The sequence below is a fragment of the Streptomyces sp. LBL genome, assembly GCF_029893585.1.
In the GTDB taxonomy this organism is placed as follows: Bacteria; Actinomycetota; Actinomycetes; order Streptomycetales; family Streptomycetaceae; genus Streptomyces.
In genome coordinates, this window is sequence record NZ_JARXYX010000031.1 from 1 (window position 1) to 55,145 (window position 55,145).

Here is a 55,145-nt window from a genome sequence, read left to right on the forward strand (position 1 = left end):
GGGTGGGGGGGCGGCCCACGGGGGGGGGGCCCCCGGGGGGGGTTTTTCCCGCCACCCCGGGCGGTTCCCCGGGGGGGGGGGGGGGGGGGCCCGCCCCCCCCCCCCCCCCCCCCCCCCCACGACACCGACCACCACCAGGGGAGTCCCGTTGGCCATGTCCGGCACCGAACTCACTGTCACACTCAGCGGCGGCAGCGCCGCCGACGCGCTCACGGTCGTACGAACCCTTGAGCCCGTCTTCGGCACCCCGAACGAGGTGCCCTCCGATGAGCACGCCACGGTCCATACGGCCACGTTCACCGGCGATGCCCCCGAGCAGCCGCCCCGGCTCCCGCAGAGCGACGTCGGTCACCTGTCCGCGCCGGTCACCGCCACCGTGCAGGGCACGCCGGAGGCCGTCGAGAGCGCGAGCGACGCGCTGTTGCGCGCCTTCTCCGCGCATGACCAGGGAATCGCGTCAGGCGACCAGGAGCAGGAGCGTCAACTGCTCCTTCAGCCCTGACCGGGCCGGCCTCTCTACCAGCCGGCTTCCACCTGGTCCTTGATCCGCCGGTCGTAGAGCGCGCGGATCGCCCCGAGCGTCGCCTCGGGCAGCTCCGGCAGCCTCGCGGCGGCCGCGTTGGCCCGGGCCTGCTCGGGCGAGCGGGCACCGGGGATCACGGTGGTCACACCGGGCTGCTGGATGATCCAGCGCAGCGCCAGCTGGGCCGGGGTGTACCCCTCCGGCGCGAGTGCGGCGAACTCGGCCGCGGCCTCGACGCCCGTCGGGTAGTCCACGCCGGAGAAGGTCTCGCCCACGTCGAAGGACTCACCGTGCCGGTTGTAGGTGCGGTGGTCGTTCTCCGGGAAGACGGTGTCCTTGGTGTACTTGCCGGTCAGCAGGCCCGAGGCCAGCGGGACCCGGGCGATGATGCCGACGCCGGCCTCCCGGGCCGCGGGGAGCACCTCGCGAAGGGGCTTCATCCGGAACGGGTTGAGGATGATCTGCACGCTCGCCACGCCCGGCCGGGCGATGGCGGTCAGGGCCTCCTGGCAGGTCTCCACGCTGACGCCGTAGGCCGCGACGCGTTCCTCCTCGACCAGGGTGTCGAGGGCGTCGAAGACCTCGTCCGTGGAGTGGACGGACGTCGGCGGGCAGTGCAGCTGAACCAGGTCGATGCGGTCGACGCCGAGGTTGCGCCGCGAACGGTCGTTCCACGCACGGAAGTTGTCCAGGACGTAGTTCTCCGGGATCTGCTCGGCCCGGCGGCCCATCTTCGTCGCGACCAGGACGTGCAGGTCGGGGCGGCCGCTGAGGAAGCCCGCGATGGTCTGCTCGCTGCGTCCGTCGCCGTACACGTCGGCCGTGTCGAAGAAGGTGACCCCCGACTCGGCCGCCGTCTCCAGCACCGCCAGGGCGTCCTTGTCGTCGACGTCTCCCCAGTCGGCGCCGAGTTGCCAGGTGCCGAGACCGACGACGGATGCGTGCTGCTGCGACCTGCCGAATGTGCGCTCGTCCATGGCGCCAGTTTGTCATCCGTCTCCCGGCCGCGCGGAACGGGACGCTCCGACTCACCCACGGGCGGTATTTCACCCACACGAGTGAGAAAGGCGGCCCAGGGGCATGCACGTGTCAACGGACGCCTAGCGTGAGCCCGTGACTGATCGTTCACCAAGCAACGACCCGCGTGACGACCCCTCCTGGACCCGTCGCGGCTTCCTCCGCTCCGCCGCCGCGCTGGCCGTCGTACCCGTACTGGTGGCCGCGGATCCGGCGGAGGCCGCCGAGAAACTCCCCGACTTCCCGGCCGGTATCGCCCTGTACCGCTCGGCGTACCGGAACTGGGCCGGGGAGATCACCGCCGACGGGCTGTGGGCCTGCGCCCCGACCGACGCCGGCCGGACGGTCGACATCGTCGACTGGGCCTGGCGGCACGGCTGGACGGTACGCGCCCGGGGGGCCTCGCACGGGTGGTCGCCGCTGACGATCACGGAGGGGACACCGTCGGACGCGCCCGTCCTCCTCGTCGACACGGCCTCCCATCTCACCGGCCTGGCCCTGGAGTCCGGCTCCTCCGTCCGCGCCGGCACCGGCGTCACCCTGGAGGCGCTGCTCACCTTCCTGGAGGGGCACGGCCTCGGTGTCACCGCCGCGCCCGCTCCCGGCGACCTCACGCTGGGCGGCGCCCTCGCGATCGACGCGCACGGCACCGCCGTACCGGCCCACGGCGAACGGCGACTGCCGGGGCACACATACGGCTCGCTCAGCAACCTCGTGCTGTCGCTGACGGCCGTGGTGTGGGACGAGGGCAGCGGCGCCCATGCCCTGCGCACCTTCCACCGCGACGAGGCCGACTGCGCCGCGCTCCTCACCCACCTCGGCCGGGCCCTGGTCACCGAGGTCGTGCTGCGCGTGGGCGGCAACACCGACCTGCGGTGTGTGAGCCGTACGGACATCCCGGCCGACGAGCTCTTCGCCGCGCCCGGCAGCGACGGCCGGACCCTCGCGAGCCACCTGGACCGGGCCGGGCGGGTGGAGGCGATCTGGTTCGCCTTCACCGAGTTCCCGTGGCTGAAGGTGTGGAGCGTGGAGCCGGTGAAGCCGCTCACCTCCCGGCGGGTGACGTCGCCGTACAACTACCCGTTCTCCGACAACATCCCGGCGCCGGTGGCGGAGCTGGTGGGGCGGATGGTGTCGGACGCGGCCTGGTATCTGGCGCCGGTGCTCGGCGCCACGCAGTACGACGTGGCCGCGCTGGGCCTGGTGGCGACGCTGTCGGCCGACATCTGGGGGCCGTCCAAGAACACGTTGCTCTACATCAGGCCCACCACGCTGCGGGTCACCGCGAACGGCTACGCGGTGCTCACCACCCGGGACCAGGTCCAGCGGGTCGTCGCCGAGTTCACCTCCTGCTACCGGGAGCGGCTCGCGGCGTACGCGGCCCAGGGCCGCTTCCCGGTCAACGGCACCGTCGAGATCCGGGTGACCGGGCTCGACGACCCCGCCGACGCGGGGATCGACGGGGCCCGCGCCCCGCTGCTGTCGGCGCTGCGGCAGAGCGCGGAGCATCCCGAGTGGGACACGGCCGTCTGGCTGGACGTGCTGACGCTGCCCGGCACGCCGTACGCGGAGGAGTTCCTGCGCGAGCTGGAGCGGTTCCTGCTGCGGACGTACGACGGCGGGCACGGCCTGACCCGGGTCGAGTGGTCCAAGGGCTGGGCGTACACCGACGAGGAGGCATGGGACGACGACGAGGTGATCGGTACGACGGTGCCCGCCTCGTTCGGCGAGGCCGTGTGGCAACAGGCGGCTGCGACGCTGGACCGGCTCGACCCCCACCGGGTCTTCGACAACGCCTTCCTGGACCGCCTGTTCCGGTGAAGCCGGGCTACTTGCGGGACGCCAGCGCCCGGGCGTGCACGGTCCGCGCCACCTTCGGTCCCAGCCAGCGCTTGAGCCGGCGCAGCGCCTCCGACTGCCCGGCTGCCTTGTCCATCCGGTAGTACAGCTGGGGCGGGACGTACGGCAGCAGCGGCGAGTGGCGCTGGCCGAGCAGGGCGAACATCCGGTCCGGGGGGAGGCGGAGGTAACGGGGCAGGTTCTCGTACCACTGGGCGCTGTAGCGGGCCGCGCTCTGGATGGAGAGCAGGGCCTGCTTGCGTTCCCGCTCGTAGTGGGCGAGGGCCTCCGGGAGGGCGGTGTGCTCGCGCAGGGCGCCGGCCAGGGCGATCGCGTCCTCCAGGGCGAGCGTGGTGCCGGCGCCGATGGAGTAGTGGGTGCTGTGGGCGGCGTCACCGAGCAGGACGAGGTTGTCGCGGTGCCAGGTGCGGTTGGTGAGGGTGCGAAAGTTCAGCCACGGGGCGCCGCCCTGGGCGGTGGAGCGGCCGATCAGGGGGTGCCCGTCGAGCACGTCGGCGAACAGCTTCTCCAGGACGGCCAGACCATCGGCCTCGTTCGCCGTGTGGAGCCCGAGTCCGGTCCAGGTCTCGGGGGCGCACTCCACGACACAGGTGCTGCGCTCGGGACTGAAGGGGTAGCCGTAGCACCAGATCCAGCCGTGGTCGGTCTCGACGAAGGCGAAGGTGAAGGCATCGAAGACCTGGGTGGTGCCGAGCCAGATGTAGCGGTTGCGGCCGGTCCTGATCTTTTCGCCGAAGTGGTCGGTATGGCGGGCCCGCAGGGCACTGTGCACACCGTCGGCCGCCACGACCAGGTCGGCCGGGGGAAGATTCCGACCCGTGATCTCGCGCTCGAACTCCAGCCGTACGCCCAGCGACCGGGCACGTCCGGCGAGAATCTCCAGCAGTCGGTGACGGCCGATTCCGAAGCCCTCGTCGCCGGGGTGGCGCGTGGCGGCGTCCCGCACATGGGCGATGCCGTGGTTCCAGCGCACCGAGTGCTCCTCGACGGCGCGGGCCGACGCGGGGTCGTGCGCGTCCAGCTTGTCGAGCAGCCCGCGCCAGTAGGTGACGCCCCAGCCGTAGGTCGAGCCCTCGGGGCCGCGTTCATGGACGGTGACGTCGTGGGCCGGATCCTGCAGCTTGAGCAGGATCGACAGATACAGCCCGGCGGGCCCGCCACCGACGCAGGCGATCTTCACACGGCACCTCTGATCATCACCGAAAGCGTTCAGTTGGCAACGCAGAGTAGCAGTCGAGTGTCGCGGAACCCGCCCATCCGCCGGACCACGCCCATCCGCCGGACCACGCGCACCGTCGCGGCTTCGGCCGACGATCTCCGGTTCGCGGCTTGTCCCGCAGGTCACGGTTACCCGCGCCGGCAGACCAAGGGTGACCTGGCGCGCTCCAAGGAGTTCATCGAGGAGCGCGGACGGGAGACCGGGGAATGGCGCGGCGCGGTCCTGTGACGGCCGCCGTGCGCTATCCGGCTGCCGCCGTACGGCACTCCGGATGGCCCCAGCCCTGATCGTTCTTGGCGATCGGTTCCCCGGCCGCGTACGGGCGTCCACAGACGCAGCGGCCGGGGAACTTCGCCTTGATGGTCCGTGCGGAGCCGCCGCGCCCGCCGGACGCCTTGGCACCGCCTGAGCGCCCCCGCGCAGGGCGGGCGGGCGGCGTGTCCGGTGCGGCCGGCGGCTCCGGCGATCCGAGGCCGCTGCCCGCGGGCTCCTGAACGATCGCGGCCTGGCTCGCGGCGCGGTCCGCGAAGTCGTTGAGCGGGTCGCCGTCGACCTGGTGCGCGGGCACATACCGGAACTCGACCGAGCGGCCGTCGAGCAGCTCGTCGATACGCACCACCAGGTCCTGGTTGGCGACCGGCTTCCCGGCCGACGTCTTCCAGCCGTTGCGCTTCCAGCCCGGCAACCAGGTCGTGACGGCCTTCATCGCGTACTGGGAATCCATCCGGATCTCCAGCGGCACGTCCGGTTCGGTCGAAGCCAACAGCCGCTCCAGCGCGGTCAGTTCGGCCACGTTGTTGGTGGCTTTGCCGAGCGGCCCCGCCTCCCAGCGCGTCGGGCTCTCCGACGCGTCGGCGACGACCCAGGCCCAGCCCGCCGGCCCGGGGTTTCCCTTCGAAGCCCCGTCACACGCGGCCACCACACGTTCACGCATGCGTCCGATCATGCCATGGCCACGCCCGGCGTTCGGACCCCGCGTCAGGAGACGTCCGCGACCTGCGGCATCTCCCCCGAGGCCGTCGTGACGTCGATCACCGTGAAGCTCGCCCCCTGCGGATCGCTGAGCGCGGCGAACCGGCCGAAGGGGGTGTCCATCGGCCCGAACCGGAGGACTCCGCCGAGCTTGGTGGCGCGGGCGACGGCGTCGTCGCAGTTGTCGACGGTGAAGTAGACGTTGATGTACGGCGCCACCTCGGGCGGGAACTCCTCCGTCATCTTCATGCGGCCGAGCACCATGTTGCCGTTGACCTCGAACATGCGGAAGTCGACCGCGTCGTCCACCATCTGCTTCACGGTGTAGGGGAAGACGGCCGGGAAGAACGCGTCCGACTTCTCGGGCTCGCGGGTGAAGACCTCGGCCCAGCAGAACGCGCCCACCTGCTCGGTCGACGCCTCGAACCCCTCGTGGGCGCCCGCCTGCCACACGCCGAAGAGCACGCCGCTCGGGTCCCGGCCCAGGCACATGGTGCCGAAGTCGCCGACCTGCATCGGCTCCATCACCACCTCGCCGCCGTTCTCCCGGATCCGGCCGGCGGTGGCCGCGGCGTCCGGGGACGCGAAGTACAGGCACCACCGCGACTGCCCCTCCTGGCCGGGCATCGGCGGGACGACGGCGGCGACGGCCTTTCCGTCGACGTAGGCCTGGGTGTAGTTGCCGTACTCCGACGACGCGTCGCCGAAGGTCCAGCCGAGGACGTCACCGTAGAAGCTCTTGGCTCCCTCGACGTCGCTGAACATCGCATCGGCCCAACAAGGGGTTCCCTCAGGTTGTACGGCCATGACCACGACCCTTTCCCACATCGGTGAATGTCCGGATTCTCACGCTAGTCATCCACTCGCCCGGCCGCGCGCCGAGCGGCTCGGTCCGCTTCACATCGGCACTGCGGCCTGGGCGAGAGGGCATCGCACGACTGCAGGGAGAGATGCGGGCGTGGTCGGTGGTGCGGCCCGGTCCCGTCCGGGAGGGTGCCCTCCGGTTCGCGGGAGCCGGGCCGAACGGGCGGCGCGGGGTCGGGTGTGCCGAACCGGGCGCCTACCGCGGGTGAGCCGCGGCCGGTCCCGGTGACGCCGTACGTCTTCCCCCTGGTGCCCTGCTGTGCTTGCCTGAGGAACCGTTTCGGTGTCCGGGGCGGGAGTGGCCGTATGCGCAGAGCGTGGGGCGTGGGGTTACTGCTGGCCGGGCTGCTGCTCGGGGCGTGCACGGACCCGGCGTCCGGGCCTGCGACTCCGCCGTCGTCCCCGGACGTACCGGGCAGGTCGGCCACCACCGAGCTCCGGCGGCCGGCCGCCACCGCTCGCTCCGTCCCGAGCGCCGCGTCGAAAGCGCCCAGCGTGCTGTACCTCGGCGACTCGCTGGCGATGGAGAACCAGCGGGTGCTCGGGCAGGAGTTACGGCGGGACCTGCGCGCGAAGTACGTCAGCGCCCCCTACTCCGGAACCACGCTGTGCGACTACCTGGAGGGCACGGGGGCGCGCTCCCTGGTACCGGACCGGGACAAGGCCGCCAGTCTGGTCCGCTCGCTCCACCCGGACGTCGTGGTCCTGCAGTTCTGGGGCAACGCGTGGGGCTACACCTGGTGCATGGACGGGATCACCTACGCGGACTCCCGCACCGAGTACTTCGAGCGGTACGCCGCCGACGCCGAGCGGCTCACCGAGCAGATCGCCGCGGCGGGCGGGACGAAGCGGCCGCGGATCGTGTGGGTGTCGCAGGGCCCGGACCCGATGACGCCCGACCGGGCCGCGGCCCCGCGCGGGGCCGCGGCCGATCGTCACCGTGCACCGGGTTCACTCGCCGTGCACCGGGTTCACTCGCCCGCGTAGGCCTTCTCCAGGGCGGCGATGTCGAACTTGCCCATGGCCATGAAGGCCTTGGTCGTACGGGATGCCTTCTCCGGGTCCGGGTCGCTGATCATGTCGATCAGGTGTTCGGGGACAACCTGCCAGGACAGGCCGTACTTGTCCTTGAGCCAGCCGCAGGGGCCGGGCTCGCCGCCGGCCTCGGTGAGCTTGTTCCAGTAGTAGTCGATCTCCTCCTGGTTCGCGCAGAAGATCTGCAAGGAGACGGACTCGTTGAACTTGAACTGCGGGCCGCCGTTCAGCGCGACGAACTTCTGGCCGTTGGCCATGAACTCCACGGCCAGCACGGAGCCGGCGGGGCCCGCTCCTCCCTCGACGTTGCGGCCGACGCGTACGACGCTGGAGTTCTTGAAGACCGACACATAGTGCTCGGCGGCCTCCTCGGCCTGGCCGTCGAACCAGAGACATGTGGTGAAACCGTCGGTTGCCATGAGGACCTCCTGGGCGTGCGGAACGCTGTCACCTGTCTCGACCGATCCTCGTCCCGGAACTCATCGGTCGGGTGGCCCATTGATCCAGGTGGCCGCTACACCGTTCGCTCGGCATCGCGACCATGACGCCTTCGTCCGCCCATGGCGGCAGCAGTTTCGATCCGTTCCGCATCGACGTACCCCAGAGCGACCTGGACGACCTGCACGACCGCCTCGACCGGATCCGGTGGCCGGACGAACTGCCGGGGTGGGCTGGGCGTACGTGACGGACCCGGCCGCGCCCGCTCTGCCCGCAGCGAATCTGCCGCGGGCAGAGAACCCGCATTCGGGCACCGTCCGAGGTCAAGAGTGGAGTCGACGGCGTTCCCGCCACCAAGAGGAGAACCGATGACTCCACTCACCGCACTCGCTCCGCGGGCCGAGGAGGGCGACACCGCGCCCACCCGGTTCGACGACCACCTGGCCGCCCAACTGCTCGCCCAGCGCATCGTCCTGCTGGGCACCCAGGTCGACGAGGTCTCCGCGAACCGGGTCTGCTCCCAACTGCTGATCCTGTCGGCGGAGGACCCGCGCACCGACATCAGCCTGTACATCAACAGCCCAGGCGGCTCCGTCCACGCGGGCCTGGCCATCTACGACACGATGCGGCTGATCCCGAACGACGTCTCCACGCTCGCCATGGGCTTCGCGGCGAGCATGGGCCAGTTCCTGCTCAGCGTCGGCGCGCCCGGCAAGCGCTACTCGCTGCCGCACGCGCGGATCATGATGCACCAGCCGTCGGCAGGCATCGGCGGCACGACCGCGGACATCGAGATCCAGGCGGAGAACCTGGAGTTCACCAAGCGGACCATCGAACGGATCACCGCGGAGCACACCGGCCAGAGTCCGGAGGCCATCTCCCGGGACGGCGACCGGGACCGCTGGTTCACGGCCGAGGAGGCCAGGGAGTACGGCATGGTGGACCGGGTCGTGGAGTCCCTCGCGGACGTCCGCCCGGCCGCCTCGAAGCGTCGAATGGGGCTGTGACATGGGGACGTACACGATTCCGAACGTCGTCGAGCGGACCCCGCAGGGCGAGCGGTCGTACGACGTGTTCAGCCGGCTGCTGTCGGAGCGGATCATCTTCCTCGGCACCGAGATCGACGACGGCGTGGCGAACGTCGTCATCGCGCAACTCCTCCACCTGGAGTCCTCGGCCCCCGAGAGCGAGATCGCGATCTACCTCAACTCCCCGGGTGGATCGTTCACTTCGCTCATGGCGATCTACGACACGATGACGTTCGTGCAGGCGCCGATCTCGACGTTCTGCGTCGGGCAGGCGGCTTCCACGGCGGCCGTACTTCTGGCCGGCGGGGATCCCGGGCGGCGGTTCGTGCTGGAGCACGCGCGGGTGCTGCTCGGGCAACCGGCCAGTGGCGGACGGCAGGGGACGGTGTCCGATCTCTCGCTGCAGGCCAAGGAGATGGTGCGGATCCGCTCCCAGGTCGAGGAGGTGCTGGCGCGGCACACACACCACGACGTCGCCACGCTGCGCGCGGACATGGACCGCGACAAGGTGTTCACCGCCGAGGAGGCGGTGGCGTACGGGCTGGCGGACGAGGTACTGAGCCGGCGCCTCGTGGGGGTCTGAGGCGCCGGCCGGCCGGTCCGATCAGGCGGTCAGGCAGCGCCCGGCCGGTCAGGCAGCCAGGCAGAGCCCGTTGTAGGGCGCCGTGGAGCGGCCGCGGCCCCTGTCGGCCCGTGACTGGCGGGTGAGCTCGCCCTGGGCCAGCGACAGCAGATCGCCCAGGCCCAGGCCGAGGGCGCGGGCGGCGGCCGCGAGGACCTCCGACGAGGCCTCCTTGCGGCCGCGCTCGACCTCCGAGAGGTACGGCATGGAGATCCGGGCGGCGTCGGCAACGTCCTTGAGCGTGCGGTCCTGGGCCAGGCGTTCGCGGCGCAGGACATCGCCGATCAGGTCGCGCCAGAGGGGTTCCTTCGGCGCACGGGGTTCGAGGGGAGCGGGGGCCGGCGGCGCCTGACGGAGCGGGGCGGGGACGGGGGCAGGGGCGGGGCGTTCGGACACGGAGCGGGCGGTCCCGGGGCGTTCGGACATGGGGCGGGCGGTCCCGGGGCGGGCGGTCCCGGGGCGGGCGGTCCCGGGGCGCGCGGCAGGCGGGCGCAGGGGGATCACGCGGGCTTGGTTCGGCGCTTGGTTGCTCACCTCCTCAGACTAAATTCCCTGGCCCACAGGGGAAGAGACCGGAATTCCGCCCTGGGTGGAATCGCGATCGCGAAGGGGGACGGGCCGCACGGCCGTGGAGATGTCGGCACGGTGTCGACGTCACCGAGCGCTCCCCGCACGCGCTGATCGTCACCACCCGCGCCCGAGTCACCGCCCGTCCGCCGTCGCCACCCCGGCAGCGAAAGACTCGACCAGCGATTTTCGGCCGCACGGGTACCGGACGAGCATGGGCCTTCACACCCCGGGTAGGCGCAAGACTCAAGGACCTGGAACAGGTTCGCGATTCTGTCGGTCGGCGTGCATACCTCACCGCGTTCCGGGTACTCGCAGCCAGCGAGTCCGGAGCAGGACCCAGAACAACCGTAGGACCGAGACAACCAAGGCCGAAGAGGCAGACGTCGAGCCGTGACTTTCGTGGGAGAGGTAATGGACACCGCCGTGATCCGGTCGGAGGCACAGGTCGTGAAGCAGACCGCCGGGACCAGGACGACGGGCGACGGGCCGCTGCCGGGAGTCAAGGACCCGCGGACCGTGGCGCCGCGTGATGCACGAGAGCTTTCCCGCCAGTTCTTCCGGCGCCTGACGGAGCTCGAAGAAGGCACGCACGAATACCAGTACGCGCGCAACACGCTCATCGAGATGAACATGTCCCTGGTGCGCTTCGCGGCCGGCCGGTTCCGGGGCCGCGGCGACGACATGGAGGACATCGTCCAGACCGGCATGATCGGTCTGATCAAGGCCATCGACCGCTTCGAGTTGGCGCGCGAGGTCGAGTTCACGTCCTTCGCGCTGCCCTATATCGTCGGCGAGATCAAGCGCTTCTTCCGTGACACCACCTGGGCCGTGCACGTGCCGCGGCGGCTGCAGGAGCTGCGCGTGGAGCTGGCCAAGGCCCGGGAGGAGCTCGCCAGCCGGCTGGACCGCGAGCCGACCGTGGCCGAACTCGCCACGCTGATGAACATCCCCGAGAAGGAGGTCGTCGAGGCCCAGATCGCCTCCAACGGCTACAACTCGTCCTCGTTGGACGCCGCGCTCACCGGAGACGGTCCCGAGGGCGGCGAGACGGTCCTCGCCGACTTCATCGGTGTGGAGGAGTACGGGCTGCGGCTCGTGGAGGACTTCCAGTCCCTCGCCCCGCTCATGGCCGAACTGAGTGAACGCGATCGGCAGATCATCCACATGCGGTTCGTGGAGGAAGCCACCCAGGCGGAGATCGGCGAGCGTCTCGGCTGCTCGCAGATGCACGTGTCCCGGCTGATCAAGCGGATCATCCTGCGTCTGCGTCAGGGCATGCTGGGGGAGCTGGGCTGCGCCTGAGGAGGATCCGACCCGCGCGCATCACGAGCGGGTGCCGTCCCCCACGAAGACCGTAGCAGGCCGGCTGAGGGCGGTGCCCGCGATCTGGCGTGATCTGGTCGTCGCAGTCCGAGCCGGAGAAAGTAATTCCGGAGAGAGAATTCCGGAGAGAGCTTGGGCCAGGGGATCACTTCTGACTCAGGCCGACGACGGCCTCAAGCCGACCACGGCGCGGATGCGCTTGCCGACCGGTACTCGGTCCACGGCGATCTCCGCGGCCAGCGCGTGCACGATCTCCAGTCCGTGGCGGCCGATGCGCTCGGGGTCCTTGGGGAAGCGCCGCGGCAGGGCGACGCTGCTGTCGTAGACCACCACCGCCACCGCGGCGCCCGTGCCTTCCATCTCGAGTATGTAGGGCCCGTTGCTGTGACGGTCCGCGTTGGTGACCAGTTCACTGACCACCAGGAGCACCTCCCCCTCGGTACGAGGGTCCACGTCGGCGCACCACTCGGTCCCGAGCTGCTTCAGGAAGGCCGCGGCGAAGGCCCGCGCCTCCGCTATGCATCCCGGTTTGCCGCTGTAGTGCGCTGCCCGCCGTAGCGGGTCCACGGGTACGTCGAAACCAGTCGGTATCACTGACCCGTCCAGGTGCTCGGTCATGCGTTTCTCTCTCGATGCCGGACTGGCCGGAGGCTGCTGCACCAGTGCTCGTACCCCGAGCCGGGCATCACAGTCCCCGAGTCCTCGAGTCCCCGGCACGCCCCTTACGCCGGGCCCTGCGAGCGCGCCCCTCAGCCGAAGCCGATGATGCGGCCGGGGCCCACACCCCCCTCACCGTGAGCCGGTGTCGGTTTCCAGGAAGAGTTCGGGCGCCATCGGTGCGACGCGACCACTCCGCCATGCCCTGATTCTGTCGACACATCCACATGTGCGCCTGACTTGAATCCGGCGGGTGGTTCAGGCGACGGGCGTGAAGAGGGCCGCGCCGGTGCGCTGCATCCGCAGGGCGTCCACGGACTCCGCGAGCAGCTCGTACTCGGTGGTGTCGTCGAAAACGGCGATCCGCACCAGCCGTCCGGCGGCCAGCTCGTCGGCCACCAGCCCCTGTTGGGCCAGGTCTGCGCACCAGGTACGCAACACGGTCGGCACGTCGGGCACGGTGGGGGCCACGGGGACGAGCGCACCCGACGGTAAGTGCTCGACCTCGGGCCGGGGGTCCAGCCGGTCGGCAATCCAGGAGGCGCGGTCACGCAGCCACCACAGGGCGAGGGCGAGGGTGGGGGCGCGGTAGGTCCCCAGAGGTACGCCGATGCGTCGGCCGTCACAGGTGCCGTACCCCGTGACGTGGCACAGGAATTCGTCGTGCACGATCCACTCCCCCGCCGCTTCGCCAGACTGGTCGGCCTGGCCTCGCTTTCGATGCGGCTCATGTGCAGTGCTCGGCTCATGTGCGGTGCTCGGCTCATGTGCGGTGCTCGGCTGATGTGCGGTGCTCGGCTGATGCGCTGTGTGATCGGTTCTTCGCCGGATGTGAAGTGCCCTAGCAGTCGAGTATGTTCACTCTTGAAACACTGTCACTACCCATTTCCGGCCACTCTCCTGGCATATTCACCGCCCGACATGGCCGAAATGTGATCGGCGCCCACCAAAGCTGTCATTACCTGAGGGGTAATCGACCCCGCGGGCCGCTACGGGCAGGGGGGAGCCGCCGGGTCGCCACCGGCACGGACCCGGGGTCCGACCAGCAGATACGTCCCTGATGGAGGCTGATCACCCAGGCCCGCGAACACAGACCGTTACGAGAACGCCGTCGCCCGCTACTTCGAGGCCTGGAACGCCCGGGAGGCCGAAGCACGGGCCAAAGCGGTCGCCGCCGCCTGGGCCGCGGACGGCACGTACACCGACCCGCTCACCGACGCCGGCGGCCACGAGCAGCTCGAGGCCGTGTTCCTTGGCAAGTCGGCGTGTTGAAGGAGTCGTCAGTCAGGACAGCGGCCGCGGCTTCAACGGCATGGGGCCTCCAGAAGAAGGGACGATCCAACGGCACTTCGGATGGGTGATCACCGCCCTCGGCCTGCCGCACCTGATAGGGCGGTCGCCTGGAAGCGGCGTTCCCGGCCGACGGGGCGCAGACGGACGTGGGCGTCCAGACCGCCGCCGGGGGCCGCCCGCAGGGTGATCTTTCCGCCGGAGGCGTGCACGAGGTGTCGGACGATGGGCAGGCCCAGGCCAGTGCCGTCGTGATGGGAGTCGGAGGCGCGCCAGAAGCGGTCGAAGGCCCGCTCCTGGTCAGCCTCCGGCATGCCGGGGCCCTGGTCGATGACGTGGAGATCGGTGCCGGGGGCGCGGGCGAGGGTGATGGTCGTGCCGGGTGGGGAGACCCGCAGGGCGTTGGCGACCAGGTTGTCGATGATCTGTTCCAGTGCTCCGGGGATCGCCCACACCGGGCCGGCTGCCGGTCCGGAGACCGTGATGGTGACGTATTGCTCGGCGGCGAGTGGCTCCCACATGGCCGCCCGCTCGGCGAGGACGGCGTCCGCGTCGACGGGTTCGGGGGTGGTGGCGGTGTTTTCCAGGCGGGCCAGGGCGAGCAGGCCGTGGACCATGCGGCTGAGGCGTTCGACCTCTCCGATGGTCTCTTCCAGGCTGGGATGGGCGCGGGGGTCGAGGTAGGGCTCGAAGTTCTCCAGGCGCAGCCGCAGCGAGGTCAGCGGCGTCTTGAGCTGGTGGGAGGCTTCGGAGGCAAATCCGTGCTGGGCCTGGAGCAGGTGCTGCAGGCGGGTGGTGGTGTGGGTGAACGCGGCGGCCAGGCGGCGCAGTTCGGGCGGTCCGCTGTCGGCGTCGGGCGGGTTGTCCAGACGGCCGACGGCGAGTTGGGTGGTGGCGCGTTCCAGGGTGCGCAGGGGCCGGGTGATCCAGCGGGCCAGGGTGAACGCCACGAGCGCCACGGCTGCCAGGACACACGCGCCGGCCAGGGCGAGGGCGGCCCAGATGCGGTGTTCCCGGTCGGTGACCATGGTCATCGGGTAGGTCACCCGCAGCGCGCCGCGGATCGTGGTGCCGGACGAACCTGGCATCGTTGCCGCCAGAACGTCACCACCATCGGTGCCGGTGCGGGTGGCAACGGTGGTCTGGTTGCGCAGGGCGGCGGCGATGTCCGGCTGGCCGGCGAGCGTGGTCCCGGTGTCGGTGGTGCCGGCGGAGTCGGTGAGCACCTGGCCGGTGCGGTCGACGATCACGACACGGGCGCCCGCGTTGTCCTCGGCGTACTCCCGGGCCAGTTCCGGCAGGGCCGTCAGGTTGCCCTTCTCGATGTTCTCCTCGGCGACCTCGGCCAGCATCGAAGCGTCGCGTTCGACGCTCTGGGAGAACCGGGATTCCTCCCCGCGGGCGTAGAGGTAGCCGAGCGGGATTTCCAGCCCCAGCAGTACCAGCAGCGCCAGCGCGAGGTAGCTGAGTATCAGGCGCCGGGTCACGACGCCCCCTCGGCGGGCTCCGCCTCACCGGGAACCGTGAGGCGGAAGCCGACGCCGCGCGCGGTGATGATCCAGGCGGGGTCGCCCAGCTTGCGGCGCAGTGCCGCGACGTGCGCGTCGAGGGTTTTGGTGGGGCCGAAGAAGTGCGGGTCCCACACGGTGTCCATGATCTGCTGGCGGGAATGTACGGCGCCGGGATCGTCGGCGAGGTAGGCGAGCAGGTCGAACTCCCGCGGGGACAGCGCGATCTCGCGGCCTTGAAGGCGGACCTGCCGGGTGCGGCGGTCGATCTCCAACCGGCCCAGCCGCTGCGCTGCGGTTGTGGGCGCGGATGGCGGTGCTTCCTCGGATGCCTGAGCGTGCGTTGCCTGGGGCAACGCCTGCTGGGCGCCGGTGCGGCGGGTGACCGCCCGGATACGGGCCACCAGCTCCCGCACGCCGAACGGTTTGGCGAGGTAGTCGTCCGCGCCCAGTTCGAGACCGACGACCCGGTCGGCTTCTTCGCCCCGGGCGGTGATCATGATGATGGGGATCGCGGAGCGGGCGCGCAGTGCGCGGCAGACGTCCAGGCCGTCCATGTCCGGCAGCCCGAGATCGAGCAGGACCAGATCGGGAGCCTCACCGGTGTCGCTGAGACCGTCGGTGCCGGTGCGTGCCCGGTCCACCGTGAATCCGTACCGGCCGAGCCCTTCGGTGAGGGGTCCGGCGATCCGGTCATCGTCTTCTATCAACAGCAGCCGCATGGCGACAGGCTCGCACAGCTGCGCAGCAGGAGCCGGAGCGTTCATCACAACCTGCCTGGGACCAGAGGAAACGGACGATGCGACAGATCTGACGGAGCAGATGAAAAGGGGCCGCCCGGCCGCTCAACGCGGGGGTTGTGATCGGCCGGACGGCAGCAGCGGGAGGGCGGTCGACGACGGAAGGTGGTGGGGGTCAGCCGTCGTCGGAGCGGTCGCCGTCCTCGCGTTGGCCGTCGCGGCGGTCCTCGCGCCCGTTGTCCTCCCGTTCGTCGTCCTGGTGATCTGCGGTGACGGGCGGTGCGCTGGTTGGCGGTGCAGCGGTGCCGGTCCCCGCGCCGCTGTCCGCCGGCGGCACGGCACTGGTCGGTGGCCCGGACGGTGTCACCGGCTGCGGGGCGGAAACCTGACCGAGAACGGAGGCGGGACCGGGTGACGGGCTGGAGGAAACCGTGTCGCTGACCATCGACAGCGCCAGGCCGAAGCAGCCCACGATCAGCAGGACCGCGGCCACCAGGAGGACCGGCTTGCGCCGGGCTGCCACCTGCGGCCACCCGCCCGCCGCCTGCCCGCCCCGACGGACCGTGCTGGAGCCTCCGTTACCGGTGTCCACTTGGGCGGAGACGCTGTCCGCGGCATCCGCGGCCCGCGCGGGCGACTCACCCGCCGCCCAGTCCTGCGCGGAGGCCGACGCGGGACAGTCGAAGGAGTCGTCCGCGTAGCGGTCCCCGTAACCGGCCGGCCCGCCATCGGCGGGCAGACGGTCGAAGACCACCGTCTCGACAACGTCCGGCTGCGAGGCCGGCTCTGAACGGCTGGGATCCACCGGCATGACGCCTGCTCCTGTTCGCGAGACGGTTCAGCACAACGGCAGAGCCGTCAGCCCTCGTTCTCCTCGGTGCCCTCCTGCTTGGTGCCGGTGACGTTGTAGCTCTTGTCCAGGTACACCTCGACCGTCGTGCCGTCCGACTTCTTGACCTCCACCGCGAGCATGCCGGGCTTCTCCCTGTCCTCCTCGGACTTCACGACCGTGCCCGGGTACTCGGCCAGCGCCGCCGCCTCGGCCTTCTGCTTGATCTCGCCGGTCAGCGGCGTCTCCTTCTCCTCACCGGCCTCGTCCTCGGCCGCGCCCGCCTGGGCGTCCCCGGCGTTCTGCGCCGACTGCTGGGTGTCCGCGGCCTTCGAGCTGCCGGAGTCGGAGTCGGACCCTCCACCACAGGCGACCAGAGCGAACATCAGTACGACGGCGGGAGCGGCGAGCAGGGCACGACGAGGGAAAGCACGCATCAGGAATCTCCAGAACGAACTCGGGGTGCGGTGGTCCGTGTGGCCGGATCACCGGGGGACACACATGACCCTAGAAACCCGCCCTCCAGAGCACGGCCAACACAGGACAGCAACAGACCAGCAAACCGCCAATGTTTGCCCCGATCGCAAAACGGCAGGTCACAGCCGTCTACTGGCATGGAAGGCGCATGGTGTTCCCCTCCGTGTCGCGAAGCAGCGGAACGAAATCAGGCTCACCGGCAGGGTGTTACCTCGACGCCGGGCGCAGAGGAACGACGCTGCGCCGTGTCGTGGTGGCCGTCCACCGGGCCGACCGGCCGGAAGACGAAGCCCGGGAACTGCTCGTGGACCCCTGCTATGACGAGTTCCCGGGTGCTCGCCGGAGCGTGAGGCAGGTCGTCGGCGATGAGTTCTCCCGCCGTCGGCGGTCTCTTGAGCAGGAGTCTCCAGACAGAGAGACCATCGACAGCGGAGGACGTCATGGCTACGACCGGGAAAGTGGAGGCGGAGTTCACCGCCGAGCTGAGCAGGAGCGCGGAGAAGGGCAGCTGGACCTGTGTCCGCTGGCCCGACTCCGTGGCGTTCTTCGGCACCGGGGGCCTGGTCAAGGTCCGCGGGACGATCGACGGGCACCCCTTCCAGAGCTCCTTCATGGCTCTCGGGGACGGCACGCACATGCTGCCGGTGAAGGCCGAGGTGCGCCGGGCCATCGGGAAGGAGGCGGGGGACACCGTGACCGTGCGGCTTCAGGAGCGTCTCGGCTGATGCCCCGCCATCGAGCATCGACCGGCACCGACGAGCGCGTCTACCACACCGACGCGCTCGTCGGCAGGTGGCCGTCACCCGCGGCGACGCGCGCGCTCGCAGATGGCCCGTGATCTGCGGGCCGCGTTCGGGAAGGACCACGGCTGCCGGGCGCAGACCTGGAGTCCGGCGGCCGGCGCACCCGGCCGCACGAGGCCGTATCGGCCCCGCAGGTCAGGCCTTGACAATGACGTCGTCGGCCCCGCAGGTCAGGCCTTGACGATGGCGTCGATCCGCGCCAGCTCCTCCGCGTCGAAGTCCAGATTACGGATGGCACCGACGCTGTCCTCCACCTGCTGGGCGCTGCTCGCCCCGATCAGGGCGGAGGTCACCCGGCCGCCGCGCAGGACCCAGGCCAGGGCCAGCTGCGCCAGCGTCTGGCCGCGGGACGTGGCGATGTCGTCGAGGGCGCGCAGCCGGCCCACCAGTTCCTCGGTGACCGCGTCCGAGTTCAGGAACGGGCTGTCGCTCGCCGCCCGCGAGCCCTCGGGGATGCCGTCGAGGTAGCGGCCGGTCAGCAGGCCCTGCTCCAGCGGCGAGAAGACGATGGAGCCGACCTGGAGCTCGTCCAGCGCGTCCAGCAGGCCCTCGTCCTCGGGACGGCGGTCGAGCATCGAGTAGCGCGGCTGGTGGATGAGCAGCGGGGTGCCCAGCTCGCTCAGGATGCGTGCGGCCTCCCGGGTCTGCTCCGCCGAATAGTTGGAGATGCCGACGTACAGCGCCTTGCCCTGCTGCACCGCCGTGTGCAGGGCGCCCATCGTCTCCTCCAGGGGAGTCTCCGGGTCGGGGCGGTGCGAGTAGAAGATGTCGACGTAGTCCAGGCCCATCCGCTGCAGGCTCTGGTCGAGCGAGGACAGCACGTACTTCCGCGAGCCCCACTCGCCGTACGGACCGGGCCACATCAGGTAGCCGGCCTTGGTGGAGATGACCAGCTCGTCGCGGTAGGGCGCGAAGTCGGCCTTCAGCGCCTCGCCGAAGGCCGACTCGGCGGCGCCGGGCGGCGGGCCGTAGTTGTTGGCCAGGTCGAAGTGGGTGACGCCGAGGTCGAAGGCGCGGCGCAGGATGGCACGCTGCGTCTCGACGGACCGGTCCGGGCCGAAGTTGTGCCACAGGCCGAGCGAGAGCGCGGGAAGTTTCAGACCGCTGCGTCCGGTGCGCCGGTAGGGCATGTCCGCGTAGCGGTCGGGATGTGCGGTGTACAACGCGACTCCAGAGGGGTTGGCACGGTTTCCTGAGAACCGGTGCCCACTCTCTCGCGACCTGGGCACATTGGTCCAACAGAAGAATCCGATGGAATTCAGCGGATAGGCTTCTCAATCATGGAACTGCGTCATCTCCAGCACTTCGTGGCGGTCGCCGAGGACCAGCACTTCACCCGGGCCGCCGAACGGCTGCTGGTCTCCCAGTCGGGGCTGTCCGCCTCCATCCGGACACTGGAGCGGGAGCTGCAGACCCCGCTGTTCGTGCGGACCACGCGCCGGGTGACGCTCACGCCGGCCGGTCGGGCACTGCTGACCGAGGCGGAGCGGATCCTGGCGCAGGTGCGGTCGGCCCACGAGGCGGTGGCCGCCGTACAGGGAGTGCTGCGCGGCATGCTCGCGCTCGGGTCGGAGCAGTGCATCGCGGGTCTGCATGTCGCGGGGCTGCTCGCCTCGTTCCGGCGCCGGCACCCGGACGTGGAGATCTCTCTGCGGCAGGCGGGCTCGGGCGCGCTCGCCGACGAGGTCGCGGCCGGGCGCCTGGACCTGGCGTTCGCCGTCCGGACGGCTCAGGAGGACACCGACCAGCTGCGCGTCGTACCGCTGACCAGCGAGCCGATGACGGTGCTGTGCCATCCCAGCCACCGGCTCGCGCGCGCGGGTGCGGCCGTGACGCCGGAGGATCTCGGCGGGGAGGTCTTCGTGGACTTCCATCCGGACTGGGGCCCGCGCCGGACCACCGATGCCGCCTTCGCCGCCGCGGGCGTCCGCCGGAGCGTCGCACTGGAGGTCAACGACGTGCACAGCCTCCTGGACCTGGTGGACGAGGACCTCGGCATCGCCGTCGTACCCCGGCACTTCCGGCACAAGCGCGAGTCGCTCACCGCCCTCCCGGTCAAGGGCACCGGTGAGACCGTGTACGAGACCGTCGCCCTGCTGCCGCCCGCGCAGGCCACGAGCCCGGCGGCGCGGGCGCTGATGGCCCTCCTGGAAACAGAGGGCGCATGAAGACAGCGGATGCGCGAGGGTGGACCTCATGCATGCCAAGGACATCCTCATCGACGCGTACGGCCGCATCCAGGAAGAAGTCCACGCCACCGTCGACGGGCTGAGCCCGGACGACCTCAACGCCCGGCCCTCTGCTGACGCCAACTCCGTCTGCTGGCTGATCTGGCATCTCACCCGGGTCCAGGACGACCACGTCGCCGACGCCTCGGGGCTCGACCAGGTCTGGCTGACCGAGGGCTGGGAGAAACGGTTCGGCCTCGGACTTCCGCGCCTTGACACCGGGTACGGGCACAGCTCCGCGAAGGTCGCCAGGGTGCGGGTCGACTCCGGTGCCCTCCTGACCGGGTACTACGACGCCGTGCACGAGCAGACGCTCGGGTATCTGCGCGGGATTGCCGCCAAGGAGTTCGAGCGGGTCGTGGACGAGCGCTGGGATCCGCCGGTGACGCTGGCCGTCCGCCTGGTCAGCGTCCTGTCCGACGATCTCCAGCACGTCGGACAGGCCGCCTACGTCAGGGGGCTGGTGCGGAGCGCGGCCTCGTAGCCCGGCAGCACGACGTCGTCGATGAGGGCGCTGCGCTCGTCGAACGGGATGAACGCGGTCTTCAGCGCGTTCACTGTGACCGTGCGCAGGTCCTCGACCGTCCAGCCCGCCCTCTCGACCAGCAGGGACATCTCCCGGGTCATCGTCGTGCCCGACACCAGCCGGTTGTCGGTGTTGAGGGTGACCCGGAAGCCGAGGTCCTTCAGGGCCGTGATCGGGTGCTCGGCGATCGAGGTGGCGGCGCCGGTCTGGAGGTTCGACGTCGGGCACATCTCCAGCGCGACACGACGGTCGCGTACCCAGCCGGCGAGACGGCCGAGCTTGCCGTCCACTATGTCGTCGGTGATGCGGACGCCGTGCCCGATGCGCTGGGCGCCGCACACCTGGAGGGCCTGGTGGATGCTGGGCAGGCCGTGCGCCTCGCCGGCGTGGATGGTGAACGGGACGTTCTCGCGGCGCAGGTACGCGAAGGCGGCCAGATGGTCGGCGGGCGGGAACCCGTCCTCGGCACCGGCGATGTCGAAGCCGACGACACCCGCGTCCCGGAAGGCGACGGCCAGGTCGGCGGTCTCCTTGGTGCGGTCGAACATCCGCATCCCGCACAGCAGGGTGCCGACCCGGACCGGGGTGCCCGCGGCGGCCGCCTTCGCCATCCCGGTCGCGAGACCTTCCTGGACGGTCTCGACGACCTCGGGAAGGGCCAGCCCGCCCCTCAGCATCAGCTCGGGGGCGTAGCGCACCTCGCCGTACACGACACCGTCCGCGGCAAGGTCGAGGACGTACTCCTCGGCGCTGCGCAGCAGGCCCTCGCGGGACTGCAGCACGGCCAGCGTGTGCTCGAAGGTGGCTATGTAGCGCACCAGGTCACCGGAGCCGGCGGCCCCGACGTACCAGGCGGCCAGCTCGTCCGGGTCGGTGGTGGGCAGCGGGTGGCCGACCGCGTCCGCGAGCTCCACCACGGTGGCGGGGCGCAGGCCGCCGTCGAGGTGGTCGTGCAGCACAGCCTTGGGCAGCCGGCGGAGGGTGTCGGTGTCGATGCGGGGGGCGGTCATGTGCGTGTTCCTCGGCAGTGGTTCTCAGTCGGTGGACGGCTGGAGCAGGTCCCAGCGGTTTCCGTACAGGTCCTGGAAGACGGCGACCGAGCCGTAGGGCTCGTGGCGGGGCTCCTCCAGGAAGGTCACACCCGCGGCGAGCATGCGGGCGTGGTCGCGGGCGAAGTCGTCGGTGTGCAGGAAGAACCCGACCCGCCCGCCGGTCTGGTCGCCGACGCGGGCGCGCTGGGCCTCGTCCTTGGCGGCGGCCAGCAGCAGATCGGCGCCGTCCTGCCTGGTGCCCGGCCGTACGACGACCCAGCGGGAGCCGTCCGGGCGCGGGGTGTCCTCGACGAGACGGAAACCGAGGGCCTCGGTGTAGAAGCGGAGGGCCTCGTCGTAGTCGTCGACGACAAGGGTGATCAGGGCGACGCGTCTCATCGGGACCTTTCGGAGCGGGTGACCGACGGGAGAGGTTATACGTAAAACGTCTGGTGCGCCAGTCAGTCCCGTCGACGACCCCGGGGGTGCTGGGGAACGGTGATTCCGTGCGTGGCAGGCTGGTGATCACGCCGGGGTCACGGGCTCCGGCGTCCCCCGCCCGCCCCGTCCACCGCGCCGAGTCGGCCGCCCGCGCCTGGGAGACCACGGTGCCCTTCCTGCACAAGCAGCTGGGGTGATGTGGAGACCCGGTCGTAGGGCCTGTCCTGGTTGCGAAACGCCGTCGGCCGTAACACCTGACCGTACGGCGCGTGTACGTGCCGCACGGTCAGGTGTACGTGCCGTTCGCCGAGTGTGCGTGCCGCACGCCGCGCATACGTGCCGGACGGCGCGGCGCCGCGGAGATCCACCAGAAGGGCCCTGGCTAGGACCGGGCGCCGGCGTACAGGGCGGCGAACAGCCCGTGAGCGCGCTCACCGTCCGGCTGCTGCCAAGGGCCGGCGACGTGGCCGATCGCTCCCCCCGGGACGAGGGACGCGGCCTCCGGGGCGGGGCGCAGGACCCGGTGGAGGCGGAGTGTCGCGCCCTTTGGCAGGGACAGCTCGGTGCCCTCTTCATCGTCGTCGACGGCGACGGCGCCCGAAGCGAGAGGGACGTCCCCCGCACAGGAGCGGGTGACGTCGTTGTCCGGGGTGTCGCTGACGCTCTGGGCCTGAGCCTGGGCGCTGCCCTCGATCAGGGCGAGCAACTGGGTCACCAGGACCGGGTCGTGGGAGCCGTCGTAGGCCCAGCGGGTGCCGAGCACCCCGTGCTCCATGGTGCCGACCAGGGCGTGCTCCGCCCCGGCGAGCGGGGCGCCGCGATAGGTGAGCGGCACCAGGTAGGCGGCCGGTAGGTTCCCGGAGGTGTCGGTGGCCACCATGAACTCGATGCCGACCTCGCCCTTCGGGTCGTCCAGCCGGAAGCCACCCGCCTTGGCCAGCACGGGTTCGCCCGGGCCTCCCGCGTACCAGGGACGGGTGGGCAGCCAGGCGGTGAGGAGTTCGAGCTTGGTCGGCTTGACGGTGGTGCGGTGGATGACGGCCATGCGTCCGGTTCTCTTTCCGTGGAGCGGATGCGGGCCTTCACTCTGGGCCACCGCCGGTGCCCGGCTCAAGCGGCTTTACGGTGCGGCGCCTTGAGCGCGGCCGGTTCCTCGTCGTGAGCGGCGGTCGCTTCGTACGGCCCGGTCTCGTCGGCGACGCGGAGAACCGTACGAAGACGGACGGAGAAGGCGGCCGTGTCGATGTGCTGCACACCGAGCCCGGCCGCCCTGCGCCGCGGTGATCGACCGCTCGTGCCGGAGGTCATCGTCAGCGCCCGACAGACCTCCGCCGCACCGGCGTACCCACGTGACGCGCTCCGGCGCATCCCCTCAGCAGTACAGATTCCCGCCCGGTGACACCCCGAGGAGCTGCGCGAACTGCTGGTACTTGGTCACCCGGCTCTGCACCTGTGCCGGGTTCTTGCCGTCGCACTCCAGGGAGCCGTTGATGCTGCGGATGGTCTGGCCGAATCCGGCGCCGTTGACCATGGCGTTGTGCGAGGTCATGGTGCCGGGTCCGGACTGGGTGTTCCAGTACCACAGGCCCGTTTTCCAGGCGACGGCCGCGTCGTTCTGCACCAGCCACGGGTTGTTGAGCAGGTCGATGCCGAGCGCGTCGCCGGCGGCCTTGTAGTTGAAGTTCCAGCTGAGTTGGATCGGGCCGCGCCCGTAGTACGCCGCCTGACCGGCGGGACAGCCGTAGGGCTGGCTCGAGTCGCAGTAGTGCGGATAGTTGGCGGTGTTCTGCTCGACCACGTACACCAACCCGCCGGTCTCGTGGCTGACGTTGGCGAGGAAGGCGGCGGCTTCCTGCTTCTTCACCGTGTCGCTGCCGGTCGTGGCGAAGCCGGGGTAGGCACTGAGGGCGGCGGTGAGGCCGCTGTAGGTGTAGAAGGAACTCCGGCCCGGGAACATCTGGTTGAACTGTGCTTCGCTCACCACGAAGGTACCGACGGGCGTGGAGCCGCCGTCGCAGGCGTAGGGCTCCCAGTACCACGTGCTGATCGTCGGGTCGTAGCCCGGGTTGTCGTGTTCGGCGATGTAGGCCTTGCCGTCGGTGTAGCGCACGATGTCGCCGGTGGCGTACGCCCGTCCCGCCACCCAGCTCGGATAGCTGGAGCACGCGGCGGCGGACGCGGGCGGGGCCGGCAGCAGCACCGGGACGGCAGCGCCGAGGACGAGAGCGGTCACCACGGCGGAGATACGGCGTCTCGACACAGGATCAACTCCTTTGCGGAGCACGGCCGCACCCGGACAAGGGCAGGGCGGAGCCGGGCCTTGTGCGCACGTGCCGGTCGGGCCGGCCACGGCGTGGGCGCGGCCGTGGTGGGGGGTGTGGCAGCACACTCAACCCCTTTGGTCTGTACCAGTCAAGGGTGTAGACCAGTCAACTCGCGCGGGCCGCAGAGAATGGCTCCACCCAGGAACGCACCGCCCACAACCACACGGCCCGAGGCGACAGGCCGGACAAATCAGTCGCACACGGGTAGGTCAGACGCAAACGAATAGGTCGGGCGGACGGGCTGGACCGACTGGACCGGACAGACCGGATGGACCGAACAGACCAGGTGGGCCGGACAGACCGGACGGGCCGGACAAGCCGTCGCTCGAAGAGCGTCTCGCGCAGACGGTGGCACTGCGCCGTACGCCACTCAGAGCTCCCGGCGTCGGCGTTCCAGGTAGGCGCGCTCCCCCGGGTTGCCGGACAGGCGGGCTGCTTCCTCGTACGCCCGCACCGCCTCCGGGTCACGGCCCAAGCGGCGCAGCAGGTCGGCGCGGACGGCGTGGAAAACGTGGTAGCCGTCGAGGTCCAGCGCGTCCACGAGGTCGAGGGCAGGCCCCGGCCCGTCGGTCTCGGCGACGGCGACCGCGCGGTTCAGGGCAACGACCGGGCCGGGGGTGAGGGCGAGAAGCTGGTCGTAGAGCTGAAGGATCTGTTCCCAGTCGGTGGCGTCGGCGCTCGGGGCGTCGGTGTGGACCGCCTGGACGGCCGCCTGGATCTGGTAGGGCCCGGGGTGGTTGCGCCGCAGGCAGCGGCGGACGAGCGCCTGGCCCTCGGCGATCAGCTCGCGGTCCCACCGGCCGCGGTCCTGCTCGGGCAACGGTACGAGCCCGCCGTCGGCGTCCTGCCGCGCGCTCCGCCTCGACTCGACGAGGAGCATCAGCGCGAGAAGCCCGGTGGCCTCGGGCTCGTCCGGCATGAGGTCGGTCAGCAGCCGCCCGAGGCGTACGGCCTCCGCGCACAGTTCGGGCGAGCCGCCGTATCCCTCGTTGAAGATCAGGTAGATCACGGCAAGGACGCCCTTGAGACGGTCCGGGAGGCCGGCGTCGCGGGGCACCCGGTACGGGATCCGGGCGTCGCGGATCTTCGCCTTGGCCCGGACGAGCCTCTGAGCCATCGTCGGCTCGGGCACGAGGAAGGCACGGGCGACCTGTTCCGTGGTGAGCCCACCGAGCAGCCGCAGGGTGAGGGCGACCTGCGCCTGCGGGGCGAGGGCGGGGTGGCAGCAGGTGAAGATCAGACGGAGCCGTTCGTCGCGCACGGGGCCCTCCTCGGGCGGCGCGTCGGGGCTGTGCAGCAGGAGTGCCTCGGCGTGGCGCTCGTCGCGCCCGGCCTCCCGGCGCAGCCGGTCGATGGCGCGGTTGCGGGCGGTGGTGATGATCCACCCGGCCGGGCTCGGGGGCACACCGGTCTCCGGCCAGCGTTGCACGGCCGTGGTGAAGGCGTCCTGGACCGCTTCCTCGGCGAGATCGATGTCGCCGAGGAAGCGGACGAGGACGGAGACCGCGCGGCCGTACTCCGCACGGAACACGGCCTCGACGTCGAGCGGCATCAGGCCTCGCCCATGAAGGGGCGCACCTCGATGGGGAGTGTGGTGGCCCAGGTCGCCCGGCGCCCCCAGTGCAGGGCGGCATCGAGGTCGGGGGCCTTGATGAGGCAGATCCCGCCGAGGTACTCCTTCCCCTCGGCGTACGGCCCGTCGGTGACCAGCACGTCGCCGCCCTGGGGCCTCAGCACGGTGGCTGTCTCCGGGCCGTGCAGCCCGCCGGCGAAGACCCAGGCCCCAGCCTCGCGCAGCTCCTGGTGGAAGGTCTCGAGGTTCCGGTTGATCTCCGCGAGCCCCTCGGCGGAGGGCGGCCGGCCCTCGCTGGGCGTGATCACACTGAGCAGGTAGTACTTCATGACGGCCTCCACGGCGTCGTAGGAGCGTTGTCTCACCTCCTACACGAACGGCCCGCCCCCGGATCGACACCGCGCCCCGCGACACCTGAAGAACCTCCCCCCTGACCGCACCGCACCCCCTCGTCACGCGCGCCCACTGCCGCACGGCCGACCTCCTGGCGCCCCACATCGAACGCGTCGACCAGGTGGGCGTGCCCGAGAGTCACATCGCGGCCAGCAGGAGCGGGCGGCCGAGGGCCGTCGAGAACTGGTCGAGTACCTGGGTGAGGGCCTCGATCGCGGCCGGGGCGACGGTGAGAGTGCCGTCTTCGTGGGCGGTGATGTCCTTGTCGAGGGTGAACCAGCCCTGCACGATGTGGCCCGCGCCCATGGAACTGAGCACCGGACGCAGGGCGTAGTCGATGGCCAGGACGTGGGCGGTGGTACCGCCGGTGGCCAGCGGGAGGACGGTTTTGCCGGCCAGCGCGTACTGCGGGAGCAGGTCGAGGAGCGCCTTGAGGACGCCGGCGTAGGCGGCCTTGTAGACGGGGGTGCCGATGACGATGCCGTCGGCGCGCTCGAAGAGCTCGGTGGCCTCGACGATCGCCGGGTGCCGGAAGTCGGCGCCGAGCAGGGCCTCGGCGGGGATGGTGCGGACGTCCAGCGGAATCACCTCGTGGCCCTGGGCGGCGAGGCGGGCGTCGAGGTGACGCAGGAGCTTGCCCGTGCGGGAGGAGGCGGAGGGACTGCCGGAGACGGACAAAACGGTGGCCATGGGCCCTCTTTCAGGGAGGCCGGGGAGCCCGCGCGTGACGGGTGTCCCTGGGCGGGCGGTCAGGAGTACCAGGTGGGTTCGGGCAGTTCGCCTTCGACGATCCAGCGGCCGACCTCGCGCCGCTGGTAGGCGACCGGGTCGTGGAGGGTGTGCGTGCGGACGTGGTCGGTGCGCTGCTCGATCCTCGCCGTACCGGTGACGAGTCCGCCGCTGACGTTGGGGACCCGATGGGTGAATTTCACGGGCGCTGCGGGCATGCGGAACCCCTGCTGCGGAATGCGCGAGAACTTCGGGAACGCCGAAGCGAACGGGCGGGAAAGGGGGCTGGATTCAAACAGCGGTCGCTGGATCAAGGCGGCGATCGCCGAATTCAAGCGGCGGTCTCCACATTCAGGTGGCGGTCACTGGATTCAAGCGACGGTCGCCGGATTCGGGCCTGGATTCAGGCGGCGAAGGGGAAATCACGGCAGGCTGCTGTCCCGGGTCGGGGCGACAGGGCCGGGCGTGCGAAAGGAACGGCGGATCAGACCGCGAGACAACAGGAGGCGCTGGAGACGCGCGCGAGGTCGACGTGGCGTCGCCGCGTGAGGTCCAGTCGCATAGTCATGACGTCGATGGTGGCAGTCGACGGCGAGGGCCGTCAAGGAAAACCCGACCGGTCTCGTATCCCGGACCATTGCATTTGACGAACGGGTGACAGGGAAACCCTTGAACGGGCCGTGGAATCACCGGCATTCTGCTGCCGCGCGCACCGAACAGCGGGAATACATCGCGGCGGTCACCCGGATCGGCTCGCTGCGCCGGGCCGCGAAGGAACTGCGCCTGTCGCAGCCTCCACCTGGTCAACCACCTGGACGGCGACGACGTGCCCGCGGGCTTCGAGTCGACGCGGTGGCACCTGCACGACGCGTTCGTGCGCCGGGCCCCGGGAACTGGGTGGGACCGCGGCCGACCGTCGAAGCGCGCCGAGCGTCCGCCGGACCCCACGGGTCCGCTGGACCTCGAAGGTCCGCCGGGCCCGTATGTTCGCCGCGCCCCGCCCGTCCGGCAGGGCAAGGACAGGCCCTGGTCCGGTCCCAGTCCGCCGTCAGTCCTCGTTCCGCGTCGGGACCACCACGAGGAACGCGTCCGACTTCAGGTCCATCACGACCGTCGCGGGCTCGCCCTCGGCGCGACGCGCCGCCGCGTACTCCTCCGCCGGCCACGATCCGCGCGGAGCTCCCGCTGGAAACCGCTCCAACACCTTCGCGTCCATAGCGGCCGCCACCTCCAGCTCGATTCCGACTCTCAACAACACCTCTCCTACGATGCGGCTGCCCACGAACGGCCCAGGCATGTGCCGCGTTCCGCAACCCGGACGGAAACACGCGACACCCCCCCCTAAACCTCCACAACCGAACCGGGCCCTTCGACGGAAGGGGCCATGGCGCCGGGCCCTGGCCGGCTCGCCGGGACCCTCACCTGTACCGCCCTGCTCTCCTGCCCCTGACCTCTACACATAAGGGGAAAATAAGCGCAGAATGAACCTAGGCGGCGCTTACCGCACACACCGCACCAGACGCGGTCAGGCCTGCAAGTCAAAGGAGACGAGTCATGGCCAACGTCTCGCACAGCAGGGGTGACATCACCACCCACCCCGACGCTTCGGAAATGCGGGAACGCTACGCCCGCATGCTCGGCGGTCGCGATGTGGCGCTCGTGGACGGACCGGTGTTCCTGCTCGGTCTGTACTGCGCCGTATCGCCCTGGATACTCCACTACACGACGAGCCAGCCCAGCCTCGTGACCCACAACCTGATCGTGGGCATCGCGATCGGCCTGCTGGCCCTCGGATTCACCCAGACCCCGGAACGCATGTACGGCCTGAGCTGGGCCATGTGCGCACTCGGCGTATGGATGATCGTCTCGCCGTGGATCGTCGGCGACAACCCGGACGCCGGGGTCATCTGGAACAACGTCGTCGTCGGCGCTCTCGCGGTGATCCTGGGGCTGATGTGCATCGGTACGGCGGCGAGGAGCGCCCCGAGGCCGTAGGAACCGACGGGAAGGGAACAGACACAGACAATACGGCCGGTCCGCGCCCCGTGGACCGGCCCTTTTGCGTGACCGAAGGACACGGCGAGCGTGCTCGACGGCACGGCCCACGTCTTCCGACGGGCGACGGGCTGTCACGGCTCATCCGGATCGGCCTCGCCGCACCGGGCGTGACCGCGCCCGCCCGGTCGCGGGCACGCCGCTGTCGGCAGGCGACGCGGCCCGCAGTGCGGCAAGGCCCTCCCGGCTCGACGGGTACGTCGCCGTCCAGCCCAGCTCCTGCTCGGCCTTCGCCGTGGAGACCCGCAGAGTCGTCGACATCATGGTGTGCGCGTACGCCATCGGTCTCATCAGCCACAGCGGCACGGTCATCGGCTTCGGCAGTCCGAACTCCTCGGCCACACACAGCACATGGGCCCGGAAGCCGAGCGGGGTACGGTCCGCGATGTTGTACGCCTCTCCGGCGCGGCCGCGTTCCACCGCCGCGACGACCGCGCGTGCCGCGTCGGTGAGTTCCACCCACGGCAGGACCCGGCCCCGGTCCTCGGGGACGGGCAACTGCCGCTTGCGGAGCAGAGGAAGCAGGGCGTCGGTGCCGCCAGGGCCGTAGAACAGGCCGAAGCGGAGTACGACGCCCTCCAAGCCCTTGGTTTCGAAAGTGAGTTGCTCCTTGGTCCGCATGGCGGCGATGTGCCGTTCCAGCTCGGGTGAGCTGCCGGGCGGGCCGAAGGGGTCGTCCTCGGTGACCGGGCGGTCGCCGTGGTCCCCGTAGCCGTATCCGAAGACCATCGACTCGGTGACGAAACGGCGGGCCCCGACGTTCAGAGCGGCCTCGACGAGGTGCGCGGTGCCTTCGGTGCGCAGTGCGTCGGTGGCGCGCATGTCGCGGTGGCGGACGGGTGCCTTGCGCAGGGCGGTCGCGGCGTGGATCACCGTGTCGAAGCGGTGCCCGTCGACGGCGCGCAGCAGGGCGTCGCGGTCCAGGAGGTCGGCCCGGATGCCGCTCCTGGGCCCCCGCCCGAGCCCGGTGACCTGGTGACCGGCCTCGGTGAGGGCGTGTGTGAGGTGGCGGCCCAGGACTCCGCTCGCCCCCGCGAGGAGGACGCTCCGTTTGCTGTGGACACTGTGGTTCGTCGTCATACTCCTACGACGGACCGGACCGGCGCACATGTGACATCCGGGCCGCGGCCGTCTCCTTCGCACGCCCTCGACCGGTGGCGGGGCTATGGCAGGTAGATGTACGGCGTCGTCGTGGTCAGCGGCTGGAAGCCGAGGCGTTCGAGGATGGGGCGGCTCCGGCCGGAGACGTCGACCTGGAGGTAGCGGTAACCCCGGTCGAGGGCGGCGCGGGCCCGCTGGGCGACGAGCGCGCGGTAGATGCCCCGGCCGCGCCAGCCCTCGACGGTGCCGCCGCCCCACAGCCCGGCGAAGCGGGCGCCGGGGACGAGTTCCATACGGGCGGCGCTCACCGGCGTGTCCCCGTCCAGCGCGACAATGGCGACGACGGAGTCCGGATCCTCCGTCAGCCGGGTGAGCAACTGGTGCCGCAGCCGGGAGCTGTCGGTGCCGAAGGCCTTCTTGTGCACGTCCGCGACGAGGTGGACGCCGACCTCGTCGGTGACCGGCAGGAAGCGGATGTCCTCGGGCGGGGCGGCGTCCAGAGGCAGGTCGGCGACCTCGCCGATCATCAGCGTCTCCTCGGACTCGGCCGTGAACCCGGCGGCTCGGAGTCGCTGCCCGAGGTCCACGGGCAGGTCGTGCCCGTAGAGCTTCCACTCGAACGCGCGGCCCGGCACGGAGTAGTGGGCGATCTGCTCGGCGATCGCGGCGTCGGCGGACGCCTCGTCGAGGTCGGACCAGAGGACACCGTTCCAGCCCTGCGCCGAGGAGACCTGGCGGACCACCCGCCCCACCCTCTCGATCCGGGCATCGGGACCGTCCGGCTGCGCTCCCTCGCGCATGTCCCGGTCGTACAGGGCGAGTACCGCGCTGAGATCCATGCGCCCACTCCATCATCCGGAGGCCCGCGCGGGTGCGGTCAGCCCCGTGTCCGTGCACGGCCCTGGCGTTGTTCGGTTGTGTCCGGCTTCGTGGTAGTTGATCAGATGCCGTAGACGGCGAAGGCGTCGTTGTGGTTGAGGAGATCGCGGCGGGCGTGGGCGATGTTGGCTCGTCCGGCCAGGCGGAACGTGCTGATGCCCAGGTTGCGGAAGCCGGCCAGGGTTCGGGGTGCGGTGCCGGTCCTGACCTGGGAGTTGTCCTCGTGGAAGGTGACGTCCCGCACCCAGTGGATCTTGTTTTCGATGGACCGGTGAGCCCTCTCGTAGTGGTTGAGGTGAGCGGGGCCGGCGAGGTGGGCGGGCAGGCTGGTGACGCCGAAGACGATCTCTTTCCCGGTCCAGGTGGCGTCGAGGCCGCACGAGGAGGAGGCGGGATTCTGGTCCTGGGCGACGGTGGAAGTGCTGCGGCACACCGGCATCCGGATCGAGGAGATGCTGGAGCTCACCCACCACAGCTTCATCGCCTACACCCTGCCCACCACCGGCGAGGTGGTGCCGATGCTGCAGGTCGCACCCTCCAAGACCGATGCGGAGCGCCTGCTGCTGGTCGCGCTGTCAAGTAAGCTGCCGGAGCGGCTGGTTGCCCGGACAGCGCCGTCCCGCCCGGCAGGAGGAGCGTCATGCGTGTCAATGGCTCGTCGCCAGCGGCCGACTCCGCTGCGGAGGGCGCTCCGGCACCTCCCTTCGATGCCGAACTGGGCGCCGCGCTGTCGGCCAAGGGACTCGGGGCGGCCTCGGCGAGGGTGCCGTTGACCGCTGACAACCTTGTGGCCAGGCAGGAGCGCGATGCCGCTGCACGGCCGAGGCCGACGCTCTCGGACCTGCGGGCCGAGGGCAGCTTCGAGGTCGAGGAACTCCGTGTGCCGGGCCGGCGTGGCGAGCCGGACGTCATACTGGTGAGCGCCCGGCCGGCCGGGCTCACCGGGCCGCTTCCGCTGCTGTATTACCTGCACGGCGGAGGAATGGTCATGGGGAACGCGTGGTCCGTGCTTCCGCGACTGCTGGGTGACTGGGCTCTCCCGCTGGGGCTGGCCGTCATCTCCGTCGAGTACCGGCTGGCACCGCGGTCGCGGTATCCCGCGCAGCTGGAGGACTGCTACTCCGGACTGGTCTGGGCCGTCGAGAACGCGCATGCCCTGGGCGTCGACGCCCAGCGCGTCATCATCGGGGGCAAGAGCGCCGGCGGCGGGCTCGCCGCGGCGCTCGCTCTGCTGATCCGTGACCGGGGCGGCCCGGAGCCGATCGGGCAACTCCTCCTGTGTCCCATGCTCGACGACCGCGGCACCACCTTCTCCAGCCACCAGCTGAACGGCATCGGCACCGGGGACCGGGTCTCCAGCGCGACCATGTGGCAGGCGCTGCTGGGTGACGCGTACGGCACCGCGGACGTGCCACCCTACGCCGCTCCCGCTCGCGCCACGGACCTGTCCGGCCTTCCCCCCGCTTACCTGGACGTCGGCTCGGCCGAGATGTTCAGGGACGAGGACATCGCCTACGCGAACGCCATCTGGCAATCCGGAGGCCAGGCGGAACTGCACGTCTGGCCCGGCGCCTTCCACGGCTTCGACACCTTCGCACCCCAGGCGACCCTCAGCCTCGACGCACGCGACACCCGCCTCCGCTGGCTCCACCGGGTCCTTGGCCGGAGTGCGACCCACTGACGTTCTCTCGGCGTGGCCGCCGGTGCCCGCCACGTAATACCAGCCGGAAAGCCCGCGATCGCCCTTGCCCCGGCGGAACCGTCGTACCGGCGGTATGTCCTCGAACCGGACACGCCGCCCGGCACCCGGCGCGGCACGCCGGGGCACTTCCGGAGCCGAAGAGGCCCAGCTGAAGGGCGCCGGGCACGGGATCGCCGGACCGTGGACACCTTGACCGGCTGACCGGCCCGCCTCGGCGTGACTCACCGGAGCCGTGATCCCGGGCCCCTCGGGGCTTCAAGATCGTTCCATGGCTCCTACCAGTAACCAGTATCGTGCCCCTCGTACGGCCGTCGCGCTGCCGTACGAGGGCCACCGGGCTCTCTGGGCCGCCCGGTGCCCGTTGCCGGTGCCCCCAGCGCACGGGAGACACCGCTTGCCGCCGTCCGCACCACGGGCACGACGGAGGAGGCCCCCGCCTCGTTGGGCACGATCACCGCCGGCGCAGCCACCACCTCACCGCGCGCGTCACGCACCGCCTCCGCGACCCCCAGGGCGTCCAGGTGCACGTAACCCGGCACGTACGCGTACCCCTGCCGACGGTTCTCTGTCCTCACCTGGCCATCATCGGTTTTCATCCGGTCACGCCAAGCCCCCGGAAGCGCCGGAGGACCAGCGCGCCGGTAACGGCGGGAGGCACAGGGTAGGGCAGGTGTCGCCGTCCCGCTGGTCCGGAGGCGTGCCCCGCGAGGTCCGCTTATCGTGATCGAGGGCGCCGCTTCCCGGTTCGCGACGGGCGCCCCTGGGAGGCATCGATGCTGGCCAAGCTGTCGGCGCGGCCCACGGCCCGGCGCTGCGCGATCACCTCGGCGGCCGGACTGGCCCTGCTCGGCGCGGGGCTCCCGGCAGCCTCGTCGGACGGCTCCGCACCGGATCTGTCGCGGTTCTACCGCCAGAAGGTGACGTGGGTGAAGTGCGAGGGCGCGGAGATGCCCCCGGATCTCCAGTGCGGGAAGGTCGTCGTCCCCCTCGACTACGCGAAACCGCGGGGGCCCGCCCTCGACCTGGCGCTCGCCCGCTACCGGGCCACGGGGAAGTCACGGGGTTCGGTGCTGCTGAACTTCGGCGGGCCCGGCGGTGCGGGAGTCGCCGGACTCGCCGCCGGGGGCAAGGACTTCATGGGATTGGCGAAGGACTACGACGTGGTGTCCTTCGACCCCCGGGGCGTCGGCCGGTCCTCGCCGGTCAGCTGCGGCGACGGAACCGAGCAGGCCGTCCTGGTGACGGACGGGGACAGGGACGTCACCGGCGATCCACGGACGGTGCTCCAGCAGGTGCGCGAGGTGGCCGCCACCTGTGCGAAGCACTCCGGGCCCGTCCTCCCGTACATCGGTACGGTGAACGCCTCCCGCGACCTGGACGTGATGCGTCAGGCCCTCGGCGACAAGAAGCTCAACTACCTCGGCTTCTCCTACGGAACCCGGCTCGGTGCGGTGTACGCGGCCCAGTTCCCCGAGAAGGTCGGCCGACTGGTGCTCGACGGTGTCGACACGCTCACCGAGCCGCTGTCCGACCAGGGCGTGGCGGGCGCCGAGGGTCAGCAGAGGGCGTTGGAGGACTTCGTCGACTGGTGTGTGAAGGACATCGCCTGTCCGTTCGGCACAGACGCCCGTTCGGCACGCGAGGAGGTCGTACGGTCGGTCGCGTCGCTGGACGAGAACCCGGTGCCGACGGACTTCGGCAGGGACTTCACCGGCCAGGACCTCGTCGGCGCGATCGGACAGGCTCTCTACAGCGAGGAGTTGTGGCCCTCGCTGGAACGGGCGCTCGCCTCGCTGGTCGAGGACGGGGACACCCGGGCGCTCCTCGCTCTCTCCGGCGGCGGCTCCGGTTCCCGGGCGTCCGACTCGTGGGCGTCCGGCTCCCGGGCGTCCGGCTCCCGGCCCGGCGGCAGGGCGGACGGCGGTCTGGTGGACCAGGAGGACGTGCCGCTCGACAACCTTCCGGCGGCGCTGATGGCGATCAACTGCGCGGACGATCCCGACCGCCCCGGTGCCGAACGGATCACCCGTGACCTCGGCCGGCTGCGCACCGCGTACGAGGAGGCATCCCCCGTCTTCGGCCGCTACCGGCTCACCGAGTACCTGATGTGCTTCGGCCGTCCGAAGGGCACCGACTTCATCCGCGAGGAGGTGCGGGACGTAGCCACGCCCAAGATGCTCCTCGTGGGCACGCGCGGCGATCCTGCGACGCCGTACCGCTGGACCGTGGAGACGGCCGAACGGCTGGGCGACTCGGCCGTGGTACTCGACAACAAGGGCGAGGGACACACGGGTTACGCCTCCTCCACGTGCGTGCACCGGACCGTCGACGCGTTCCTGCTGTACGGCTCGCTCCCGCCCGACGGCAGCTCCTGCGGGCCCGAGGGCGACCGCGACTGACGTACCCCGGCCATGGGCGGGACGTCCGGAGCCTTTGCGGTCGGCCAGGGCCCACAGCCCGCCGCGGGCGAAGCGGCCGTGCCGGACGCGGACCGTGTCCGAGTGCAGGCCCATCTCATGGGCGCTGCGCGCGTTGGAGCGTCCCTGTGCCGCATCCAGGACGACCTGCGCGCGTATCCGCAGCCGGTGCTCAATCTTGCGGCCGAGCCATCCTCTTCGACCGCTCACGTTCGGTGGCGGTCGGGACCATCGGGCAGGCCGGGGCAACGGGCACGGCAGACGGGCCGATCGGGAGAAGCGGATCACGACGGGCCGCAGCCCGCCGAAACCCGTGCCAGGATCCGACAGAACTCAGCGTTCCGCGACCGCCGACTCGAGCAGGGACAGGGTCCGGTTGTCCGCGTCCGCGTCTGCGCGGACACCGAGGGGCAGCGGCAGGTTCGGCGAGGTGTGGCCGAAGTCGACCTGGGCGAGGACGGGGATGTCACGCTGCGCCAGGACGTCGAGCACAACGTCGCGCAGACCGACCTGGTCTCCGCCGCCCTCGTAGGGCGTGACCTCACTCGGGATGCCGACCACCATGCCCGCGATCCGGTCCAGCACACCGGACAGCCGCAAGGCATGCAGGTCGCACCAGATCCGCGTGACCGGCCGCTGTACCTCTTCCCAGAACAAGACGGCGCCGTCGAACCGTTCGGCGGCCAGTGCGAAGGGTGTCGCCTGCAACTGGACCAGGCAGTTCAGCAAGCCGCCGACCAGTGGTCCCTGCGCGCGGCCCGGCTGCCAGGTTTCCCAAGTACCCCTTGCCGGCAGCACGCCCGGCGCCTCGGCCTTGGTCAGCACACGGGCGTAGAGGCCGACGAGTTCGGACCGACGGGCCTCGTCGCCCAACGTGTACCAATCGCTGCCGAAACCGCGGACGCCCCCGCCGGCGCCTGCCAGCCGACCACCTCGCCGCCCCAGACCTCTGACGAACCGACACAGAACCGGGCCTCGAAGTCAACCCTCCAAGGATTTCTGGAGCCGACCACTGAGAACACAAGGCCGTCGAACACACAACCGAACCCGCGTCGACCACCAGCCGACCGGTCAAGTCCCGTGCACATCAGACGACTTGACCCACTTGGTGCCGCACCCCGGGCGCCTCGGTCGCCCACACCGTGAAGACTGTGGCATATGCCAGAAGCACCACCGTATCGTGTGTTGCCAAATCCCTTACAGCCCGTCGCGGGCTGTGCCACAGTCGTAACGGTCCTTCCGCCCGCCTTGGTCGTACCGTCCCCCCATCGGAGTGCGTCATGCCGCCCCATCTCTCTGCGGACCACCCCGCCGCACCGCCGCCGGAACGCGGCTCGGTCGACGCGCTGATATCGCAGGCGCGACGGCTCAAGGGCGACGTGGACGCCGTACGACGGGACGCTCGGCCGGACGGATCGGACCCGCAGGACCGATGGCAGCGTGCGCTGTACGACCTGGCGCTGCATCAACTCACCGACCTGGACGAGCACTTGGCACAGCTGCGGGACGGCCCGCCGCCCGTGCCGGCGTCACCCGAGGCGGCGCCCGCCCCCCGAGCCGTGCCGCCCGCTCCCCGGCGCGGCTCGCTGCTCAGCCAGGTCGGCAGCGCGGAGTGGAACTTCCTCACGGATGAGGCCAGTTGGTCCGGCGAGCTCTACCAGATCCTGGGCCGGGACCCCGCCGCCGCTCCGCTGACCCTCGACGAGCTGCCGTCCCTGGTACTCGACGAGGACCGGCCGAAGCTGACGGCGTTGGTCACCGACTGCCTCGTGGACGCCAAGCCCATCGACGGGGAGTTCCGCGTCGTACACGCGGACGGCGGCGTGCGGACCGTGCACATGAGGGGCGAGCCCGTGCTCGACACTGACGGCAGCACCGCCTCGATGTGGGCGGTGCTGCGGGACGTCAGCGAACTGCGCCGCAGCCAACGGACGGTGAGCGAGACCCGTGACTCGTTACAGCGTCAACGGCACCGCGCGCAGACCGAGCACCGGCTCGCGATCGAGCTGCAGGAAGCTGTGCTGCCGCCGTGGCGCGGCTCGCTGCGGCTCCCGCGCCAGGGCCCCGAGACACTCGACCTGGCGGCCCACTACCTGCCGTCGTCGACGAGCGCCCTGATCGGCGGTGACTGGTACGACGCCCTCGAACTCGCCGACGGCGAGACCCTGCTCAGCGTCGGCGACCTCACCGGCCGCGGAGTCGCCGTGACCTCGGGTATGGCGACCCTGCTGGGCGCCGTCCGCGGCATGGCGATGACCGGCACCCAACCGGGTCAACTGATGGCCTGGCTGAACCAGTTGCTCGACGTCACCGCGCAACCGGCGCTGGGCAGCGCGGTGTGCTGCCGCTACCGGCCCGAGACCCGCACCCTGGTCTGGGCGCAGGCCGGACACCCCGCCCCGCTGCTGTTCCGCGGCGGGACGGGGCGCGCGCTGCGCGCACCGGCCGGTGTCCTGCTCGGCGCGACCTCCGGAGCCGTCTACGAGCAGGCCGAGGAAACCCTCCGACCGGGTGACCTGCTCCTGCTGCACACCGACGGGCTGGTGCGCAGGCACAGCCACACCGGGTCCGTGAACCGTCTCCTCGACCTGGCCCCCCGGTTCGGCGAGGCGCGTACCGCACAGGACTGCGTACGGGTGGTCGTGGAGGAGTTCGGCGAGGCGGAGCGCGAGGACGACGCCTGTGTACTCGTCGTCAGGGTGACGTCGTAGCACCACACCGGCGTAGCACTACACCGACACGGTCGTCCTCACGTCGATGTGCTGTTGCGGCCCCTGCCCTTCGGCTTGGGCAGTGCCAGCCTGATCTCCTCCCGCAGCTCGTTGATCTTCGGATACCCGGAGTACTCGGCGGTGAGCCGGTACATCTGACGCAGTCGGTCCCAGGTGCGGTGGGAGGAGTTGGAACCCATCGACACCAGGGCGAGCCGCGCGTACCGGTCGGCCTGTTCGGGGTCGTCGGCGATGAAACAGGCCGAGGCCATCGACAGAAAGTCGAAGATCTTCGACCGCTGCCGTCCGTCGACCCTGAGGGCCAGGGCCTTCTCCGCGTAGTGCCGGGCGTGCACGGCCGCTCCGGGCTCGAACTCCGCCAGAGTGCGGTAGGCCAGGGCCTGCATGCCGTACAGATCCTCCTCCTTGAAGGTCTGCATCCAGCTCGGCGGTGCCACATCGCCCCGGTCGGAGGCGAAGAGGTCCTCCGCCTCGCCGAGCGTGCGGCGCATGGCCTGGCCCTTGCCCATCGAGGCCTGGGCCCAGGCCTCGACGGTGTGGAGCATGGCCCGGGTCCGCGGCAGCACCTCGTCGCCGGAGCCGGACCGGGCGAGCTTCATCAGGTCGAGCGCGTCGTCGGGCCGGCCCAGGTGCACCATCTGGCGAGCCGCCCGGGAGAGCGCCTCCCCGGCGCGGGGCCGGTCGCCGCCCTCTCTCGCGGCATGGGCGGCGATGACGAAGTACTTCTGGGCCGTGGGCTCCAGGCCGACGTCGTGCGACATCCAGCCCGCGAGGACGGCGAGGTTGGCGGCGACGCCCCACAGGCGCCGCTGCAGATGGTCGGGGTGTCGGTAGGCGAGCATGCCGCCCACCTCGTTGAGCTGGCCCACGACTGCCTTGCGCTGCAGCCCACCGCCGCGGGCCGCGTCCCAGGCCCGGAACACCTCGACCGAGCGCTCCAGTTCCTCGATCTCCTGCGACCCGATGGGGGCGGCCTCGTAGCGGTCGAACCCGGCGGGGTCGACCTGCAGGGGATCGTCGAACTGGGGAGCGTCGGCGGTCAGCGCCGGATCGGTGTGCAGCCAGTCATACATGGCGCTGCTGAGTGCGGATCCCGCGGCGAGCGCGGCGCCCGCGCCCACCAAGCCGCGTCGGTTGAGCATGAGGTCCACTCCCGTGAATTCGGTGAGGACCGCAGCAGTCCGCTCGGGCGCCCACGGCACGCCGTCGGGAGGTTCCGCACTCCCGCCGCCCTGCCGTTTCCCCGCACGCCCGTGCCGGACCAGACCGAGGTCCTCGATGGTCACGACACGACCGAGACGCTCGGTGAACAGAGCCGCCAGCACCCGCGGCACCGGATCGCGCGGGATCTCTCCCGTGTCGATCCACCGCCGCACCCGGGAGGTGTCGGTCGCCAGCTGGGGGTGGCCCATGGCCGCCGCCTGCCTGTTGACCAGCCTCGCGAGTTCACCCTTGGACCAGCCGGTCAGGCCGAACAGGTCCGCCAGGCGCGTGTTGGGTTCTCCACTCACATCAAGCCCCCAGGTTCTCGGCTGAGTTGACAGTAGCCCGGCGCGACATGCCGGGCGACTATTCGCCAGGGTTCGCCAGGGCACGCCAGATGGTGTGCCAGTGACCAACGGGTGTCAGGTAGGAACGCGCCACCCCGACCCGGTCACCTTCTTGGACCAACGGAGGCATTCCCCAGGGTGCATCCGAGGGACCGGGCCGGGCAGCGCACTGTCGTCGCAGGCACACGAAGGGATCTGTTTCGCCCATGTACACAGCATCGTCCTCCGTGTCCGCCCCACCCCGGTCGCTGCACCCCCGCCCTGCGGGCGGCGGCCCCTACCTCGATCCCGCGCGTCCGGCGGCCCCCGTGCTCGGTGCGGGCAGGACGCGACGTGTTCCGGGGCTCGGCACCCAACCGCTCAGCGGGAGACTCGACTTGTCCGGCCCTCAGGGCGCCCAGCTGCGTACGGCGATCGCGTCGGTGCACCGGATCTGCCCGGAGTTCGCCCCGGTGCAGGTGTTGCGCCGCAGCGGACGCGCCGTGCTCCTGATCGGCACGACAGGACGCAGCACCGCCGTCGCCAAGTGTTTACTGGACCACTCCCCCGCGTGGGCCGAGCGGATCCGCCACGAGATAGCCGCATACCGCTCGTTCGTCCGGCACCGGCCGCCGGTGCGGGTGCCGAGACTGATCGCGGCGGACCCGGACAACTGCACCCTCGTCATCGAGCGGATGCCCGGACGGGTGGCGGCACTGCACCGGCACCCGGCGGAGGCGCCGCCCCGCGCGGACATCAGGGCGGCGCTCGGCGCGGTCTGCCGGCTGAACGCGTGGCGGCCGCCGAGCGGCACCTTCGACACCCCGCTGGACTACGCGACCCGGATCAACCGATACCACGAGCTCGGGCTGCTCACCGACCGAGACCTCGGTGACCTGCAGAAGCTGCTGCACGGCATCGCGGTGTCCGCGGGCCGGCAGGGCATGGGCCAGTTCTGCCACGGCGACGCGCTCCTGTCGAACATCCTTCTGTCCCCGGCCGGTCCCGTGCTGGTGGACTGGGAGCACGCGGGCTGGTACCTGCCGGGCTACGACCTGGCGACGCTGTGGGCGGTCCTCGGGGACGCCCCGGTGGCCCGCCGGCAGATCAGCCAGATCGCCCAGTCGGCGGGACCGGCTTCACGGGACGCGTTCCTGGTGAATCTGATGCTCGTCCTGACCCGTGAGATCCGTACCTATGAGACGGCCGTGCAGCGTTCGATGCACGACACGGCCCCGGTGCCGGGAGCGGCCCACCCCGGTGCCGCGCCGTCCGGCGAGGAACAGCGGCTGCTGCTGAGGCGGTTGCACGACGACTGCCAGCTGGCCCGCAGGGCCGTGCGCGCGGCGGTCGGCACTCGCTGACGGGGACGAAGGTCCGCGGTGCGCTGGGGGCGCACCGCGGACCTTCGTCCGTCCAGGCCCGTCGAAAAGGGCGTCTTCCCACTCCGTCGGTGTACGCCACTGACGCCCCGCAGGCCCGGGAGCCTCCGCCACGAAACTCCCATGGACCTTGATTGACATGGGGAATCACCTGTCTCTGGGCATGATTGACGGATCGTCGGCAAGCCGGTACCACTGACGCACGCCCGGCGCCGCACGGCTCATCGTCCGTCCGTCCCAGGAGGCTGCATTGCGAAGATCCGACACCGACCGCGACCGAACCGCCGGGCCCAGACGTATCCGCACGACCACAGGCGCCCTGGCCACGGCGTCGCTGCTCCTGCCCCTGCTCGGCGCCGCCCCGTCCGGTGCGCAGGCGTCCGGTGCACAGACGTCCGCGCACCGGCTCCAGCTGGCGTTCGCCTCCGCTTCCGCCGAGTACCACGTGCCGCGGAGCGTGCTGCTGGGCGTCTCCTACCTCCAGTCCCGCTGGGACACGCACGGCGGGGCGCCGAGCGTGACCGGCGGGTACGGCCCGATGCACCTGACCGACGCCCGCACCGCGCTCGCCGACGCGCCGCCCCACCACAGCCAGGGCACGGAGGACGCGCGCGGCGACAGCGCCCGCCCGCCGCTGCACCCGAAGACGAGGGTCCCGGAGAGCTCCGCACTCCCGGCCCGGCTCACGACGCTGCCCAGGGCGGCCGAGCTCACCGGCCTGCCCGCCGAGCGGCTGCGCACCGAGCCCGCCGCGAACGTGGCCGGCGGTGCCGCCCTCCTCGCCGCCGCCCAGAGGGACCTAGGTGAACCGCCGAGCGAGGATCCGGCGGACTGGTACGGGGCGGTGGCCCGGTTCTCCGGCGCCGACGACAGCGCGACGGCCACCGCGTACGCGAACGACGTGTACGACGTGCTGCGCACCGGCGAGGAACGCACCACCGACGCCGGCCAGCGGATCACCCTGGCCGCCCAGCCGGGCTTGGCCCCCGACACCGCGCAGCTCACCCGCAGGGGTCTGCGCACCCTCCGGGCCGACGGCACCGAGTGCCCGAAGACGGTGTCCTGCGAGTGGATCCCGGCTCCGTACAAGGAGTTCGGCGAGGGGGACTACGGCAACCACGACGTGGGCGACCGGCCGGCCGGCCAGAGCATCCGGTACATCGTCATCCACGACACGGAAGGCACCTGGGCGGGAGTCCTCAACCTCGTGCAGGACCCGGCCTATGTGTCGTGGAACTACACCCTGCGCTCCACGGACGGTCACATCGCCCAGCATGTGAAGGCGAAGGACGTGGCCTGGCACTCGGGCAACTGGTACGTCAACGCCAAGTCGATCGGTCTGGAGCACGAGGGCTTCCTGGTGGACCCGGACGCCTGGTACACGGAGGCGATGTACCTGTCCTCGGCACGGCTCGTGTCGTACCTGGCCGAGAAGTACGGCATCCCGCTGGACCGGCAGCACATCCTCGGCCACGGCAACGTGCCTGGCCCGACCACGTCGACCATCGCCGGCATGCACACCGACCCGGGCCCGTACTGGGACTGGCGGCACTACTTCGAACTGCTCGGGCGCCCCTTCGAGCCCGGCACGGACGGCGGGCTGGTGACGATCCGCCCGGACTACGCCACGAACCAGCCCGCGTACACGGGCTGCTCGACCGCGGGCCAGCCGTGCGCCACCCACGGCTCCAGCGAGGTGAGGCTCTACTCCGACCACGACGAGAAGTCCGCCCTGATCAAGGACACCGGCCTGGGCACGGCCCCGACCACGGGCGTGAACGACCTGTCCTCGCGCGTGTCCACCGGTCAGCAGTACGCGGTCGCCGACCGGCACGGCGACTGGACGGCGATCTGGTACCTGGGCCAGAAGGCCTGGTTCAAGGACCCGAAGAAGAACCCGGCCTCGGTGCCCGCGAGCGGCCGGGTGGTGACGCCGAAGGCCGGGCTGACGAGCGTCCCGGTGTACGGGCGGGCCTACCCGGAGGCGTCGGCGTATCCGACGGGAGTGCCCGCGCAGGCGGTCTCGCCACTGCCGTACGCCCTGCTCAAGGGGCAGAAGTACGTGGTCGGCGAAGAACTGCCGGGCGAGTACTACTACGCGGTCACCTTCACCACCGGCTCACACCGGGCCGTGATCGGCAAGGACCTCTACTACGAGATCCAGTTCGGCCACCGGGTGGCGTTCGTACGGGCCGCCGACGTGCTGATGGAGCCGTCCGCCGGGTAGCCGCGCCTCAGCCCTGCTGGAAAAGCTCCGCCGGGAGCGGCTTCAGCAGGGCATAGAGGTCGTCGGTGATGGGGCGGTCCCAGGCGGCGACGGTCACCAGGACCTGGTCGCTGCGGTCGAACTGCACGCAGGAGATCCGGCTCTCGGAGAGCTTCAGCCGTCGCACGACCAGGAGGCCGTCGCCCTGCATCACCGGCATGTCCTCCACGCCGACGACGGTCACCTCCTCTTCGTTCTCCAGGGCCAGCAGGAGCTGTCCGACCTCGAAGGGGATCTCGCCCTCGGCGACGTCGCGGGCCGGTGAGCCCTCCGGCAGATTGCCGATGATCATCGCGGGGCCACGGCCGCCGAACAGGTCGTACCTCAGGTACAGGCCCTGGCAGCTGCCGTCGGGGGCGGGCAGCAGGCCGGCGCTCAGATTGCCGGGCCAGTCGCTCGGGTCCATGGCCAGGACATCGAAATCGGGCCCGGCGGGAGTGGCGCTGCGGCGGCGGAGGAACGACATGTCGCCATGGTACGTGGCCGCGGGGGTCCGTGATGTCCGGGCGGCGCTATGCGCTCGCGCGAGGGCGTTCGTGATGGCTGGCCGCCCTTGCCCCGTTGCCGCAGGACGGCTCGCACCACTCCTGACGCGGGGGTTCCTTGAGGAAGTACCGCACACAGCGCGGCGCGTGGCGGCCCGGCCTTCTCGACGCGTGCGCACCTGGTCGAGTACCGGGTCGTCCACCGCTGCGGGCGGTCCGGCGGCCGACCCGTCGGCCTGCGTCCAGGCGGCGTACTGTCGCACAGGGAACACCCGCAACGGCGCCCCGCGCCGACGGGCGGCGTCGAGGGCCCGGTCCGGGGCGCGCACGAATTTCCTGAAGGTCGCCTGTCCGGGAACCCGCGGGGAACACCGCCGGATCGGCCCGGCGTCTCAGGTGAGGTCGAACTCCCCTTCCCGCGCTCCCGACACGAACGCGCCCCACTCCGCTGGTGTGAAGATCAGGGAGGGGCTCTCCGGGCGGCCGCTGTTGCGCATCGCGATGAATCCCTCGACAAAGGCGATCTGGACATCCCCCAGGCCACGGCTGCTGGAGTGCCAGTCGGCGTTGCTGAGGTCCAGCTCGGGCTTGTCCCTGCCCATGAGCGGCTGCTGCTGGATGGTGGTCTCGGCCACGTCCGTGCTCCTCCCGATTGCGTCGTCCGCGGCCAGCCTAGCGATCGGTTCCTGGCGCCGACAGGCCACGCGAGTAGGACCTTTCAGGAGTCGGGCGGCCGGGCCCCCACGAGCCACATCGAGAAGAACTGGGATCCGCCGCCGTAGGCGTGCCCCAGTACCCGGCGAGCCCTCTCCACCTGGTGTTCCCCGGCCTGTCCGCGCACCTGGAGGGCCGCCTCGGCGAAGCGGATCATGCCGGAGGCGCCGATGGGATTGGTCGACAGGACTCCGCCCGACATGTTGACGGGCAGGTCCCCGTCGAGCTCGGTCACCCCGGACTCGGTGAGTTTCCAGCCCTCGCCCTCGTCGGCGAAGCCGAGGTTCTCCAGCCACATGGGCTCGTACCAGGAGAACGGCACGTACATCTCGACGGCGTCGATCTCCCGGCGCGGGTCGGTGATCCCGGCCTGCCGGTAGACGTCGGCCGCGCAGTCCTTGCCGGCCTGCGGCGACACCGCGTCCTTGCCGGCGAAGAGGGTGGGTTCGCTGCGCATCGCGCCGCCGTGCATCCAGGCCGGGGGGCGGGGCGCGCGGGCGGCGCCGGCGCGGTCGGTGAGGATCATCGCGCAGGCCCCGTCGGAGGAGGGGCAGGTCTCCGAGTACCGGATCGGGTCCCAGAGCATGGGCGAGGTCTGGACCTTCTCCAGAGTGATGTCGTGCTCGTGGAGGTGCGCGTACGGGTTCTTCAGCGCGTTGCGCCGGTCCTTGTAGGCGACCAGCGAGCCGACCGTGTCTGGCGCGCCGCTGCGCCGCATGTACGCGCGCACGTGGGGTGCGAAGAAGCCGCCGGCGCCGGCGAGGAGGGGCTGCTGGAAGGGAATGGGCAGGGACAGGCCCCACATGGCGTTCGACTCGGACTGTTTTTCGAAGGCCAGCGTGAGCACCGTGCCGTGGACGCGGGCCGCGACCAGGCCCGCGGCGACCAGCGTGGTGGAGCCGCCGACGGATCCGGCCGTGTGGACCCGCAGCATGGGCTTGCCCACCGCGCCGAGCGCGTCGGCGAGGTACAGCTCCGGCATCATCACCCCCTCGAAGAAGTCGGGGGCCTTGCCGATGACCACGGCGTCGACGTCCGCCCACGTCAGCTCGGCGTCGTCGAGGGCGCGCCGGGCGGCCTCCCGGACCAGCCCGGCGATCGACACGTCCCGGCGTGCCGCCACGTGCTTGGTCTGACCGATGCCTACGACGGCCACGGGCTCCTTGCTCATCGCGGATCCCCTTCGAGTACGGCGACCAGGTTCTGTTGCAGACAGGGGCCGGACGTGGCGTGCCCGAGGGCCCGGTCGGACTCTCCGCGGTGGATCCGGGCGGCGGCCTCGCCGATACGGAGGAGTCCGGCGGCCATGACGGGATGGGCGGCGAGCGCTCCCCCGGACGGGTTGACGCGTACGTCGTCGTCCAGCCGGAGTGCCTTGCGCAGGACGACCTCCTGCGAGGTGAAGGGCGCGTGCAACTCGGCGGTGTCGACGGGCCTTTCGAAGGCGCCGGCCTTCTCGGCGGCCCGCCGGGTGGACGGCGAGTCGGTCAGATCGCGCACGCCCAGGCTGTGGGCCTCGATGCGGTGATCGATGCCGCGGATCCAGGCGGGCCGGGCGCACAGCTCCCGGGCCCGGTCCCCGGCGGCGAGGATGACGGCGGCGGCCCCGTCTCCGATGGGCGGGCAGTCGCCGGTACGCAGCGGACGTACGAGGTACTCCCCCTGCGGCACCGAACCCCGCAGCTGGGCATGGGAGTTGGTGGTCGCGTCCGTCCGGCTGCGCGCGGCGACGGCGGCGAGCGCGGGCTCGTCCGTGTCGCCCGCGTCGATGAGCGCCTGGGCCTGAAGGGCGGCGAGGGCGACCGAGTCGGGCCACAGGGGGGCCACGTAGTACGGGTCGAGCTGCCGGGTCAGGACGTCCCGTACGGAGCCGGGTGACGACTTGCCGTAGGAGTAGACGAGCGCGGTGTCCGCGTCGCCGGTGAGCAACTTCGTCCATGCCTCGTACAGGGCCCATGCGCCGTCCATCTCGACGTGCGACTCGGAGATGGGGGGCCAGGCGCCGACGCCGTCGAGGGCGAGGGTGAAGGAGAAGGCCCGGCCGGCGAGGTAGTCGCTGGAGCCGGAGCAGGTGAAGCCGATGTCGGCGGTCTTCAGACCGGTCTGCGCGAGGACGTCGTGCAGGACCGGCATCAGCATCTCGACCTCGGAGAACTCCTGGGAGGTGCGGCGGTGGTCGGTCTGCGCGAAGGCGACCACCGCGATCTCTCGTGTCACAGCAGCTCCTTGTAGGTGTCGTACGCCGCGTCGGGTTCGTCGGCCGGCCGGTAGTGGTCGGGGTAGCGGGAGCCTTCCGTCCAGACGGCCTCGACGCGCATGCCCATCCGCACCTGGTCGTAGGGGATGCCGCCGATCCGGCCGTGCAGCGCGAGGTCGGCGCCGTCGAGGGCGATGTGGGCGTAGACGTACGGCACTTCGATGTCGAGGTTCTTCGCCTTGATGTTGACGATGCAGAAGGTGGTGACCGTGCCCCGCGGACCCACTTCCACCTGTTCGGATGTGGCCACACCACAGGTGGGGCACGCACCCCTCGGTGGGACGTACACCTTGCGGCAGGACGGGCAGCGCTCAGCGACCATGCGACGGTCGCCGAGGGCGTGGATGTAGGCGGACTGGGCGCGGCCGGGCGAGTAGGTGTAGTCGAGGCGGGCGGGGGCGACGATGCCGGTGACCGGGTCCGCGAACTCGCCGGTGTGAGCCGCTGGTTCGGGCTGCTGAACGCCGTCATGTTGCGCTTCGCCGTCGTGCTGCGCTTCGCCGTCGTACGGTTCTCCGCCGTCGTACGGCTCGAAGCAGGCGATGTCGGTGATGGCGCCGGAGCGTTCACCGGCCCAGCGGACGCGGACGCGCATGCCGGTGTGCATGGCGTCGGGGCCGGGGGCGTCGAGGGCGTGCAGGAGGGCGGTGTCGGCGCCGTCGAGGCGGACCAGCACCCACGCGAACGGGGTGGACAGAGGTTGACCACGGCGGGGGGCGTGGTTCCAGGCCCAGGTGGTGACCGTGCCGGTGGGGGCGATCTCGACGAGGTCGCGGATCTCCTCGGCGGTGACGGGGTCGTACTCGACGGGCGGGACGAGGACGCGGCCGTCGCCGGTGCGTACGCCGAGGACGACACGTTCACGCAGGCCGGTGAGGAAGGCGCTCTGGACGGGGCCGAGGGAGCGGGTGAAGGGGAACTCGACGACGAGCGGCGCTTCGAGGACTTCGGGCATCCCGGATGTCTCCTTCCGAGGGAGGGTCGGGCGCGGTCCGAGGGAGGCTCAGGCGCGCTTGTACTCGGGGGGCCGTTTCTCCGCGAAGGCGCGGGCGCCCTCCTTGGCGTCGGCGGTGTCGAAGATGGGCCAGCCGCGCTTGAGTTCGGCGGCGAGCCCGTCGGCCTCGGTCAGCTCTGCGGTCTCGTACACCGATGCCTTGACGGCCTCGACGGCGAGCGGGCCGCAGGCGTTGATCTGTTCGGCGATCTCCAGGGCCTTGTCGAGCACGGTGCCGTCAGGGACGACATGCCCGATCAGGCCGATGTCGGCGGCCTCGCGGGCGCTGTACGGGCGGCCGGTGAGCAGCATCTCCAGGGCGTGGGTGCGGGGGATCTGCCGTTGCAGCCGGACCGTGGAGCCGCCGATCGGGAAGAGGCCGCGCCTGACCTCGAACAGGCCGAAGGTCGCGGACTCGCCCGCGACGCGGACGTCGGTGCCCTGGAGGATCTCGGTGCCGCCGGCGACGCAGTACCCCTCCACGGCGGCGATCACCGGTTTACGTGGGCGATGGTGGCGCAGCATCGCCTTCCAGTGCAGGTCCGGATCGGCCTTGAGGCGGTCCCGGAGATGCTCCCCCGCCATGCCCTTTCCGGCGAGGGCCTTGAGATCCATGCCCGCACAGAAGGCGCCGCCGGCGCCGGTGAGCACGATCGAGCGGATGCCGTCGTCCGCGTCGGCCTCGATCCAGCCGTCGTACAGACCGACCAGCATGGACAGCGAGAGCGCGTTCTTGGCGTCGGGCCTGTTGAGCGTGAGCACCAGTGTGGCGCCCTCGCGTCGCACGATGAGGTGTTCCGTCCCAGCCATGGGCCATCTCCCCTCTGACAGAACGAGAACAGGTTGCAGGAGGTGCCCGGGCACTTCAAGAGTTTTCTGACAGTCAGTCAGATTTCTTCGTCGTTGGCCCTTCACAGTTGCGGCGCCCTTTGCTCGAATGACCGGCGAACCGTGGCGGAGCCAGGGCCCCTGCCCGAGGTCAGGAGGAACGGTGGAGTACAACATTGCCGACCTGTTCGAGTCGGTCGTCGACGTGGTCCCGGACCGCGCGGCGCTCGTGTACATCGACCATCCCGGCACGGGCGCGGAGCGCCGTCTGACGTACACGGAGCTGGACGCGGCCGCCAACCGCGTCGGCCACCACCTCCTCGACCGGGGAGTGCGCCCGGGCGAGCACGTCGGGCTGCACCTCTACAACGGGGTCGAGTACCTCCAGACCCTGCTCGGCTGCCTGAAGGCGCGGATCGTCCCGGTCAACGTCAACTACCGTTACGTGGAAGAGGAGTTGGTCTACCTCTACCGGGACGCCGATCTGGCGGGTCTGGTCTTCGACGCGGAGTTCTCGGACCTGGTGGCGGCGGCGCTGCCGCACACGGAGGCCCTGCGGCACCTGGTGCGGGTCGGGGAGCCGGCGCCGGGGGCGGCCGAGGTGGCGGCCGTCGCCTTCGCGGACGCCGAGGCCGGGGGGTCGCCGGAGGGCGGGTTCGCGCCCCGTTCCGGAGACGACCAGTTCATCATCTACACCGGTGGCACGACCGGAATGCCCAAGGGCGTGATGTGGCGTCAGGAAAACCTGTTCTTCTCGGGACTCGGCGGCGGCGCGCCGACCGGGGAGCCGGTGAAGAAGCCGGAGGAACTGGCCGAGCGGGTCGCGGCCGGCGGTGCGGGAATCACCTTCTTCCCCGCTCCCCCGCTGATGCACGGCACCTCCACCCTGACGGCCCTCATCGGGTTCAACTTCGGCCAACGGGTCGTACTGCACCGCAAGTTCGTGCCGGTGGAAGTTCTGCGGACGATCGAGAAGGAGAAGGTCACCAGCATGTCGCTGGTGGGGGACGCGATGCTGCGTCCACTGATCGACGCGCTCGAAGGGCCGATGCAGGGCACCGACATGTCGTCGCTGTTCAGCGTGTCGTCGTCGGGGGCGATCATGTCGGACACGGTGCGCCGGCAGTTCCAGGCGCTCGTGCCGAACGTGATGCTGCTCAACAACTTCGGCTCCTCGGAGTCGGGATTCAACGGCACGGCGACGGCGGACTCCGGACCCGAGCGGGGCTTCCGCGTCCGGGTCAACTCCCGTACACAGGTGGTCGATCCGGCCACGCACGAGCCGGTCGCCGTCGGCGAGGTGGGGCGGATCGCACAGTGCGGCCATGTGCCGCTCGGCTACTACAACGACCCGCGCAAAACCGCCGAGACCTTCTTCGAGAAGGACGGCGAGCGGTGGGTGCTGCTCGGGGACATGGCCACCGTCGACGAGGAGGGCGTGGTCACCGTTCTCGGGCGGGGCTCGCAGTGCATCAACACAGGCGGGGAAAAGGTGTACCCGGAGGAGGTCGAGCAGGCGCTCAAGTCCCATCCGGACGTGTACGACGCCCTGGTGGCCGGTGTGCCGGACGCGAAGTGGGGTCACCATGTGGCGGCCGTGGTGCAGTTGCGCGCGGGCGCGGCGCGGCTGTCCCTGGCGGACGTCCAGGCACACTGCCGTGCCCGGCTCGCCGGTTACAAGATCCCGCGCCGACTGGTGATCACTGAGGCGCTCCGGCGGTCACCGAGCGGCAAGGCGGACTACCGCTGGGCCCGGGAGGTGGCGGCGTCAGCCGACGGATGAAATTCAGTCCCGTTGGCTTGAACCGAAGGTGACGTACAGACGTACTGGTGGTGGCAGGCTGGGCCTTCGGGCCCTGTTCGCCATGCCATCGCACGTCCGTACGGAAGGACCTCCGGGTGTCTCTCTTCACTCGCTCTCGTCACCTGCCCGACGCCGAGGGTGAGGGGGTACCGGACGGCGACAACACCCCTGCGACTGATGGGACGAGAGAGGACGATGCGGCTGGTGAGGGGTGCGGGGACGCCGACACGGCGCAGGAGACGGCCGTAGAGACGGCCGTAGAGACGAAAACAGCCGCGCCGGAGGAGTCGGACGACACCGCCGACGAGCCCGCGGAAGCGGCGGCCCAAGACCGGCCCGACCCCGGCGAGTCCCCTGGCTCCCTGAAACCCGGCTGGTTCGGATGGCGCCGCCGCTATCCCGGCGCCGCTCGCCGTGTGGCCGTAGGAACGAGCGTGCTGGCCGGTGCGGTGGTGCTCGCCACGCTGCTCATGCCCAACCGGCTCGACCGGATCTCGCTGCTCTCCTTCCTCCGCATGCCGGTCGAGGGGATCGTCCTGGCGTGTCTGCTGCTCGCGCTCCCGGGGAAGCCGCGGCGGATCACAGCCGTCGTCTCAGGCGTCTTCCTCGGGCTGTTCACCGTCCTGAAGTTCCTGGACATGGGCTTCCAGCAGTTCCTGGCCCGACCGTTCGACCTCGTCTTCGACTGGATCCTGCTGAACGACGCCGCGGACTTCGTCAGGGACTCGTTCGGCCGCTCGGGCGAGGTGGTCGCGGTAGTCGGGGCGATCGTCCTGCTGATCGCCGTCCTCACACTGAGCACGCTCGCGGTGGTGCGGCTGACGAACGTCATGGCCCGGCACCGTGAGGCGGCCGTCCCCACCATCCTCGTCCTCGGCACCGCGTGGGTCACCTGCTTCACGCTGGGCGTGCAGGTCGGCGGAGTCACGATCGCGACCAAGGGCAACACCGAGTTCCTCGCCAACCGTGTGCAGAACGTGCGCAACGGCCTGGGCGACGCCAAGGTCTTCGAGAAGCAGGCCAGGGTCGACGCCTTCGCCGCCACCCCGCCGGACCAACTGCTGACCGGGCTGCGCGGCAAGGACGTCCTGTTCACCTTCGTGGAGAGCTACGGCCGTGTCGCCCTCGACGACCCGGCGATGGCGCCGAAGATGGACGCGACCCTGAAGGAGGGCACGAACCGGCTCAAGGCGGCCGGCTTCGCGTCGCGCAGCGCCTGGCTCAGGTCGCCGGTGGCGGGCGCCGGCAGCTGGCTCGCCCACTCGACGTTCCTGTCCGGCCTGTGGGTCAAGAACCAGCAGCGGTACCGGGCACTGACCACCGGCGACCGCGCGACCCTCACCAGCTACTTCCAGAAGACCGGTGCCTGGCGCACCGTCGGCATCGTCCCCGGTGTACGCAAGGCCTGGCCCGAGGGCAAGTACTTCGGTCTCGACCACATCTACGACTCCACACACCTCGGCTACCAGGGCCCGTACTTCAGCTGGACGCCCGTGCCGGATCAGTTCAGCATGGAGTCCTTCGAACGCCTGGAGCACGGCAAGAAGAACCGCGACCCGATCATGGCGGAGATCATCCTGGCGTCCAGCCACAATCCCTGGTCGCCCATCGCCCGCATGATCGACTGGGACAAGCTCGGCGACGGCTCGGTCTTCCACCAGATCAAGAAGGAGGGCAAGAACCCCACAGAGGTCTGGAAGAACCCGGAGAGCGTGCGCACGGAGTACCGGCGCGCCGTCGAGTACTCCGTGCGCAGCCTGACCGAGTGGGTCCAGCGCTACGGCGACAAGAACACGGTCCTCGTGTTTCTCGGCGACCACCAGCCGGTTCCGACCGTCACCGCGGGCAGCACCAGCAAGGACGTGCCGATCACGATCGTCGCCCACGACCAGAAGGTGCTCGACCGGATCTCCGACTGGGGCTGGACCGACGGCCTGAAGCCCGCGGCGAAGGCACCGGAGTGGGGCATGGACACGTTCCGCGACCGCTTCATGACCGCGTACTCCAAGTAAGGGCTCACGCCCCCAGGAACGCCCCCCATGTGGTCCCACCACACCGGACCGGGGGCGTTCCGCTGTTCGCCGATGTCTCGCCGGAACAAAGTTCCTCGAAGAAATGCCGGGCCGTCCCCTTGCCTGGGCGAGGAGCCCCCGGATCACTGATCTACAGCAACTCGACCGAATGATCGGTCACCCGGATTGCCGTGACAGGTGGGACAGGCGAGGGAGCGGTGGGCATGACGCGCGGGGCGGAGCTACTGGGCTGATTCTGCCGCTTGTCGCGGCATCAGCTGCCGGAAAACCGGTCCCTGAGCTCCCGTTTGAGGATCTTTCCGCTCGCGTTGCGCGGCAGCTCGTCCACGAACACGATCCGCTTGGGCGCCTTGAAGGGGGCGAGTTTCTCGCGGGCGTGGGCGATGAGGTCCTCTTCCGTGACCTCGCCGCGCGGGACGACGACCGCGGTGACCGCCTCGATCCAGCGGTCGTCGGGGAGGCCGATCACGGCGACCTCGGCGACGGACTCGTGGGAGTACAGGGCGTCCTCGACCTGGCGTGAAGCGACCAGTACACCACCGGAGTTGATGACGTCCTTCACCCGGTCGACGATGGTGAAGAAGCCGTGGGCGTCGCGCACCGCGAGGTCGCCGGAGTGGAACCAGCCGTCGCGGAAGGCCTCGGCGGTCTCCTCGGGCTTGTCCCAGTAGCCCTCGCACAGCTGCGGGGAGCGGTAGACGATTTCGCCGGAGGTGCCGTCGGGAACGTCATTGCCGTCCTCGTCGACCACCCGTGCGTCCACGAAGAGGACGGGCCGGCCGCAGGAGTCCATCCGGCCCTTGTGCTCGTCGGGGGCGAGGACGGTGGCCAGCGGGCCGATCTCGCTCTGGCCGAAGCAGTTGTAGAAGGCCAGCTTCGGGAGCCGTTCGCGCAGGCGTTCCAGGACGGGCACCGGCATGATCGACGCGCCGTAGTACGCCTTGCGCAGTCCACTCAGGTCACGGGACGGAAAGTCCCCACGATTCGCCAGCGCGATCCACACCGTGGGAGGTGCGAACAGGCTGTCCGCACGGCCGTCCTCGATCAGGTCGAAGAGCCGGTCACCGTCCGGGACGTCGAGGATGATGTTCGTGGCGCCGACCGCGAGGTACGGCAGCAGGAACACATGCATCTGCGCCGAGTGGTACAGCGGCAGCGAGTGCACCGGACGGTCGCCCGCGCTGAGGTCGAGGGCGGTGATCGCGCTCAGGTACTCGTGCACCAGGGCGCGGTGGGTCATCATCGCGCCCTTCGGCAGGGCCGTCGTCCCGGAGGTGTACAGCAGCTGCACCAGGTCCTCGCCGCGCGACTCCGGCCCGTCGTACGCCGGCGTCGAGGCCAGAAGTGTCAGCAGCGAGTCGTCGGCGTCGCGCAGGGGCAACGTGCGGACGCCGCCGGGGAGCCGACCGGCGAGGTCCGGATCCGCGAGGACCAGGGAACTGCCGGACTGGCCGACGATGTACGCGAGGTCGTCGCCGGTCAGGTTCTGGTTGACCGGCACATGCACCAGGCCCGCCCGGGCGCAGGCGAGGAAGCCGATCAGATAGGCGTCCGAGTTGTGGCCGTACGCGCCGACCCGGTCGCCGGGGGCGAGCCCCTGGTCGAGCAGGACGCTCGCCGCCCGGGAGACGGCCTCGTCGAGTTCGTCGTACGTCCAGGCGCGATCGGCGTACTCCACCGCCACCCGTGCCGGAGTGCGCCGGGCGCTGCGACGCAGCACCCCGTCGACCGTGCTGCCGTGTCCTGGCGTCATGACACATGATCTTCGGCCCGGCACGCAGGCAGGTCAAGCGAACGCCCTGGGTTTCACCACGGTCCTCGCGGAGGCGGGCGCCGAACCACGGGCGGCCGGCGATCGCTCCCAGCTCGGCTGCCGGCCCGGCTCGCGGCCTGCGGAGCACCAGTTCGTCGTACCCGTACGGGCCCGGCCGATGGCTCCGGTGACGCCCGCGACGGGACACGCGTGACGACTCCTGATGCCGGGCCCCGGCGTCCTGGGTTCCCGGGGCGCTTCGGCATCAGAACGGGTGAGGGCGCCGCCGCGTGACACCTCGATCGGGTATGCCCGTCATACGGGGCGGGTGCGGCCCTCCCAGTACGGTTCCCGCAGGCGCCGCTTGTACAGCTTGCCGTTGGGGTCGCGGGGCATCTCGGCGATGAAGTCGACGCTCTTGGGTCGCTTGTACCCGGCGAGTTGCTCGGCACAGTGGTCGAGGAGCGCGGCGGTGAGGGCAGGGCCGGGCTCGTGTCCGGGGGCCGGTTCGACGACCGCCTTGACCTCCTCTCCCCAGTCGTCGTGCGGGATGCCGAAGGCTGCGGCGTCCGCGACGGCGGGGTGGGCGAGCAGCGCGGACTCGATCTCGGCCGGGTAGATGTTGACCCCGCCCGAGATGATCATGTCGATCTTGCGGTCGCGGAGGAACAGGTAGCCGTCCTCGTCGAGGCAGCCGAGGTCGCCGACGGTGAAGAAGTCGCCGATGCGGTTCTTCTCCGTCTTGGCCTCGTCCTTGTGGTACGAGAATCCGCCGGTGTTCATCTTCAGGTAGACGGTGCCCAGTTCGCCGGGCGGGAGCCGGTTGCCGTCGTCGTCGAAGATCGCGAGTTCGCTGATGGGCCAGGCCTTGCCGACGGTGCCGGGCTTCTTCAGCCAGTCCTCGGCGGTCGCGAAGGCCCCGCCGCCCTCGCTGGCCGCGTAGTACTCCTCCACACAGTTGCCCCACCAGCCGATCATGGCCCGTTTGACGTGGTCGGGGCAGGGGGCCGCACCGTGGATGGCGTGGCGCATGGAGGAGACGTCGTAGCGCGCCCTGATGCCGTCCGGGAGTGCCAGCAGGCGGTGGAACTGGGTCGGGACCATATGGGTGTGGGTGCAGTCGTGGGTGTCGATGAGGCGGAGCATCTCCTCGGGCGTCCACTTGTCCATCAGGACCAGAAGGTGGCCGATGTG

General features: G+C 70.7%; 56 protein-coding genes and 6 pseudogenes (1 of these 62 running past the window's edge). 22 read left to right on the plus strand and 40 right to left on the minus strand.

From position 1 onward, the window contains the following. Positions 1–154 precede the first annotated feature (154 nt). Entirely contained in the window at positions 155–502 is a 348-nt protein-coding gene (locus M2271_RS31445; protein WP_280890793.1) for a hypothetical protein, read from the plus strand. 14 nt (positions 503–516) lie between these two features. Here M2271_RS31445 and M2271_RS31450 read toward each other — a convergent pair whose 3' ends face one another. Continuing rightward, positions 517–1,500: an aldo/keto reductase gene (locus M2271_RS31450; protein WP_280890794.1), complete on the minus strand. Its 984-nt coding sequence runs from the start codon at positions 1,498–1,500 to the stop codon at positions 517–519. Positions 1,501–1,636: 136 nt separating this feature from the next. Here M2271_RS31450 and M2271_RS31455 point away from each other — a divergent pair, with 136 nt between their 5' ends. Beyond that, entirely contained in the window at positions 1,637–3,361 is a 1,725-nt protein-coding gene (locus tag M2271_RS31455; protein WP_280890795.1) for a cholesterol oxidase substrate-binding domain-containing protein, read from the plus strand. Positions 3,362–3,368: 7 nt separating this feature from the next. On the opposite strand, the gene M2271_RS31460 is transcribed toward M2271_RS31455, so the two are convergent. After that, positions 3,369–4,580: an FAD-dependent monooxygenase gene (locus M2271_RS31460; RefSeq protein WP_280890796.1), complete on the minus strand. Its 1,212-nt coding sequence runs from the start codon at positions 4,578–4,580 to the stop codon at positions 3,369–3,371. A gap of 165 nt (positions 4,581–4,745) precedes the next feature. On the opposite strand from M2271_RS31460, the pseudogene M2271_RS31465 reads away from it, so the two are divergent. Then, positions 4,746–4,847 (plus strand): annotated as a pseudogene (locus M2271_RS31465) (cyclase); the annotation flags it as partial. 13 nt (positions 4,848–4,860) lie between these two features. Here the strand turns inward: M2271_RS31465 and M2271_RS31470 are convergent. Next, positions 4,861–5,565 (minus strand): ribonuclease H, encoded by a 705-nt coding sequence (locus M2271_RS31470; protein ID WP_280890797.1) that lies wholly within the window; start codon positions 5,563–5,565, stop codon positions 4,861–4,863. Positions 5,566–5,597: 32 nt separating this feature from the next. After that, positions 5,598–6,398 (minus strand): VOC family protein, encoded by an 801-nt coding sequence (locus tag M2271_RS31475; RefSeq protein ID WP_280890798.1) that lies wholly within the window; start codon positions 6,396–6,398, stop codon positions 5,598–5,600. Positions 6,399–6,761: 363 nt separating this feature from the next. On the opposite strand from M2271_RS31475, the pseudogene M2271_RS31480 reads away from it, so the two are divergent. Next, positions 6,762–7,358, plus strand: a pseudogene (locus M2271_RS31480) (SGNH/GDSL hydrolase family protein); the annotation flags it as partial. 68 nt (positions 7,359–7,426) lie between these two features. On the opposite strand, the gene M2271_RS31485 reads toward M2271_RS31480, so the two are convergent. After that, positions 7,427–7,909, minus strand: coding sequence for a VOC family protein (locus M2271_RS31485; protein ID WP_280890799.1), 483 nt, complete (start codon positions 7,907–7,909; stop codon positions 7,427–7,429). 122 nt (positions 7,910–8,031) lie between these two features. On the opposite strand from M2271_RS31485, the gene M2271_RS31490 reads away from it, so the two are divergent. From M2271_RS31490 to M2271_RS31500, 3 genes are all read left to right on the plus strand, one after another. After that, on the plus strand, positions 8,032–8,175 hold the full coding sequence (locus tag M2271_RS31490) for an epoxide hydrolase N-terminal domain-containing protein (protein WP_280890800.1): 144 nt from the start codon (positions 8,032–8,034) through the stop codon (positions 8,173–8,175). Between the two features lie 121 nt (positions 8,176–8,296). Then, positions 8,297–8,935 (plus strand): ATP-dependent Clp protease proteolytic subunit, encoded by a 639-nt coding sequence (locus tag M2271_RS31495; protein WP_280890801.1) that lies wholly within the window; start codon positions 8,297–8,299, stop codon positions 8,933–8,935. Between the two features lies 1 nt (position 8,936). Further along, complete coding sequence (locus M2271_RS31500; RefSeq protein ID WP_280890802.1) at positions 8,937–9,539, plus strand: ATP-dependent Clp protease proteolytic subunit; 603 nt, start codon at positions 8,937–8,939, stop codon at positions 9,537–9,539. A gap of 48 nt (positions 9,540–9,587) precedes the next feature. On the opposite strand, the gene M2271_RS31505 is transcribed toward M2271_RS31500, so the two are convergent. After that, entirely contained in the window at positions 9,588–10,112 is a 525-nt protein-coding gene (locus tag M2271_RS31505) for a helix-turn-helix transcriptional regulator (protein ID WP_280890803.1), read from the minus strand. A 447-nt stretch (positions 10,113–10,559) separates the two neighbouring features. On the opposite strand from M2271_RS31505, the gene M2271_RS31510 reads away from it, so the two are divergent. After that, positions 10,560–11,450 carry an RNA polymerase sigma factor SigF gene (locus M2271_RS31510; protein WP_280890804.1) on the plus strand — a complete coding sequence of 297 codons (891 nt, stop codon included), beginning with the start codon at positions 10,560–10,562 and terminating at the stop codon, positions 11,448–11,450. A gap of 177 nt (positions 11,451–11,627) precedes the next feature. On the opposite strand, the gene M2271_RS31515 is transcribed toward M2271_RS31510, so the two are convergent. After that, positions 11,628–12,089, minus strand: coding sequence for an ATP-binding protein (locus M2271_RS31515; protein WP_280890805.1), 462 nt, complete (start codon positions 12,087–12,089; stop codon positions 11,628–11,630). Between the two features lie 297 nt (positions 12,090–12,386). Next, positions 12,387–12,797, minus strand: a complete 411-nt coding sequence (locus M2271_RS31520) for a hypothetical protein (RefSeq protein ID WP_280890806.1) — start codon at positions 12,795–12,797, stop codon at positions 12,387–12,389. Between the two features lie 414 nt (positions 12,798–13,211). Between M2271_RS31520 and M2271_RS31525 the strand changes: the two are divergent. Continuing rightward, positions 13,212–13,376 (plus strand): annotated as a pseudogene (locus M2271_RS31525) (nuclear transport factor 2 family protein); the annotation flags it as partial. 113 nt (positions 13,377–13,489) lie between these two features. On the opposite strand, the gene M2271_RS31530 reads toward M2271_RS31525, so the two are convergent. The 5 genes and pseudogenes from M2271_RS31530 to M2271_RS31550 form a co-directional block, all read right to left on the minus strand. Next, entirely contained in the window at positions 13,490–14,905 is a 1,416-nt protein-coding gene (locus M2271_RS31530; RefSeq protein WP_280890807.1) for an ATP-binding protein, read from the minus strand. Further along, the gene (locus tag M2271_RS31535) at positions 14,902–15,648 is read right to left on the minus strand and encodes a response regulator transcription factor (RefSeq protein WP_280890808.1); all 747 of its coding nucleotides are present in this window, start codon (positions 15,646–15,648) and stop codon (positions 14,902–14,904) included. Before M2271_RS31535 ends, M2271_RS31530 begins: the two co-directional genes overlap by 4 nt. 193 nt (positions 15,649–15,841) lie before the next feature. Continuing rightward, positions 15,842–16,477 (minus strand): hypothetical protein, encoded by a 636-nt coding sequence (locus M2271_RS31540; RefSeq protein WP_280890809.1) that lies wholly within the window; start codon positions 16,475–16,477, stop codon positions 15,842–15,844. A gap of 47 nt (positions 16,478–16,524) precedes the next feature. Further along, positions 16,525–16,932 carry a PepSY domain-containing protein gene (locus M2271_RS31545; protein ID WP_280890810.1) on the minus strand — a complete coding sequence of 136 codons (408 nt, stop codon included), beginning with the start codon at positions 16,930–16,932 and terminating at the stop codon, positions 16,525–16,527. A 281-nt stretch (positions 16,933–17,213) separates the two neighbouring features. Beyond that, positions 17,214–17,294: pseudogene (locus tag M2271_RS31550) on the minus strand (nuclear transport factor 2 family protein); the annotation flags it as partial. 118 nt (positions 17,295–17,412) lie between these two features. Between M2271_RS31550 and M2271_RS31555 the strand changes: the two are divergent. Then, complete coding sequence (locus tag M2271_RS31555) at positions 17,413–17,697, plus strand: DUF1905 domain-containing protein (protein ID WP_280890811.1); 285 nt, start codon at positions 17,413–17,415, stop codon at positions 17,695–17,697. Positions 17,698–17,945: 248 nt separating this feature from the next. On the opposite strand, the gene mgrA is transcribed toward M2271_RS31555, so the two are convergent. Next, complete coding sequence (mgrA, locus tag M2271_RS31560; RefSeq protein WP_280890812.1) at positions 17,946–18,938, minus strand: L-glyceraldehyde 3-phosphate reductase; 993 nt, start codon at positions 18,936–18,938, stop codon at positions 17,946–17,948. A 117-nt stretch (positions 18,939–19,055) separates the two neighbouring features. Between mgrA and M2271_RS31565 the strand changes: the two genes are divergently transcribed. After that, on the plus strand, positions 19,056–19,943 hold the full coding sequence (locus M2271_RS31565) for a LysR substrate-binding domain-containing protein (protein ID WP_280890813.1): 888 nt from the start codon (positions 19,056–19,058) through the stop codon (positions 19,941–19,943). Positions 19,944–19,971: 28 nt separating this feature from the next. After that, the gene (locus tag M2271_RS31570) at positions 19,972–20,487 is read left to right on the plus strand and encodes a DUF664 domain-containing protein (RefSeq protein ID WP_280890814.1); all 516 of its coding nucleotides are present in this window, start codon (positions 19,972–19,974) and stop codon (positions 20,485–20,487) included. Here M2271_RS31570 and M2271_RS31575 read toward each other — a convergent pair. Together M2271_RS31575 and M2271_RS31580 are read right to left on the minus strand one after the other, a co-directional pair. Next, positions 20,451–21,539, minus strand: coding sequence for an adenosine deaminase (locus tag M2271_RS31575; protein ID WP_280890815.1), 1,089 nt, complete (start codon positions 21,537–21,539; stop codon positions 20,451–20,453). The two genes, M2271_RS31570 and M2271_RS31575, sit on opposite strands and share 37 nt — an antisense overlap. A gap of 24 nt (positions 21,540–21,563) precedes the next feature. After that, positions 21,564–21,959 (minus strand): VOC family protein, encoded by a 396-nt coding sequence (locus tag M2271_RS31580; protein WP_280890816.1) that lies wholly within the window; start codon positions 21,957–21,959, stop codon positions 21,564–21,566. 107 nt (positions 21,960–22,066) lie between these two features. Here M2271_RS31580 and M2271_RS31585 point away from each other — a divergent pair, with 107 nt between their 5' ends. Beyond that, entirely contained in the window at positions 22,067–22,198 is a 132-nt protein-coding gene (locus M2271_RS31585; protein WP_280890817.1) for a hypothetical protein, read from the plus strand. Between the two features lie 185 nt (positions 22,199–22,383). Here M2271_RS31585 and M2271_RS31590 read toward each other — a convergent pair whose 3' ends face one another. From M2271_RS31590 to M2271_RS31630, 8 genes are all read right to left on the minus strand, one after another. Beyond that, positions 22,384–23,046, minus strand: coding sequence for a 1,4-alpha-glucan branching protein (locus tag M2271_RS31590; protein ID WP_280890818.1), 663 nt, complete (start codon positions 23,044–23,046; stop codon positions 22,384–22,386). Between the two features lie 65 nt (positions 23,047–23,111). Beyond that, complete coding sequence (locus M2271_RS31595; RefSeq protein WP_280890821.1) at positions 23,112–23,309, minus strand: hypothetical protein; 198 nt, start codon at positions 23,307–23,309, stop codon at positions 23,112–23,114. A gap of 64 nt (positions 23,310–23,373) precedes the next feature. After that, entirely contained in the window at positions 23,374–24,261 is an 888-nt protein-coding gene (locus M2271_RS31600; protein WP_280890822.1) for a glycoside hydrolase family 19 protein, read from the minus strand. Between the two features lie 434 nt (positions 24,262–24,695). Continuing rightward, entirely contained in the window at positions 24,696–25,877 is a 1,182-nt protein-coding gene (locus tag M2271_RS31605) for an RNA polymerase sigma factor (protein ID WP_280890823.1), read from the minus strand. Further along, on the minus strand, positions 25,877–26,227 hold the full coding sequence (locus M2271_RS31610) for a YciI family protein (RefSeq protein WP_280890903.1): 351 nt from the start codon (positions 26,225–26,227) through the stop codon (positions 25,877–25,879). Before M2271_RS31610 ends, M2271_RS31605 begins: the two co-directional genes overlap by 1 nt. Before the next feature lie 202 nt (positions 26,228–26,429). Next, positions 26,430–26,981 (minus strand): NADPH-dependent FMN reductase, encoded by a 552-nt coding sequence (gene ssuE, locus M2271_RS31615; protein ID WP_280890824.1) that lies wholly within the window; start codon positions 26,979–26,981, stop codon positions 26,430–26,432. Positions 26,982–27,040: 59 nt separating this feature from the next. Then, positions 27,041–27,238, minus strand: coding sequence for a hypothetical protein (locus tag M2271_RS31620; protein WP_280890825.1), 198 nt, complete (start codon positions 27,236–27,238; stop codon positions 27,041–27,043). Positions 27,239–28,068: 830 nt separating this feature from the next. After that, positions 28,069–28,272, minus strand: coding sequence for a hypothetical protein (locus tag M2271_RS31630; protein WP_280890914.1), 204 nt, complete (start codon positions 28,270–28,272; stop codon positions 28,069–28,071). A gap of 302 nt (positions 28,273–28,574) precedes the next feature. Here M2271_RS31630 and M2271_RS31635 point away from each other — a divergent pair, with 302 nt between their 5' ends. Continuing rightward, a complete protein-coding gene (locus M2271_RS31635; protein ID WP_280890827.1) occupies positions 28,575–29,015 on the plus strand; it encodes an SPW repeat protein in 441 nt (146 codons plus the stop codon). Positions 29,016–29,156: 141 nt separating this feature from the next. Here M2271_RS31635 and M2271_RS31640 read toward each other — a convergent pair whose 3' ends face one another. The 3 genes from M2271_RS31640 to M2271_RS31650 all read right to left on the minus strand — a co-directional run bounded on the left by M2271_RS31640 (position 29,157) and on the right by M2271_RS31650 (position 31,521). Next, complete coding sequence (locus M2271_RS31640; protein ID WP_280890828.1) at positions 29,157–30,155, minus strand: NAD(P)-dependent oxidoreductase; 999 nt, start codon at positions 30,153–30,155, stop codon at positions 29,157–29,159. Between the two features lie 83 nt (positions 30,156–30,238). Next, positions 30,239–31,015, minus strand: a complete 777-nt coding sequence (locus tag M2271_RS31645) for a GNAT family N-acetyltransferase (RefSeq protein ID WP_280890829.1) — start codon at positions 31,013–31,015, stop codon at positions 30,239–30,241. A 101-nt stretch (positions 31,016–31,116) separates the two neighbouring features. After that, complete coding sequence (locus tag M2271_RS31650) at positions 31,117–31,521, minus strand: hypothetical protein (protein WP_280890830.1); 405 nt, start codon at positions 31,519–31,521, stop codon at positions 31,117–31,119. A 174-nt stretch (positions 31,522–31,695) separates the two neighbouring features. Between M2271_RS31650 and M2271_RS31655 the strand changes: the two genes are divergently transcribed. Next, positions 31,696–32,736, plus strand: a complete 1,041-nt coding sequence (locus M2271_RS31655; protein WP_280890831.1) for an alpha/beta hydrolase fold domain-containing protein — start codon at positions 31,696–31,698, stop codon at positions 32,734–32,736. A 296-nt stretch (positions 32,737–33,032) separates the two neighbouring features. Here the strand turns inward: M2271_RS31655 and M2271_RS31660 are convergent, their stop codons facing one another. Continuing rightward, positions 33,033–33,332, minus strand: coding sequence for a hypothetical protein (locus M2271_RS31660; RefSeq protein ID WP_280890832.1), 300 nt, complete (start codon positions 33,330–33,332; stop codon positions 33,033–33,035). A 198-nt stretch (positions 33,333–33,530) separates the two neighbouring features. Between M2271_RS31660 and M2271_RS31665 the strand changes: the two genes are divergently transcribed. Continuing rightward, complete coding sequence (locus M2271_RS31665; protein ID WP_280890833.1) at positions 33,531–35,156, plus strand: alpha/beta hydrolase; 1,626 nt, start codon at positions 33,531–33,533, stop codon at positions 35,154–35,156. Positions 35,157–35,180: 24 nt separating this feature from the next. Here the strand turns inward: M2271_RS31665 and M2271_RS31670 are convergent. Together M2271_RS31670 and M2271_RS31675 are read right to left on the minus strand one after the other, a co-directional pair. Beyond that, positions 35,181–35,462, minus strand: a pseudogene (locus M2271_RS31670) (helix-turn-helix domain-containing protein); the annotation flags it as partial. A 45-nt stretch (positions 35,463–35,507) separates the two neighbouring features. Further along, positions 35,508–36,047 carry a hypothetical protein gene (locus M2271_RS31675; protein WP_280890834.1) on the minus strand — a complete coding sequence of 180 codons (540 nt, stop codon included), beginning with the start codon at positions 36,045–36,047 and terminating at the stop codon, positions 35,508–35,510. Positions 36,048–36,454: 407 nt separating this feature from the next. On the opposite strand from M2271_RS31675, the gene M2271_RS31680 reads away from it, so the two are divergent. Beyond that, positions 36,455–37,885: a SpoIIE family protein phosphatase gene (locus tag M2271_RS31680; protein ID WP_280890835.1), complete on the plus strand. Its 1,431-nt coding sequence runs from the start codon at positions 36,455–36,457 to the stop codon at positions 37,883–37,885. Positions 37,886–37,923: 38 nt separating this feature from the next. Here the strand turns inward: M2271_RS31680 and M2271_RS31685 are convergent, their stop codons facing one another. Continuing rightward, a complete protein-coding gene (locus tag M2271_RS31685) occupies positions 37,924–39,417 on the minus strand; it encodes a hypothetical protein (protein ID WP_280890836.1) in 1,494 nt (497 codons plus the stop codon). Between the two features lie 245 nt (positions 39,418–39,662). On the opposite strand from M2271_RS31685, the gene M2271_RS31690 reads away from it, so the two are divergent. Then, positions 39,663–40,799, plus strand: coding sequence for an aminoglycoside phosphotransferase family protein (locus M2271_RS31690; RefSeq protein WP_280890837.1), 1,137 nt, complete (start codon positions 39,663–39,665; stop codon positions 40,797–40,799). A 268-nt stretch (positions 40,800–41,067) separates the two neighbouring features. Next, positions 41,068–43,044, plus strand: a complete 1,977-nt coding sequence (locus tag M2271_RS31695) for an N-acetylmuramoyl-L-alanine amidase (protein WP_280890838.1) — start codon at positions 41,068–41,070, stop codon at positions 43,042–43,044. 7 nt (positions 43,045–43,051) lie between these two features. Here the strand turns inward: M2271_RS31695 and M2271_RS31700 are convergent, their stop codons facing one another. The 7 genes and pseudogenes from M2271_RS31700 to M2271_RS31735 all read right to left on the minus strand — a co-directional run bounded on the left by M2271_RS31700 (position 43,052) and on the right by M2271_RS31735 (position 48,343). After that, positions 43,052–43,549 (minus strand): hypothetical protein, encoded by a 498-nt coding sequence (locus M2271_RS31700; RefSeq protein ID WP_280890904.1) that lies wholly within the window; start codon positions 43,547–43,549, stop codon positions 43,052–43,054. A gap of 46 nt (positions 43,550–43,595) precedes the next feature. Continuing rightward, positions 43,596–43,718: pseudogene (locus tag M2271_RS31705) on the minus strand (CGNR zinc finger domain-containing protein); the annotation flags it as partial. 242 nt (positions 43,719–43,960) lie between these two features. Further along, the gene (locus tag M2271_RS31715) at positions 43,961–44,203 is read right to left on the minus strand and encodes a DUF397 domain-containing protein (RefSeq protein WP_280890839.1); all 243 of its coding nucleotides are present in this window, start codon (positions 44,201–44,203) and stop codon (positions 43,961–43,963) included. An 83-nt stretch (positions 44,204–44,286) separates the two neighbouring features. Beyond that, positions 44,287–45,453 carry a thiolase domain-containing protein gene (locus M2271_RS31720; RefSeq protein WP_280890840.1) on the minus strand — a complete coding sequence of 389 codons (1,167 nt, stop codon included), beginning with the start codon at positions 45,451–45,453 and terminating at the stop codon, positions 44,287–44,289. Beyond that, on the minus strand, positions 45,450–46,499 hold the full coding sequence (locus M2271_RS31725; RefSeq protein WP_280890841.1) for a thiolase domain-containing protein: 1,050 nt from the start codon (positions 46,497–46,499) through the stop codon (positions 45,450–45,452). The genes M2271_RS31720 and M2271_RS31725 overlap by 4 nt, the downstream gene beginning before the upstream one ends. After that, positions 46,496–47,494, minus strand: a complete 999-nt coding sequence (locus M2271_RS31730) for an OB-fold nucleic acid binding domain-containing protein (protein WP_280890842.1) — start codon at positions 47,492–47,494, stop codon at positions 46,496–46,498. The genes M2271_RS31725 and M2271_RS31730 overlap by 4 nt, the downstream gene beginning before the upstream one ends. A gap of 48 nt (positions 47,495–47,542) precedes the next feature. Beyond that, entirely contained in the window at positions 47,543–48,343 is an 801-nt protein-coding gene (locus M2271_RS31735; protein WP_280890843.1) for a crotonase/enoyl-CoA hydratase family protein, read from the minus strand. A 181-nt stretch (positions 48,344–48,524) separates the two neighbouring features. On the opposite strand from M2271_RS31735, the gene M2271_RS31740 reads away from it, so the two are divergent. Together M2271_RS31740 and M2271_RS31745 are read left to right on the plus strand one after the other, a co-directional pair. After that, positions 48,525–50,144 carry an acyl-CoA synthetase gene (locus tag M2271_RS31740; RefSeq protein ID WP_280890844.1) on the plus strand — a complete coding sequence of 540 codons (1,620 nt, stop codon included), beginning with the start codon at positions 48,525–48,527 and terminating at the stop codon, positions 50,142–50,144. A 116-nt stretch (positions 50,145–50,260) separates the two neighbouring features. Continuing rightward, a complete protein-coding gene (locus M2271_RS31745; RefSeq protein WP_280890845.1) occupies positions 50,261–52,177 on the plus strand; it encodes a sulfatase in 1,917 nt (638 codons plus the stop codon). Between the two features lie 274 nt (positions 52,178–52,451). On the opposite strand, the gene M2271_RS31750 is transcribed toward M2271_RS31745, so the two are convergent. Then, entirely contained in the window at positions 52,452–53,951 is a 1,500-nt protein-coding gene (locus tag M2271_RS31750; protein ID WP_280890846.1) for an acyl-CoA synthetase, read from the minus strand. Here M2271_RS31750 and M2271_RS31755 point away from each other — a divergent pair. After that, a complete protein-coding gene (locus M2271_RS31755) occupies positions 53,950–54,165 on the plus strand; it encodes a hypothetical protein (RefSeq protein ID WP_280890847.1) in 216 nt (71 codons plus the stop codon). The two genes, M2271_RS31750 and M2271_RS31755, sit on opposite strands and share 2 nt — an antisense overlap. Positions 54,166–54,266: 101 nt before the next feature. On the opposite strand, the gene M2271_RS31760 is transcribed toward M2271_RS31755, so the two are convergent. Continuing rightward, a protein-coding gene (locus M2271_RS31760; RefSeq protein ID WP_280890848.1) for an acyl-CoA synthetase crosses the window boundary here: on the minus strand, positions 54,267–55,145 show its 3' portion. 675 nt of this gene lie beyond the right edge of the window; the window shows 879 of its 1,554 coding nt (coding positions 676–1,554); the start codon falls outside the window, past its right edge; the stop codon is at positions 54,267–54,269.

Bases quoted from the DNA above. Each gene is read 5' to 3' on its own strand.
- M2271_RS31515 (WP_280890805.1), bottom strand. From the start codon at position 12,089: ATGACCGAGCACCTGGACGGGTCAGTGATACCGACTGGTTTCGACGTA.
- ssuE (WP_280890824.1), bottom strand. From the start codon at position 26,981: ATGGCCACCGTTTTGTCCGTCTCCGGCAGTCCCTCCGCCTCCTCCCGC.
- M2271_RS31735 (WP_280890843.1), bottom strand. From the start codon at position 48,343: ATGGCTGGGACGGAACACCTCATCGTGCGACGCGAGGGCGCCACACTG.
- M2271_RS31720 (WP_280890840.1), bottom strand. From the start codon at position 45,453: ATGAGCAAGGAGCCCGTGGCCGTCGTAGGCATCGGTCAGACCAAGCAC.
- M2271_RS31700 (WP_280890904.1), bottom strand. From the start codon at position 43,549: ATGTCGTTCCTCCGCCGCCGCAGCGCCACTCCCGCCGGGCCCGATTTC.
- M2271_RS31475 (WP_280890798.1), bottom strand. From the start codon at position 6,398: ATGGCCGTACAACCTGAGGGAACCCCTTGTTGGGCCGATGCGATGTTC.
- M2271_RS31495 (WP_280890801.1), top strand. From the start codon at position 8,297: ATGACTCCACTCACCGCACTCGCTCCGCGGGCCGAGGAGGGCGACACC.
- M2271_RS31645 (WP_280890829.1), bottom strand. From the start codon at position 31,015: ATGGATCTCAGCGCGGTACTCGCCCTGTACGACCGGGACATGCGCGAG.
- M2271_RS31555 (WP_280890811.1), top strand. From the start codon at position 17,413: ATGGCTACGACCGGGAAAGTGGAGGCGGAGTTCACCGCCGAGCTGAGC.
- M2271_RS31545 (WP_280890810.1), bottom strand. From the start codon at position 16,932: ATGCGTGCTTTCCCTCGTCGTGCCCTGCTCGCCGCTCCCGCCGTCGTA.
- M2271_RS31575 (WP_280890815.1), bottom strand. From the start codon at position 21,539: ATGACCGCCCCCCGCATCGACACCGACACCCTCCGCCGGCTGCCCAAG.
- M2271_RS31755 (WP_280890847.1), top strand. From the start codon at position 53,950: ATGACACATGATCTTCGGCCCGGCACGCAGGCAGGTCAAGCGAACGCC.
- M2271_RS31510 (WP_280890804.1), top strand. From the start codon at position 10,560: ATGGACACCGCCGTGATCCGGTCGGAGGCACAGGTCGTGAAGCAGACC.
- M2271_RS31445 (WP_280890793.1), top strand. From the start codon at position 155: ATGTCCGGCACCGAACTCACTGTCACACTCAGCGGCGGCAGCGCCGCC.
- M2271_RS31565 (WP_280890813.1), top strand. From the start codon at position 19,056: ATGGAACTGCGTCATCTCCAGCACTTCGTGGCGGTCGCCGAGGACCAG.
- M2271_RS31490 (WP_280890800.1), top strand. From the start codon at position 8,032: ATGACGCCTTCGTCCGCCCATGGCGGCAGCAGTTTCGATCCGTTCCGC.
- M2271_RS31540 (WP_280890809.1), bottom strand. From the start codon at position 16,477: ATGCCGGTGGATCCCAGCCGTTCAGAGCCGGCCTCGCAGCCGGACGTT.
- M2271_RS31535 (WP_280890808.1), bottom strand. From the start codon at position 15,648: ATGCGGCTGCTGTTGATAGAAGACGATGACCGGATCGCCGGACCCCTC.
- M2271_RS31590 (WP_280890818.1), bottom strand. From the start codon at position 23,046: ATGGCCGTCATCCACCGCACCACCGTCAAGCCGACCAAGCTCGAACTC.
- M2271_RS31485 (WP_280890799.1), bottom strand. From the start codon at position 7,909: ATGGCAACCGACGGTTTCACCACATGTCTCTGGTTCGACGGCCAGGCC.
- M2271_RS31595 (WP_280890821.1), bottom strand. From the start codon at position 23,309: ATGACCTCCGGCACGAGCGGTCGATCACCGCGGCGCAGGGCGGCCGGG.
- M2271_RS31470 (WP_280890797.1), bottom strand. From the start codon at position 5,565: ATGATCGGACGCATGCGTGAACGTGTGGTGGCCGCGTGTGACGGGGCT.
- M2271_RS31690 (WP_280890837.1), top strand. From the start codon at position 39,663: ATGTACACAGCATCGTCCTCCGTGTCCGCCCCACCCCGGTCGCTGCAC.
- M2271_RS31610 (WP_280890903.1), bottom strand. From the start codon at position 26,227: ATGAAGTACTACCTGCTCAGTGTGATCACGCCCAGCGAGGGCCGGCCG.
- M2271_RS31730 (WP_280890842.1), bottom strand. From the start codon at position 47,494: ATGCCCGAAGTCCTCGAAGCGCCGCTCGTCGTCGAGTTCCCCTTCACC.
- M2271_RS31570 (WP_280890814.1), top strand. From the start codon at position 19,972: ATGCATGCCAAGGACATCCTCATCGACGCGTACGGCCGCATCCAGGAA.
- M2271_RS31680 (WP_280890835.1), top strand. From the start codon at position 36,455: ATGCCGCCCCATCTCTCTGCGGACCACCCCGCCGCACCGCCGCCGGAA.
- M2271_RS31580 (WP_280890816.1), bottom strand. From the start codon at position 21,959: ATGAGACGCGTCGCCCTGATCACCCTTGTCGTCGACGACTACGACGAG.
- M2271_RS31750 (WP_280890846.1), bottom strand. From the start codon at position 53,951: ATGACGCCAGGACACGGCAGCACGGTCGACGGGGTGCTGCGTCGCAGC.
- M2271_RS31635 (WP_280890827.1), top strand. From the start codon at position 28,575: ATGGCCAACGTCTCGCACAGCAGGGGTGACATCACCACCCACCCCGAC.
- M2271_RS31620 (WP_280890825.1), bottom strand. From the start codon at position 27,238: ATGCCCGCAGCGCCCGTGAAATTCACCCATCGGGTCCCCAACGTCAGC.
- M2271_RS31655 (WP_280890831.1), top strand. From the start codon at position 31,696: ATGCGTGTCAATGGCTCGTCGCCAGCGGCCGACTCCGCTGCGGAGGGC.
- M2271_RS31640 (WP_280890828.1), bottom strand. From the start codon at position 30,155: ATGACGACGAACCACAGTGTCCACAGCAAACGGAGCGTCCTCCTCGCG.
- M2271_RS31605 (WP_280890823.1), bottom strand. From the start codon at position 25,877: ATGCCGCTCGACGTCGAGGCCGTGTTCCGTGCGGAGTACGGCCGCGCG.
- M2271_RS31450 (WP_280890794.1), bottom strand. From the start codon at position 1,500: ATGGACGAGCGCACATTCGGCAGGTCGCAGCAGCACGCATCCGTCGTC.
- M2271_RS31500 (WP_280890802.1), top strand. From the start codon at position 8,937: ATGGGGACGTACACGATTCCGAACGTCGTCGAGCGGACCCCGCAGGGC.
- M2271_RS31665 (WP_280890833.1), top strand. From the start codon at position 33,531: ATGCTGGCCAAGCTGTCGGCGCGGCCCACGGCCCGGCGCTGCGCGATC.